The sequence below is a fragment of the Trabulsiella guamensis ATCC 49490 genome (assembly GCF_000734965.1).
Lineage (GTDB): Bacteria > Pseudomonadota > Gammaproteobacteria > Enterobacterales > Enterobacteriaceae > Trabulsiella > Trabulsiella guamensis.
On record NZ_JMTB01000107.1, the window covers coordinates 1 to 57,403 of the forward strand.

General features: G+C 54.7%; 51 protein-coding genes, 6 tRNA genes and 1 pseudogene (1 of these 58 cut by a window edge). 45 read left to right on the top strand and 13 right to left on the bottom strand.

Features of this window, described 5'->3' with window-relative positions:
* The first annotated feature begins 48 nt into the window (after window positions 1-48).
* Both GTGU_RS18035 and GTGU_RS18040 read left to right on the top strand, forming a co-directional pair.
* Window positions 49-125, top strand: a tRNA-Asp gene (locus tag GTGU_RS18035).
* Between the two features lie 8 nt (window positions 126-133).
* Window positions 134-209, top strand: a tRNA-Trp gene (locus GTGU_RS18040).
* An 83-nt stretch (window positions 210-292) separates the two neighbouring features.
* Here GTGU_RS18040 and hdfR read toward each other — a convergent pair.
* On the bottom strand, window positions 293-1,144 hold the full coding sequence (gene hdfR / locus GTGU_RS18045; RefSeq protein WP_425427489.1) for an HTH-type transcriptional regulator HdfR: 852 nt from the start codon (window positions 1,142-1,144) through the stop codon (window positions 293-295).
* Window positions 1,145-1,232: 88 nt separating this feature from the next.
* On the opposite strand from hdfR, the gene GTGU_RS18050 reads away from it, so the two are divergent.
* Complete coding sequence (locus GTGU_RS18050; RefSeq protein WP_038160338.1) at window positions 1,233-1,571, top strand: MaoP family protein; 339 nt, start codon at window positions 1,233-1,235, stop codon at window positions 1,569-1,571.
* A 26-nt stretch (window positions 1,572-1,597) separates the two neighbouring features.
* Here the strand turns inward: GTGU_RS18050 and GTGU_RS18055 are convergent, their stop codons facing one another.
* Window positions 1,598-3,121, bottom strand: a complete 1,524-nt coding sequence (locus GTGU_RS18055) for a YifB family Mg chelatase-like AAA ATPase (RefSeq protein ID WP_038160341.1) — start codon at window positions 3,119-3,121, stop codon at window positions 1,598-1,600.
* 340 nt (window positions 3,122-3,461) lie between these two features.
* On the opposite strand from GTGU_RS18055, the gene ilvL reads away from it, so the two are divergent.
* From ilvL to GTGU_RS18085, 7 genes are all read left to right on the top strand, one after another.
* Window positions 3,462-3,560 (top strand): ilv operon leader peptide, encoded by a 99-nt coding sequence (ilvL, locus tag GTGU_RS24955; protein ID WP_015966468.1) that lies wholly within the window; start codon window positions 3,462-3,464, stop codon window positions 3,558-3,560.
* Window positions 3,561-3,699: 139 nt separating this feature from the next.
* Window positions 3,700-5,346: an acetolactate synthase 2 catalytic subunit gene (gene ilvG, locus GTGU_RS18060; RefSeq protein ID WP_038160344.1), complete on the top strand. Its 1,647-nt coding sequence runs from the start codon at window positions 3,700-3,702 to the stop codon at window positions 5,344-5,346.
* On the top strand, window positions 5,343-5,606 hold the full coding sequence (gene ilvM / locus GTGU_RS18065) for an acetolactate synthase 2 small subunit (RefSeq protein ID WP_038160346.1): 264 nt from the start codon (window positions 5,343-5,345) through the stop codon (window positions 5,604-5,606). Before ilvG ends, ilvM begins: the two co-directional genes overlap by 4 nt.
* Window positions 5,607-5,623: 17 nt before the next feature.
* Window positions 5,624-6,553 (top strand): branched-chain amino acid transaminase, encoded by a 930-nt coding sequence (locus GTGU_RS18070; RefSeq protein WP_038160350.1) that lies wholly within the window; start codon window positions 5,624-5,626, stop codon window positions 6,551-6,553.
* 158 nt (window positions 6,554-6,711) lie between these two features.
* A complete protein-coding gene (ilvD, locus tag GTGU_RS18075) occupies window positions 6,712-8,562 on the top strand; it encodes a dihydroxy-acid dehydratase (protein ID WP_038160353.1) in 1,851 nt (616 codons plus the stop codon).
* Between the two features lie 2 nt (window positions 8,563-8,564).
* Window positions 8,565-10,103 (top strand): threonine ammonia-lyase, biosynthetic, encoded by a 1,539-nt coding sequence (ilvA, locus tag GTGU_RS18080; protein WP_156964210.1) that lies wholly within the window; start codon window positions 8,565-8,567, stop codon window positions 10,101-10,103.
* A gap of 19 nt (window positions 10,104-10,122) precedes the next feature.
* A complete protein-coding gene (locus tag GTGU_RS18085) occupies window positions 10,123-10,824 on the top strand; it encodes a DUF2461 domain-containing protein (protein WP_038160359.1) in 702 nt (233 codons plus the stop codon).
* Window positions 10,825-10,827: 3 nt separating this feature from the next.
* Here GTGU_RS18085 and ilvY read toward each other — a convergent pair whose 3' ends face one another.
* Window positions 10,828-11,820: an HTH-type transcriptional activator IlvY gene (ilvY, locus tag GTGU_RS18090; protein ID WP_211252876.1), complete on the bottom strand. Its 993-nt coding sequence runs from the start codon at window positions 11,818-11,820 to the stop codon at window positions 10,828-10,830.
* 73 nt (window positions 11,821-11,893) lie between these two features.
* Here ilvY and ilvC point away from each other — a divergent pair, with 73 nt between their 5' ends.
* Window positions 11,894-13,369 (top strand): ketol-acid reductoisomerase, encoded by a 1,476-nt coding sequence (gene ilvC, locus GTGU_RS18095; RefSeq protein WP_038160366.1) that lies wholly within the window; start codon window positions 11,894-11,896, stop codon window positions 13,367-13,369.
* A 78-nt stretch (window positions 13,370-13,447) separates the two neighbouring features.
* Here the strand turns inward: ilvC and ppiC are convergent, their stop codons facing one another.
* Entirely contained in the window at window positions 13,448-13,729 is a 282-nt protein-coding gene (ppiC, locus tag GTGU_RS18100) for a peptidylprolyl isomerase PpiC (protein WP_004886861.1), read from the bottom strand.
* Window positions 13,730-13,923: 194 nt separating this feature from the next.
* Here ppiC and GTGU_RS18105 point away from each other — a divergent pair, with 194 nt between their 5' ends.
* The 4 genes from GTGU_RS18105 to rep all read left to right on the top strand — a co-directional run bounded on the left by GTGU_RS18105 (window position 13,924) and on the right by rep (window position 18,260).
* Window positions 13,924-14,625, top strand: a complete 702-nt coding sequence (locus GTGU_RS18105; protein WP_038160373.1) for a Crp/Fnr family transcriptional regulator — start codon at window positions 13,924-13,926, stop codon at window positions 14,623-14,625.
* Between the two features lie 35 nt (window positions 14,626-14,660).
* Complete coding sequence (locus GTGU_RS18110) at window positions 14,661-15,410, top strand: nucleoside phosphorylase (RefSeq protein WP_038160375.1); 750 nt, start codon at window positions 14,661-14,663, stop codon at window positions 15,408-15,410.
* A complete protein-coding gene (gene pnuC / locus GTGU_RS18115; RefSeq protein ID WP_038160378.1) occupies window positions 15,410-16,138 on the top strand; it encodes a nicotinamide riboside transporter PnuC in 729 nt (242 codons plus the stop codon). The genes GTGU_RS18110 and pnuC overlap by 1 nt, the downstream gene beginning before the upstream one ends.
* 100 nt (window positions 16,139-16,238) lie before the next feature.
* Window positions 16,239-18,260 (top strand): DNA helicase Rep, encoded by a 2,022-nt coding sequence (gene rep / locus GTGU_RS18120; protein ID WP_038160381.1) that lies wholly within the window; start codon window positions 16,239-16,241, stop codon window positions 18,258-18,260.
* 1 nt (window position 18,261) lies between these two features.
* On the opposite strand, the gene gppA is transcribed toward rep, so the two are convergent.
* Together gppA and rhlB are read right to left on the bottom strand one after the other, a co-directional pair.
* Window positions 18,262-19,752, bottom strand: a complete 1,491-nt coding sequence (gppA, locus tag GTGU_RS18125) for a guanosine-5'-triphosphate,3'-diphosphate diphosphatase (RefSeq protein WP_038160477.1) — start codon at window positions 19,750-19,752, stop codon at window positions 18,262-18,264.
* 4 nt (window positions 19,753-19,756) lie between these two features.
* Window positions 19,757-21,022 carry an ATP-dependent RNA helicase RhlB gene (gene rhlB / locus GTGU_RS18130; protein ID WP_038160384.1) on the bottom strand — a complete coding sequence of 422 codons (1,266 nt, stop codon included), beginning with the start codon at window positions 21,020-21,022 and terminating at the stop codon, window positions 19,757-19,759.
* A gap of 152 nt (window positions 21,023-21,174) precedes the next feature.
* On the opposite strand from rhlB, the gene trxA reads away from it, so the two are divergent.
* The 19 genes and pseudogenes from trxA (at window position 21,175) to GTGU_RS18225 (ending at window position 38,263) form a co-directional block, all read left to right on the top strand.
* Entirely contained in the window at window positions 21,175-21,504 is a 330-nt protein-coding gene (trxA, locus tag GTGU_RS18135) for a thioredoxin TrxA (protein ID WP_038160387.1), read from the top strand.
* A gap of 332 nt (window positions 21,505-21,836) precedes the next feature.
* A complete protein-coding gene (rho, locus tag GTGU_RS18140) occupies window positions 21,837-23,096 on the top strand; it encodes a transcription termination factor Rho (protein WP_038160391.1) in 1,260 nt (419 codons plus the stop codon).
* A 237-nt stretch (window positions 23,097-23,333) separates the two neighbouring features.
* Window positions 23,334-24,437: a UDP-N-acetylglucosamine--undecaprenyl-phosphate N-acetylglucosaminephosphotransferase gene (gene wecA, locus GTGU_RS18145; RefSeq protein ID WP_038160480.1), complete on the top strand. Its 1,104-nt coding sequence runs from the start codon at window positions 23,334-23,336 to the stop codon at window positions 24,435-24,437.
* A 13-nt stretch (window positions 24,438-24,450) separates the two neighbouring features.
* Window positions 24,451-25,497, top strand: a complete 1,047-nt coding sequence (wzzE, locus tag GTGU_RS18150) for an ECA polysaccharide chain length modulation protein (RefSeq protein ID WP_038160394.1) — start codon at window positions 24,451-24,453, stop codon at window positions 25,495-25,497.
* A gap of 58 nt (window positions 25,498-25,555) precedes the next feature.
* Complete coding sequence (wecB, locus tag GTGU_RS18155; RefSeq protein WP_038160397.1) at window positions 25,556-26,686, top strand: non-hydrolyzing UDP-N-acetylglucosamine 2-epimerase; 1,131 nt, start codon at window positions 25,556-25,558, stop codon at window positions 26,684-26,686.
* Window positions 26,683-27,945, top strand: a complete 1,263-nt coding sequence (gene wecC / locus GTGU_RS18160; RefSeq protein WP_038160400.1) for a UDP-N-acetyl-D-mannosamine dehydrogenase — start codon at window positions 26,683-26,685, stop codon at window positions 27,943-27,945. Before wecB ends, wecC begins: the two co-directional genes overlap by 4 nt.
* Window positions 27,942-29,009, top strand: coding sequence for a dTDP-glucose 4,6-dehydratase (gene rffG, locus GTGU_RS18165; RefSeq protein WP_038160483.1), 1,068 nt, complete (start codon window positions 27,942-27,944; stop codon window positions 29,007-29,009). The genes wecC and rffG overlap by 4 nt, the downstream gene beginning before the upstream one ends.
* A gap of 18 nt (window positions 29,010-29,027) precedes the next feature.
* Window positions 29,028-29,909, top strand: a complete 882-nt coding sequence (gene rfbA / locus GTGU_RS18170) for a glucose-1-phosphate thymidylyltransferase RfbA (protein ID WP_038160403.1) — start codon at window positions 29,028-29,030, stop codon at window positions 29,907-29,909.
* Window positions 29,887-30,561 carry a dTDP-4-amino-4,6-dideoxy-D-galactose acyltransferase gene (rffC, locus tag GTGU_RS18175; protein WP_038160405.1) on the top strand — a complete coding sequence of 225 codons (675 nt, stop codon included), beginning with the start codon at window positions 29,887-29,889 and terminating at the stop codon, window positions 30,559-30,561. The genes rfbA and rffC overlap by 23 nt, the downstream gene beginning before the upstream one ends.
* 4 nt (window positions 30,562-30,565) lie before the next feature.
* The gene (rffA, locus tag GTGU_RS18180; RefSeq protein WP_038160407.1) at window positions 30,566-31,696 is read left to right on the top strand and encodes a dTDP-4-amino-4,6-dideoxygalactose transaminase; all 1,131 of its coding nucleotides are present in this window, start codon (window positions 30,566-30,568) and stop codon (window positions 31,694-31,696) included.
* A 1-nt stretch (window position 31,697) separates the two neighbouring features.
* Window positions 31,698-32,948, top strand: coding sequence for a lipid III flippase WzxE (gene wzxE, locus GTGU_RS18185; protein WP_038160413.1), 1,251 nt, complete (start codon window positions 31,698-31,700; stop codon window positions 32,946-32,948).
* The gene (locus GTGU_RS18190; protein WP_038160416.1) at window positions 32,945-34,024 is read left to right on the top strand and encodes a TDP-N-acetylfucosamine:lipid II N-acetylfucosaminyltransferase; all 1,080 of its coding nucleotides are present in this window, start codon (window positions 32,945-32,947) and stop codon (window positions 34,022-34,024) included. The genes wzxE and GTGU_RS18190 overlap by 4 nt, the downstream gene beginning before the upstream one ends.
* Window positions 34,021-35,367, top strand: a complete 1,347-nt coding sequence (gene wzyE / locus GTGU_RS18195; RefSeq protein WP_038160419.1) for an ECA oligosaccharide polymerase — start codon at window positions 34,021-34,023, stop codon at window positions 35,365-35,367. The genes GTGU_RS18190 and wzyE overlap by 4 nt, the downstream gene beginning before the upstream one ends.
* 11 nt (window positions 35,368-35,378) lie before the next feature.
* Window positions 35,379-36,120, top strand: a pseudogene (gene wecG / locus GTGU_RS18200) (lipopolysaccharide N-acetylmannosaminouronosyltransferase).
* Between the two features lie 211 nt (window positions 36,121-36,331).
* The gene (gene thrP / locus GTGU_RS18205; RefSeq protein WP_038160421.1) at window positions 36,332-37,717 is read left to right on the top strand and encodes a bifunctional threonine/serine APC transporter ThrP; all 1,386 of its coding nucleotides are present in this window, start codon (window positions 36,332-36,334) and stop codon (window positions 37,715-37,717) included.
* A 102-nt stretch (window positions 37,718-37,819) separates the two neighbouring features.
* A tRNA-Arg gene (locus GTGU_RS18210) sits at window positions 37,820-37,896 on the top strand.
* A 66-nt stretch (window positions 37,897-37,962) separates the two neighbouring features.
* Window positions 37,963-38,038, top strand: a tRNA-His gene (locus tag GTGU_RS18215).
* 19 nt (window positions 38,039-38,057) lie between these two features.
* Window positions 38,058-38,144, top strand: a tRNA-Leu gene (locus GTGU_RS18220).
* A gap of 42 nt (window positions 38,145-38,186) precedes the next feature.
* Window positions 38,187-38,263, top strand: a tRNA-Pro gene (locus GTGU_RS18225).
* Window positions 38,264-38,755: 492 nt separating this feature from the next.
* Here GTGU_RS18225 and hemY read toward each other — a convergent pair.
* The 4 genes from hemY to hemC are packed head-to-tail and all read right to left on the bottom strand — an operon-like array spanning window position 38,756 to window position 42,851.
* On the bottom strand, window positions 38,756-39,952 hold the full coding sequence (hemY, locus tag GTGU_RS18230) for a protoheme IX biogenesis protein HemY (protein ID WP_038160424.1): 1,197 nt from the start codon (window positions 39,950-39,952) through the stop codon (window positions 38,756-38,758).
* A gap of 2 nt (window positions 39,953-39,954) precedes the next feature.
* The gene (gene hemX, locus GTGU_RS18235) at window positions 39,955-41,151 is read right to left on the bottom strand and encodes a uroporphyrinogen-III C-methyltransferase (protein WP_038160427.1); all 1,197 of its coding nucleotides are present in this window, start codon (window positions 41,149-41,151) and stop codon (window positions 39,955-39,957) included.
* Window positions 41,152-41,172: 21 nt separating this feature from the next.
* Entirely contained in the window at window positions 41,173-41,913 is a 741-nt protein-coding gene (gene hemD, locus GTGU_RS18240) for a uroporphyrinogen-III synthase (RefSeq protein WP_038160430.1), read from the bottom strand.
* A complete protein-coding gene (gene hemC, locus GTGU_RS18245) occupies window positions 41,910-42,851 on the bottom strand; it encodes a hydroxymethylbilane synthase (protein WP_038160433.1) in 942 nt (313 codons plus the stop codon). The genes hemD and hemC overlap by 4 nt, the downstream gene beginning before the upstream one ends.
* 374 nt (window positions 42,852-43,225) lie before the next feature.
* Between hemC and cyaA the strand changes: the two genes are divergently transcribed.
* Window positions 43,226-45,772 (top strand): class I adenylate cyclase, encoded by a 2,547-nt coding sequence (gene cyaA / locus GTGU_RS18250; protein WP_038160436.1) that lies wholly within the window; start codon window positions 43,226-43,228, stop codon window positions 45,770-45,772.
* A gap of 18 nt (window positions 45,773-45,790) precedes the next feature.
* On the opposite strand, the gene cyaY is transcribed toward cyaA, so the two are convergent.
* Entirely contained in the window at window positions 45,791-46,111 is a 321-nt protein-coding gene (gene cyaY, locus GTGU_RS18255; RefSeq protein WP_038160439.1) for an iron donor protein CyaY, read from the bottom strand.
* A gap of 137 nt (window positions 46,112-46,248) precedes the next feature.
* Between cyaY and lptM the strand changes: the two genes are divergently transcribed.
* From lptM to corA, 8 genes are all read left to right on the top strand, one after another.
* Window positions 46,249-46,452 carry an LPS translocon maturation chaperone LptM gene (gene lptM, locus GTGU_RS18260; protein ID WP_038160441.1) on the top strand — a complete coding sequence of 68 codons (204 nt, stop codon included), beginning with the start codon at window positions 46,249-46,251 and terminating at the stop codon, window positions 46,450-46,452.
* A 35-nt stretch (window positions 46,453-46,487) separates the two neighbouring features.
* The gene (gene dapF, locus GTGU_RS18265) at window positions 46,488-47,312 is read left to right on the top strand and encodes a diaminopimelate epimerase (RefSeq protein ID WP_038160444.1); all 825 of its coding nucleotides are present in this window, start codon (window positions 46,488-46,490) and stop codon (window positions 47,310-47,312) included.
* Window positions 47,309-48,016, top strand: a complete 708-nt coding sequence (locus GTGU_RS18270) for a DUF484 domain-containing protein (protein WP_038160447.1) — start codon at window positions 47,309-47,311, stop codon at window positions 48,014-48,016. The genes dapF and GTGU_RS18270 overlap by 4 nt, the downstream gene beginning before the upstream one ends.
* A complete protein-coding gene (gene xerC / locus GTGU_RS18275) occupies window positions 48,013-48,915 on the top strand; it encodes a tyrosine recombinase XerC (protein ID WP_038160450.1) in 903 nt (300 codons plus the stop codon). Before GTGU_RS18270 ends, xerC begins: the two co-directional genes overlap by 4 nt.
* Window positions 48,915-49,631 carry a 5-amino-6-(5-phospho-D-ribitylamino)uracil phosphatase YigB gene (gene yigB / locus GTGU_RS18280; protein WP_038160453.1) on the top strand — a complete coding sequence of 239 codons (717 nt, stop codon included), beginning with the start codon at window positions 48,915-48,917 and terminating at the stop codon, window positions 49,629-49,631. The genes xerC and yigB overlap by 1 nt, the downstream gene beginning before the upstream one ends.
* Window positions 49,632-49,714: 83 nt before the next feature.
* A complete protein-coding gene (gene uvrD, locus GTGU_RS18285; RefSeq protein ID WP_038160456.1) occupies window positions 49,715-51,877 on the top strand; it encodes a DNA helicase II in 2,163 nt (720 codons plus the stop codon).
* A gap of 148 nt (window positions 51,878-52,025) precedes the next feature.
* Window positions 52,026-52,082, top strand: a complete 57-nt coding sequence (ysgD, locus tag GTGU_RS27095) for a YsgD/CorL family protein (RefSeq protein WP_350494802.1) — start codon at window positions 52,026-52,028, stop codon at window positions 52,080-52,082.
* 149 nt (window positions 52,083-52,231) lie between these two features.
* Complete coding sequence (corA, locus tag GTGU_RS18290; RefSeq protein ID WP_038160458.1) at window positions 52,232-53,182, top strand: magnesium/cobalt transporter CorA; 951 nt, start codon at window positions 52,232-52,234, stop codon at window positions 53,180-53,182.
* A 39-nt stretch (window positions 53,183-53,221) separates the two neighbouring features.
* Here corA and rarD read toward each other — a convergent pair whose 3' ends face one another.
* Both rarD and yigI read right to left on the bottom strand, forming a co-directional pair.
* Window positions 53,222-54,115, bottom strand: coding sequence for an EamA family transporter RarD (gene rarD, locus GTGU_RS18295; protein ID WP_038160460.1), 894 nt, complete (start codon window positions 54,113-54,115; stop codon window positions 53,222-53,224).
* A gap of 51 nt (window positions 54,116-54,166) precedes the next feature.
* Window positions 54,167-54,634, bottom strand: a complete 468-nt coding sequence (yigI, locus tag GTGU_RS18300) for an acyl-CoA thioesterase YigI (RefSeq protein WP_038160463.1) — start codon at window positions 54,632-54,634, stop codon at window positions 54,167-54,169.
* A 167-nt stretch (window positions 54,635-54,801) separates the two neighbouring features.
* On the opposite strand from yigI, the gene pldA reads away from it, so the two are divergent.
* Together pldA and recQ are read left to right on the top strand one after the other, a co-directional pair.
* Window positions 54,802-55,671 (top strand): phospholipase A, encoded by an 870-nt coding sequence (gene pldA / locus GTGU_RS18305; protein WP_038160466.1) that lies wholly within the window; start codon window positions 54,802-54,804, stop codon window positions 55,669-55,671.
* A gap of 67 nt (window positions 55,672-55,738) precedes the next feature.
* On the top strand, window positions 55,739-57,403 hold the 5' portion of the coding sequence (gene recQ / locus GTGU_RS18310) for an ATP-dependent DNA helicase RecQ (RefSeq protein ID WP_038160469.1). Its footprint extends 165 nt past the window's final position; only the first 1,665 of its 1,830 coding nucleotides appear in the window; the start codon lies at window positions 55,739-55,741; its stop codon lies beyond the right edge, outside the window.

Genomic DNA, 57,403 nt, shown 5'->3' on the forward strand with positions numbered 1-57,403 from the left:
AATTTAGCAGTACCCCGTGTAAAAGCGGGTGTTGTAGACAGTTTCGGTGGAGCGGTAGTTCAGTCGGTTAGAATACCTGCCTGTCACGCAGGGGGTCGCGGGTTCGAGTCCCGTCCGTTCCGCCACCCTAATTAGGGGCGTAGTTCAATTGGTAGAGCACCGGTCTCCAAAACCGGGTGTTGGGAGTTCGAGTCTCTCCGCCCCTGCCATAAAAATAATCCTTTGCTTCGGCAAAGGATTTTTTTTGTCTGTTATTTACTGATCGCTTTCTGAGGGCATCCTGCCCTCGTCGTTAATCCAGCACGCTGGTTTTCAGGATGTCGCGGATTTGCGTCTGTTTATCACTGTTCTGTAACCAGATGGCATACAACGGACGGGAAAGTGTTGCGCTGTCCGTCACCGTGTGTAATCCCCCTTTCTCTTTCGCCCAACTCATGGGAAGCCAGGTGCAACCATTAAGCGGAGAAAGTTGCTGTCGCGCCAGTTCCGCAGAACTGGTCGTCAGGCTGGGAATGTCATCACTGGCCAGCAGACCGACTTCATGCTGCTGAAAATCTGGCCCCCATTCCAGGCGTAAATAGTTGAGATCCGTTTTCACTTGCGCAGGTTCTGCTGCATAAAGCGCAAGCGTAAAATATCCCAATAACTGGCTACTAAATTCATCCATTTTCGGCGATTCTGTCGTGATCAGGAGATCAAGCTGTCGTTCATGCAATTGCTTAACTAACGACTGGCGCTGGGCTATTCGTGCTTCGAACTGCAGGTTATGAGGGGCCTTATAGAGTCTTCCAAGCCAGCTATTCAGCATACATTCCCAAAGTGACGCGCTGGCACCAATAGAGAATTCGTTGTGTCGCGACGTATGCGCAACTTCTTTGCGTGCCGCCTGCCAGGTATTCATCAATGTTTCTGCATAAGGCAGTAGCTTTTCACCGGCGGCAGTCAGTCGTATGTTATTGCGATGCCGGGTAAAAAGGTTTACGCCAAGCTGATTTTCCAGTTGGCGGATGCGAAAACTGACGGCTGATTGTGTCAAATAGAGCGCTTCAGCAGCGCGTCCAAAGTGGCGAGTTCTGCTGACTTCGAGGAAAGTTTTAAGCAATTCCGTATCCACAACCTTCTCCGCAAAATTATTTGTCGTTATGATTTAAATCTTTTGTTTTACACTCTGTCAAGCGTAACTAATACTCCGCGCCATAAATAGCTCGGCCAAAGAATTAGGAGCGTGTAGGATGGCGGAAAGCTTTACGACGACAAATCGTTTTTTCGACAATAAAAATTATCCGCGTGGTTTCTCCCGTCATGGTGATTTCACCATCAAAGAGGCACAACTGCTTGAACGTTATGGTTATGCCCTTAACGAACTGGAGCTGGGTAAGCGCGAACCTGTAACCGAAGACGAGAAACAATTTGTTGCGGTATGCCGCGGTGAACGTGAACCAACCACAGAAGCAGAGCGTGTATGGTTTAAGTATATGGCGCGTATTAAGCGTCCGAAGCGTTTCCATACTCTGTCTGGTGGTAAACCGCAGATGGAAGGCTCTGACGATTACACCGAAAGCGATGATTAAATAAATAAAGGGCTCCGGCCCTTTTTTTATGCCAGCAGTTTCTGCAGATGAATCAGTAAACGATCGATCGCCCGATAACTTAATGCCTCCTGCAGATGCTGCCGCGTAATACGCTCAGCCTGCTCCAGATCGGCAATCGTGCGAGCCACCTTCAGCAGGCGCTGCCATGCGCGTATCGATAACCCCAGTTGCGTCAGCGTCTGTTCTAACCAAAGGGCATCGTCGTCATTCAGCAGGCAGTGCTCCCGTATTTCTCCCCCTTCAAGGCGTGCGTTGAGCTTTTGCTGTCGCGCAAACTGACGCTCCTGCGCCTGTATTACCCGTTCCCGAATCGTCGCTGTGCTTTCACCGGGGGCCGTTACCTTGCTCAGCAACCCCGGCGGTGGAAGGGGGATCTCCAGTGAGAGATCGAAGCGGTCGAGAAAGGGGCCGGACAGGCGGCTCAGGTAGCGCATCGTCTGTTCCGGCGTCGTGCGATTATGATTTCCCTGATAGTGGCCTGTCGGGCTGGGATTCATGGCGGCAATAAGCTGGAAACGTGCCGGATAAGTGATTTTTGCTCGCGTGCGCGAAATGTGGATCTGACCCGATTCAATCGGTTCCCGCAGCGCATCCAGTACGCGCCGTTCAAATTCAGGGAGCTCATCAAGAAACAGAATGCCGTTGTGCGCCAGCGAAATCTCGCCAGGCATGGGAATGGAGCCACCGCCTACCATGGCGTTCAATGATGCGCTGTGATGAGGAGAGCGAAAGGGACGCTGGCGCCACTGCGCTTTAACACTCGTCGCATTTATCAGACTAATGATTGCCGCGCTTTCGAGCGCTTCTTCGTTGCTCAGTGGAGGCAGCAAACCATTCAGCCGACTGGCAAGCATTGTTTTGCCGGTTCCTGGCGGGCCGATGAACAGCAGATTGTGACCGCCCGCGGCGGTGATCTCGAGCGCACGTTTTCCCTGGCTTTGGCCAATCACATCACGAAGATCATCATGCGGCGATTCCGCTACCTCTGCGTGCGTTTGCGGTGCCAGATTCAGCATGTGTTTCCCCTCCAGGAAAGCACAGACTTCCTGCAGGTGATTTGCGATAAAACAACATGTGCCGCCAATCAGCCCCACCTCGGCGGCGTTATCTTCCGCCACGATAATGCTCCGCCCGGCTCGAATGGCTTCCATGGCTCCTGAAATAGCACCAGGGATCCCCCGTAGCGCGCCGGTAAGGGCCAGTTCACCCACAAACTCATACTGGCTCAGTTTTGCCCCGTTAAGCTGTTCAGAGGCCACCAGAAGCGCTATAGCGATAGGTAAATCGTATCGACCGCCTTCTTTGGGCAGATCAGCAGGAGCAAGGTTAATGGTGATTTTTTTCGCCGGGAACTCATAACCACTGTTTATGATTGCGCTGCGTACCCGATCTCTGGCCTCTTTGACGGTCGTTTCCGGCAGGCCAACCAACGTTAAGCCGGGTAAGCCGTTGCTGATATGTACCTCAACGGTAATTAGTGGCGCGGTAACGCCAAGTGCTGCGCGAGTGTAGACCACTGATAGTGACATAGAGCCTCCTGAGGGCAACACTATATCGGCTGCTAAAGGCGGCGTTAGCGATGACTTATGCGAGATACGAGGCGGATTCATGCATTTTTGCAGATTTTCACCGTATTGCAGAAAAGCTGGAACCCTCCTCGCAGGGACCGAAATAATCACTGGCGATCCCCAGTGCAGTGGGAAATAACTGAAATTTTTTCACTTGCGATTTTTCTTATAAAAAACAACGTGTTTAACGTAATTCGTTAGCGTGCTCACGAAGCGCGTCATAAAAAAATCTTGTGTTACCTCCACTGCCTGTGATAACTCTTTAGGTATTCCTTCGAACAAGAAGCCGAAAGTAGACAAAATGAAAGCCCTTCTACGAGTGATTAGCCTGGTCGTGATTAGCGTGGTGGTGATTATTATCCCACCGTGCGGGGCTGCACTTGGACGAGGAAAGGCTTAGAAATCAAGCCTTAACGAACTAAGACCCCCGCACCGAAAGGTCCGGGGGTTTTTTTATGACTTAAATACTGAAGCGAGGAACAGACAATGACCAACAGCACAATATTCTGTTTCTCACAATTTATGGCGGGGATGTAACTATGAATGGAGCTCAGTGGGTGGTGCATGCATTGCGCGCACAGGGAGTTGACACTGTATTCGGCTACCCGGGTGGCGCAATCATGCCGGTTTACGATGCCTTGTATGACGGTGGCGTGGAGCATCTCCTGTGTCGCCACGAGCAGGGGGCTGCAATGGCCGCCATCGGTTATGCCCGCGCGACCGGTAAAACGGGTGTCTGTATTGCCACCTCTGGCCCTGGTGCGACCAACCTGATCACCGGACTGGCAGATGCTCTGCTTGATTCCGTCCCTGTGGTCGCTATCACCGGGCAGGTCGCGTCACCGTTTATCGGTACCGACGCGTTTCAGGAAGTGGACGTTCTCGGTTTGTCGCTGGCCTGCACCAAGCACAGCTTTTTGGTGCAATCTGTCGAAGAGTTGCCGCGAGTAATGGCGGAAGCGTTCGAGGTGGCAAACTCAGGCCGTCCTGGTCCGGTACTGGTGGATATCCCAAAAGATATTCAACTGGCACAAGCGGCGCTGGAGCCGCATTTTTCCACTGTTGAAACTCCGGAAGCATTCCCTCACGTCGAAGTCGAGCAGGCGCGCCAGATGCTGGCGCTGGCGCAAAAACCGATACTGTACATTGGCGGTGGCGTGGGGATGGCGCAGGCGGTTCCGGCGCTGCGCGCGTTTATCACTGCCACGCAAATGCCAGCAGTGTGTACTTTGAAAGGGCTCGGTGCGGTGGAGGCGGATTATCCGTACTATCTCGGCATGCTCGGGATGCACGGTACCAAAGCGGCGAATCTGGCGGTCCAGGAGTGTGACCTGTTGATCGCCGTCGGTGCGCGTTTTGACGATCGTGTGACCGGCAAGCTGAATACTTTTGCGCCAAACGCCAGCGTGATCCACATGGATATCGACCCGGCAGAGATGAACAAGTTGCGCCAGGTCCATATCGCGCTGCAGGGTGATCTGAATGCCATGCTGCCTGCTCTGACGCAGCCGTTGTCCCTTGACGCCTGGCAGCAGCAAGTGGCTGAATTACGCGCAGAACACGCCTGGCGTTACGATCATCCGGGCGAGTCCATCTATGCGCCTTTGTTGCTGAAGCAACTGTCCGATCGCAAGCCAGCTGACTGTGTGGTCACCACCGACGTGGGTCAACATCAGATGTGGTCGGCACAACACATGACCTACTCCCGCCCGGAAAATTTCATCACCTCCAGCGGTCTGGGGACGATGGGCTTTGGCTTACCTGCCGCCGTTGGCGCACAGGTGGCGCGTCCGAATGATACGGTTATCTGTATCTCCGGTGACGGCTCGTTCATGATGAATGTTCAGGAGCTGGGCACCGTAAAACGAAAACAGTTGCCGTTAAAGATCGTTTTACTGGATAACCAGCGATTAGGCATGGTTCGCCAGTGGCAGCAGCTGTTTTTTCAGGAACGTTATAGCGAAACAACCCTTACCGATAATCCCGATTTCATCACGCTGGCCAGCGCCTTCGGCATTCCCGGCCAGCACATCACCCGTAAAGACCAGGTTGAAGCGGCACTCGACACCATGCTGTCAAGCGAGGGGCCATACCTGCTTCATGTCTCAATCGATGAACTTGAGAACGTCTGGCCATTGGTGCCGCCTGGTGCCAGTAACTCGCAAATGCTGGAGAAATTATCATGATGCAACATCAGCTCGCCGTTCAGGCTCGCTTCAACCCGGAAACATTAGAGCGTGTTTTACGCGTGGTACGCCATCGCGGTTTTCAGATTTGTTCTATGAATATGGAGACTGCAACTGATGCGCAGAATATTAATATCGAATTGACCGTTGCCAGTCCTCGTCCAGTCGAATTACTGTTTAGTCAGTTGAGCAAACTGGTCGACGTCGCCTGTGTCGAGATCCAGCAACGAACAACATCATCACAACAAATCCGCGCCTGAGCGCAAAAGGAAGAAAAATGACGACGAAAAAAGCTGATTACATCTGGTCCAATGGCGAGATGATTCGTTGGGAAGATGCCAAAGTGCACGTAATGTCCCACGCATTGCATTACGGTACTTCCGTTTTTGAAGGGATCCGCTGCTACGATTCTCACAAAGGACCGGTAGTGTTCCGTCATCGTGAACACATGCAGCGTCTGCGCGACTCAGCCAAAATCTATCGTTTCCCGGTAACTCAGAGCGTCGATGAACTGATGGAAGCCTGCCGCGCGGTGATCCGTAAAAACAACCTGACCAGTGCTTATATTCGTCCGTTAGTGTTTGTCGGTGACGTCGGTATGGGTGTGAACCCGCCTCCGGGATACACCACTGATGTCATCATTGCCGCTTTCCCGTGGGGCGCCTACCTCGGTGCGGAAGCGCTGGAGCAGGGCATTGATGCGATGGTCTCTTCCTGGAACCGCGCTGCGCCAAACACCATTCCGACCGCCGCGAAAGCGGGCGGTAACTACCTTTCCTCTCTGCTGGTTGGCAGCGAAGCGCGCCGGCACGGTTATCAGGAGGGTATCGCACTGGACGTTAATGGTTATATTTCCGAAGGCGCTGGCGAAAACCTGTTTGAAGTGAAAGACGGCGTGCTGTTCACCCCGCCGTTTACTTCTTCTGCGCTGCCAGGCATCACCCGCGACGCCATCATCAAACTGGCGAAAGAACTGGGTATCGAAGTGCGCGAGCAGGTGCTGTCCCGCGAATCGCTGTATCTGGCCGACGAAGTGTTCATGTCCGGTACCGCCGCAGAAATCACGCCGGTACGCAGCGTTGACGGTATTCAGGTTGGCGAAGGCCGCTGTGGTCCGGTCACTAAACGTATTCAGAAAGCGTTCTTTGGCCTCTTTACCGGCGAAACCGAAGATAAATGGGGCTGGCTGGATCCAGTAAATCAATAATTACTATTATATTTTCCCAAAATAATTCGCGTTGCAGGAAGGCGGCAACGCAGCAAATCCCCAGGAGCTTACTGGAGTAAGTGACTGGGGTGAGCGAGGCAGCCAACGCACCTGCAGCGTGAAGAATGAAGGGAAAAGACACCGGGAGTAAACAAAGCATGCCTAAGTACCGTTCCGTCACCACCACCCACGGCCGTAATATGGCGGGTGCCCGCGCGCTGTGGCGCGCCACCGGCATGACCGATGCCGATTTCGGCAAACCGATCATTGCCGTTGTGAACTCTTTTACCCAGTTCGTGCCCGGGCACGTTCATCTGCGCGATCTCGGTAAACTGGTCGCCGAACAAATCGAAGCCGCCGGCGGCGTAGCGAAAGAGTTCAATACGATCGCTGTGGATGACGGCATCGCGATGGGCCACGGGGGCATGCTTTATTCACTGCCATCGCGCGAACTGATTGCCGATTCTGTTGAATACATGGTCAACGCCCACTGTGCTGACGCGATGGTCTGTATCTCCAACTGCGACAAAATTACCCCGGGGATGCTGATGGCTTCCCTGCGTCTCAACATTCCGGTCATTTTCGTCTCCGGCGGCCCGATGGAAGCCGGTAAGACTAAGCTTTCCGATAAGATCATCAAACTGGATCTGGTTGATGCGATGATTCAGGGTGCGGATCCGAAAGTATCCGACGCGCAAAGCGATCAGGTGGAGCGCTCTGCGTGCCCGACCTGTGGCTCCTGCTCCGGTATGTTCACCGCCAACTCAATGAACTGTCTGACCGAAGCGCTGGGTCTGTCGCAGCCGGGCAACGGCTCACTGCTGGCGACGCACGCCGACCGCAAGCAACTGTTCCTCAACGCGGGTTCACGTATCGTTGAGCTGACCAAACGGTATTACGAACAGGATGATGCCAGCGCGCTGCCGCGTAACATCGCCAGCAAAGCGGCGTTTGAGAACGCCATGACGCTGGATATCGCGATGGGCGGTTCTACCAACACCGTCTTGCACCTGCTGGCGGCGGCCCAGGAAGCCGAAATTGATTTCACCATGAGTGATATTGATAAGCTGTCGCGCAAAGTGCCGCAGCTGTGCAAAGTGGCGCCGAGTACGCAGAAATATCACATGGAAGATGTTCACCGCGCTGGCGGTGTCATTGGCATTCTGGGTGAACTGGATCGCGCGGGGCTGTTGAACCGTGACGTGAAAAACGTCCTTGGCCTGACGCTGTCGGAGTCGCTGGCGCAATATGACGTCATGCTGACGGAAGACGCGGCGGTGAAAGCAATGTATCGCGCAGGTCCGGCGGGCATACGCACCACGAAGGCGTTTTCGCAGGATTGCCGTTGGGAAACGCTTGATGACGACCGTGCCGAAGGGTGTATCCGTTCGCTGGAACACGCTTACAGCAAAGATGGCGGGCTGGCAGTGCTGTACGGCAATATCGCCGAAAATGGCTGTATCGTAAAAACAGCGGGCGTTGACGACAGCATCCTGAAATTCACCGGCCCGGCAAAAGTGTACGAAAGCCAGGAAGAGGCGGTTGACGCTATCCTCGGCGGCAAAGTGGTGGAAGGCGATGTTGTCGTGATCCGCTACGAAGGGCCGAAAGGCGGGCCGGGCATGCAGGAGATGCTCTACCCGACGACCTTCCTGAAATCAATGGGTCTCGGCAAAGCCTGTGCGCTGATCACCGACGGACGTTTCTCCGGCGGCACCTCTGGCCTCTCTATTGGTCACGTTTCACCGGAAGCCGCCAGCGGCGGCAGCATTGCGCTGGTTGAAGATGGCGACCTGATCGCTATTGATATCCCGAACCGTGACATTCAGTTGCAGGTCAGCAATCAGGAGATGGCGGCGCGTCGTGAAGCGCAGGAAGCACGTGGCGATAAAGCCTGGACGCCGCGTGATCGTCAGCGTGAAGTGTCCTTCGCCCTGCGGGCTTATGCGAGCCTGGCCACCAGTGCGGATAAAGGCGCCGTGCGCGACAAATCCAAACTTGGAGGCTAATGATGGCCGAATCTCTATCTGCTGCCCCTGAGGGGGCAGAATATCTCAGGGCTGTGTTGCGCGCGCCAGTGTATGAAGCCGCGCAGGTAACGCCGCTACAGAAGATGGAAAAACTGTCCTCGCGCCTTGAAAACGTCGTTCTGGTGAAGCGCGAAGACCGCCAGCCGGTGCACAGCTTTAAGCTGCGCGGCGCGTACGCGATGATGGCGGGGCTGACCGAAGAGCAAAAAGCGCGGGGCGTCATCACGGCATCTGCGGGCAACCATGCGCAGGGTGTCGCGTTTTCGTCTGCACGCCTCGGCGTGAAGGCGTTAATTGTCATGCCAGTTGCCACCGCAGATATCAAAGTCGACGCGGTACGCGGCTTTGGTGGTGAAGTACTGTTGCACGGCGCGAATTTTGATGAAGCGAAAGCGAAAGCTATTGAGTTGTCACAGCAGCAGGGATTTACCTGGGTGCCACCGTTTGATCATCCGATGGTGATTGCGGGTCAGGGGACGCTGGCGCTGGAATTGTTACAACAGGATGCGCATATCGATCGCGTTTTTGTTCCGGTCGGTGGCGGTGGGCTGGCGGCAGGCGTGGCGGTGCTGATCAAACAGCTGATGCCACAGATCAAAGTGATCGCCGTTGAAGCGGAAGATTCCGCCTGCCTGAAAGCGGCGCTGGATGCAGGTCATCCGGTTGAGCTGCCACGCGTCGGGCTGTTTGCCGAAGGGGTAGCAGTGAAGCGCATCGGCGACGAAACATTCCGACTGTGTCAGACATACCTTGATGACATCATCACCGTTGACAGCGACGCCATCTGTGCCGCTATGAAAGATCTATTTGAAGATGTGCGTGCAGTGGCGGAGCCGTCGGGCGCACTGGCGCTGGCGGGCATGAAGAAGTACATCGCGCAGCACAACATCCGTGGCGAACGACTGGCGCATATTTTGTCCGGCGCGAATGTGAATTTCCACGGCCTGCGCTATGTGTCTGAACGCTGTGAACTGGGCGAGCAGCGCGAGGCGTTGCTGGCGGTGACCATTCCGGAAGAAAAGGGCAGCTTCCTGAAGTTTTGCCAGTTGCTCGGCGGGCGTTCGGTCACGGAGTTCAACTACCGTTTCGCCGATGCCAAAGACGCCTGCATTTTCGTTGGCGTACGCCTGAGTCGTGGTCTGGACGAGCGCAAAGAGATCCTCGACATGCTGCGCAACGGCGGTTACAGCGTGGTGGATCTCTCCGACGACGAGATGGCGAAACTGCATGTGCGCTATATGGTGGGTGGTCGCCCGTCGAAACCCCTGCAGGAGCGGTTGTTCAGTTTTGAATTTCCGGAATCACCCGGCGCGTTGCTGAAATTTCTCTATACCCTCGGAACCCACTGGAACATTTCGCTGTTTCACTACCGCAGCCACGGCACTGACTATGGCCGCGTACTGGCGGCGTTTGAACTGGGCGAGCACGAGCCGGATTTCGAAACGCGGCTTAATGAACTGGGCTACGAGTGTCATGACGAAACCCGGAACCCGGCGTTTCGTTTCTTCCTGGCGGGTTAATGATTATAGGGACAAGCAAATGGCAGGACGCTTTCAGGGATTTACACAGGAAGGGCTCGATTTTCTTCAACAGGTCAAAGCGAAAAATGATAAAGCGTGGTTTGAAGAGCACCGGTTTATTTACGATCGCAGTGTCCTGAACCCGTTTCGGGCGCTGGTGGATGATCTGGCGCCGGTGATGCTGGAGATTGATCCGTTAATTGAAACACGCTCAGCGGTTGGCAAGACAATTTCGCGTATCCATCGCGACACCCGTTTCTCGCAGGATAAATCCCTTTACCGTGACCGGATGTGGGTAACCTTCAAGCGTCCGGCGAAAAACTGGGCCGATGCCCCGGCGTACTTTTTTGGCATCGCGCCGGATTCCGTACATTATGGTCTCGGGTATTACAGCGCCAGCAAATCGACGATGGATCTCTTTCGGCATACGCTGAAACAGCGCCCGGCTCAGTTTCTGGAAGTTGCCGGATGTTGCCGGGAACCGTTTGAGCTGATCGGCGAGAGTTACAAACGCCCTCTGGTCAAAGACCTCGATCCTCCTATTGCCACCTGGTACAACCGCAAATCCTTCGCGGCCATTGTTGATAGCCCGGATATGGAGCCACTCTTCCATGCCGATCTGGTGACGCGACTGGCCGGCGGGTTCCGTCAACTGGAGCCGCTGTATCAATGGCTAATGACGATAGAAACGATGAAGCAGATCGACCCGGCTGATTTATAACGCTCACTTTCCTTCGTCGATTTTTCTTTCCAGCACAATTTTCCAGAAGGCATCAATCAGCGGCTCATGCAGCCGCTTTTTGGGCGCGCAGACACCCAGTTCAAACGGTGTTTTTTCGTCGCTGCGTTCCAGAATCATCACGCGATTGCGCACCGGTTCCGGGCTGTTTTCCAGCACCACCTCCGGCAGTAACGCCACACCGCAGCCGAGTGCCACCATCGACACCATGGCCTCATGACCGCCCACCGTGGCGTAAATCGACGGATTACTGATTTTATGGCGGCGAAACCACAGCTCAATACGACGGCGCACGGGGCCCTGATCGGCCATAATGAACGGTACTGTCGCCCAGTCCGGCTTATCCACGGAAACCTGGCTGCGAACCGGGCAAGGCAGCGCAGGAGCGATCAACACCACCGCCAGATTCTCCAGCATGGAAAATGCCACCGCGCCGGGCAGGGTTTCCGGTTTCCCGGCAATCGCCAGATCGGCTTCGCCGGTGACGACTTTTTCCATCGCATCGGCGGCGTCGCCCGTGGTGAGTTTGATTTCTACCGAGGGATGTTCAGCGCGGAAGCGGTCGAGGATCGGCGGCAAATGGCTGTACGCGGCGGTCACGGAGCAGAAAATATGCAGTTCGCCTGAGAGCGATGGCCCTTTTTGATCGATAGTGTGGCGCAGTTGCTGATACTGCAACAGCATCTGCTGGGCAAACGTCCGCAACTCCTCACCCGCTTCGGTCAGCGTGACCGTGCGGTTGTCGCGTACAAACAGCGGCTGACCGAGATCTTCTTCCAGCCGTTGGATCTGCCGGGACAGCGTGGATGGGCTGACGTGCATCGCCCGCGCGCTACGCCCAAAGTGGCGGCTATCCGCCAGATGCAGAAAGGTTTTAAGATCGCGTAAATCCACGGGCAATGCTCCACCGGTTGGTATTGCAGAAATTGCAATGTGACGTTGTGAATATATCAATTTCCGCAATACTTTTCCTGTCATATAGTGAGTTCATTCTCGCAAAAAGCGAACTGAACCGAACAATAAGCACGACACACATCACGGGGTTATAAACATGGCTAACTACTTCAATACACTGAATCTGCGTCAGCAGCTGGCGCAACTGGGCAAATGCCGCTTTATGGCGCGCGACGAATTTGCCGATGGCGCGAGCTACCTTCAGGGTAAAAAAGTGGTCATCGTCGGCTGTGGCGCTCAGGGCCTGAACCAGGGTCTGAACATGCGTGACTCCGGCCTGGATATCTCCTACGCCCTGCGTAAAGAAGCGATTGCTGAAAAGCGCGCATCATGGCGTAAAGCGACCGAAAACGGCTTCAAAGTAGGCACCTACGAAGAACTGATCCCGCAGGCTGATCTGGTGGTTAACCTGACGCCGGACAAACAACACTCTGATGTGGTGCGCTCAGTACAGCCGCTGATGAAAGACGGCGCCGCGCTCGGTTATTCTCACGGCTTCAACATCGTGGAAGTGGGCGAGCAAATCCGTAAAGATATCACCGTAGTGATGGTGGCGCCGAAATGCCCGGGTACCGAAGTGCGTGAAGAGTACAAACGCGGTTTCGGCGTGCCGACCCTGATCGCCGTTCACCCGGAAAATGATCCGAAAGGCGAAGGTATGGCGATTGCCAAAGCCTGGGCGGCTGCGACCGGCGGTCACCGTGCAGGCGTTCTGGAATCTTCCTTCGTGGCAGAAGTGAAATCTGACCTGATGGGCGAGCAGACTATCCTGTGCGGTATGTTGCAGGCCGGTTCTCTGCTCTGTTTTGACAAGCTGGTGGAAGAAGGTACTGATCCGGCATATGCGGAAAAACTGATTCAGTTTGGTTGGGAAACCGTAACTGAAGCGCTGAAGCAGGGCGGTATCACCCTGATGATGGATCGCCTGTCCAACCCGGCGAAACTGCGTGCTTACGCGCTGTCTGAACAACTGAAAGAAATTATGGCGCCGTTGTTCCAGAAACACATGGACGACATTATCTCCGGCGAATTTTCTTCCGGTATGATGGCTGACTGGGCGAACGACGACAAAAAACTGCTGACCTGGCGCGAAGAGACCGGTAAAACGGCTTTCGAAACCGCACCGCAGTTTGAGGGTAAAATCGGTGAGCAGGAGTACTTCGATAAAGGCGTACTGATGATTGCGATGGTGAAAGCGGGCGTTGAGCTGGCGTTCGAAACCATGGTGGATTCCGGTATCATCGAAGAGTCTGCTTACTACGAGTCCTTGCATGAGCTGCCGCTGATTGCCAACACCATCGCGCGTAAGCGTCTGTACGAAATGAACGTGGTTATCTCTGATACCGCAGAATACGGTAACTATCTGTTCTCTTATGCGTGCGTACCGCTGCTGAAAGAATTCATGACCACCCTGCAACCGGGCGATCTGGGTAAAGCAATTGCTGAAGGCGCGGTAGATAATGCTCAACTGCGCGATGTGAACGACGCGATTCGCAACCATGCGATCGAAAAAGTGGGTCAGAAGCTGCGCGGCTATATGACGGATATGAAACGCATTGCGGTTGCCGGATAAAAAAAATGTCGGGTGGCGCTTCGCTTACCCGACTTACAGATGCAGGCCCGGTAAGCGTCAGCGCCACCGGGCTTTTTATCACTTGCGGTACAGCACTTTAATGATGTGGTAACCGAACTGCGTATGCAGCGGGCCGGTTGGCTCGAGCACCGGGCAGGAGAACACAACTTTATCGAATGCCGGAACCATCTGGCCCTGGCGGAATTCGCCTAAATCGCCGCCACGTTTGCCTGACGGGCAGATCGAGTGTTTCTTCGCCAGTTTGCCGAAGTCGGCGCCGTTTTTAATCTGCTCCAGGAGATCCAGAGCCAGTTTCTCTTCTTTAACAAGAATGTGCAGTGCTGCTGCCGTTTTTGCCATTATTCCGTTCTCACTTCTCAAAGGTTGCCCGCCACTTTATCACTCCTTAGGGTCTCAGACATATACTCTTCGACAGCCCAGGACAGATGTCCCGTCCGGTTTAATGAAGCGGGAGATGAGCAACAGTTTTGTCCACGGAATACCACATAGCCCGGGACGCCCGTCCTGTCCTTCCGGCAAGAGAGCGAGATAACATGAACACAATGAAAAACACAGAATTTTCAGGTGACTGGCTTTCAGGGCTGACCCAGGTGGTCCGCGATCCTGTGCTGTATGAATTACTCAAATACTGCCCGCTTGAGATCATGCAACGCTGGCGCTTTGAGGACCTTCCGCGCGGGGCGTTGATTTGCCGTCAGGGTGACATTTGCCAGCAATTTTCGCTGATTGTCACCGGCGAGGTGGATGTCTTTTTTGAAGCCGAAGATGGCCGGCGTTATCGGCAGGCGCATTACTGCAAAGGCGACATGCTGGGCGAGCTGGAGGTCTTCGAGTCACGCAATTACATCTGTTCCGTTGCCGCGGTCAGCCCAACGCAATTACTCACGCTGTCGCAGGAACATTTTTTTCGCTGGCTGGCATTAGATAACCATTTTAATCAGCGGATGCTACGGTTTTTTAGTCAGCAGTATTACCAGCTGTCAAAAAAAGCCAGCAGCGACAATTTGTATTCGCTGCATCAGCGCGTTTGCCAGACGCTGTGGCAGCGGTATCAACACCAGGGAACACCCACGATTTTGCTTGATAAGCAAAATCTCAGTCAGGAATTTGCGGCAACCACACGCAGTATTAACCGCATTTTGCACGATCTGAAAACGTTACAGATTATCGACACCGACGGTGAGCGAATTATGCTGTTAGCCCCCGATAAGCTCAAAGAGGAGGCTGGCATCTGAATCTGCAGTCAGATGAAAGATAAGGAGACGGGGGAATGTCGCTTCAACCACATATTCGACTCAGCGAGAGCAGCACAGGTGCGCAATATGCCCTGTTACCGGGCGATCCGCAGCGGGTGGATCGTATCGCTCAGTTTCTTGATAACCCTGAACTGCTGGGGCAGAACAGGGAGTTTCGTTCGCTGCGTGGCTGGTATCGGGGCGTTGAAATCCTGGTCGTATCGACGGGGATCGGCGGGCCATCCACTGCTATCGCCATAGAAGAACTGCGCCAGACAGGCATAAAAACGCTGATTCGCATTGGCAGCTGCGGCGCACTACAGGATTTTCTGGTGCCTGGTGATGTGGTTATCGCGCAGGGCGCAGTCGCAGACGAAGGTACCAGCAAAACCTATGCACCAGCCAGTTATCCCGCGTGTGCTGACCCGCAATTAACCACCCTGTTAATTCAGCAAGCAAAGCAGCTGCAAATCTCCGCCTTTTGTGGGCTGGTACGCAGCCATGACAGTTTCTATACCGATCACGAGGCGGCTCTGGATGCCGAATGGTCCGCGCGCGGCATCCTCGGCGCTGACATGGAAAGCGCAGCGCTGATGGTGGTCGGGTCGTTGCGCGGCTTACGGACAGCGTCACTGCTGAACGTGGTCGTTACGCATAACGGTAGCCTCGATAGCAGTATCAATGATTTTGTTCAGCAGGATGCGTTGTGCCTGCAGGGGGAAGCGCATCAGATTTCCCTGGCGCTGCACGCCATCTATTCCGATAGCCAGCAAGGAGAGCAATGATGGACTTTTTCAGTATTAACAATGTGATGGTCAACATTCCTCTCGGCGAAGGCGGCTATGCCCTGTCGTGGATTGAAGCCATCGGCACCGTATTCGGTTTACTGTGCATCTGGTATGCCAGCCGCGAAAAGATCATTAACTATCTGTTCGGTCTGATTAACGTCACGCTGTTCGCCGCGATTTTTTTCCAGATCCAGCTTTATGCCAGCCTGTTGCTGCAAGTGTTTTTCTTCGCGGCCAACATTTATGGCTGGTATGCCTGGAGCCGTCAGAACGAAGCCAATGAAGCGGAGCTGAAGGTGCGCTGGCTTTCCCGCCAGCAAACGCTCATGCTGAGCGGCGTGTGTGTTGCCGCTATCTTGCTGATGACGTTTTTTATCGATCCGGTCTTCACCCTGTTGACCCGCATTATGCTTGCAGTATTGCAGATGGTGGGCGTTTCAGTGGCGATGCCCGATTTGCAGCCGGATGCCTTCCCCTTCTGGGACGCCACCATGCTGGTGCTGTCGATTGCGGCGATGGTGCTGATGACCCGCAAATACGTCGAGAACTGGCTGCTTTGGGTGCTTATCGACGTGATTAGCGTGGTTATCTACGCAGTGCAGGGCGTTTACGCGATGTCGCTCGAATATGTCCTGCTGACCGCGATTGCGGTGATGGGATCTTACAGCTGGATTATCAGCGCGAAACGCAACGGCTATGCGCCGCTGGCTGCTCCTGCTGCCTGATTGATTCATTTTCAGGCTGCCTGAAAGGGCAGCCTGCTGCTCCATCGGTCCCGGTTTCTGCTACAATCCCTTCCCCGTTCGAAGATTGAGTAATATTCCCATGCGTTTAAACCCCGGACAGCAGCAAGCCGTCGAATTTGTTACTGGACCCTGCCTGGTGCTGGCGGGGGCCGGCTCAGGTAAAACCCGCGTGATCACCAATAAAATCGCGCATCTGATCCGTGGCTGCGGTTATCAGGCGCGGCATATCGCTGCGGTGACCTTTACCAATAAGGCGGCGCGCGAAATGAAAGAACGCGTGGCGCAAACGCTTGGCCGCAAAGAGGCTCGCGGGCTGATGATCTCGACGTTCCACACGCTGGGGCTGGAGATAATCAAACGCGAATTTGCCGCGCTGGGGATGAAATCGAACTTCTCGCTGTTTGACGATACCGATCAGGTGGCACTGCTGAAAGAGCTGACCGAAGGGTTGATTGATGACGACAAAACCCTGCTGCAACAGCTGATCTCGACGATCTCCAACTGGAAAAACGATCTGCTGACACCTGCACAGGCCGCCGCGCAGGCGAAAGGCGAACGGGACCGCATTTTCGCGCACTGTTACGGTTTATATGACGCGCACATGAAAGCCTGCAATGTACTGGATTTCGACGATCTGATCCTGCTGCCGACACTACTGTTGCAGCGCAATGAAGAGGTGCGCGAACGCTGGCAGAACCGGATCCGCTATCTGCTGGTGGATGAATATCAGGACACCAACACCAGTCAGTATGAACTGGTAAAATTGCTGGTGGGCGCCCGCGCCCGCTTCACCGTGGTGGGCGATGACGACCAGTCGATTTACTCCTGGCGCGGCGCGCGTCCGCAGAACCTGGTGCTGCTCAGCCAGGATTTCCCGGCGCTGCAGGTGATCAAACTTGAGCAAAACTACCGTTCATCGGGTCGCATTCTGAAAGCGGCAAACATCCTGATTGCTAATAATCCGCATGTCTTTGAAAAGCGTCTGTTTTCGGAGCTGGGTTATGGGCCGGAGCTGAAAGTGCTGAGCGCAAACCATGAGGAACACGAAGCGGAGCGTGTGACCGGGGAGCTCATCGCCCATCACTTTGTGAATAAAACGCAGTATAAGGATTACGCCATTCTCTACCGCGGCAACCATCAGTCGCGGGTATTTGAAAAAATGCTGATGCAGAACCGCATCCCGTACAAGATTTCCGGCGGTACCTCGTTTTTCTCCCGCCCGGAAATCAAAGATTTGCTCGCCTATCTGCGTGTGCTGACCAACCCGGATGACGACAGCGCATTTCTGCGTATTGTGAATACGCCAAAGCGCGAGATCGGCCCGGCGACGCTGCAAAAGCTGGGGGAATGGGCATCCACGCGCAACAAGAGCCTGTTCACCGCCAGCTTCGACGTGGGGTTGACGCAAACCCTGTCAGGACGCGGTTATGACGCGTTAACGCGCTTTACCCACTGGCTCGGCGAGATCCAGCGTTTGTCAGAGCGCGAGCCGGTTGCCGCTGTACGCGATCTGATCCACGGCATCGATTATGAATCCTGGCTGTTTGAAACCTCGCCCAGCCCGAAAGCGGCAGAGATGCGCATGAAAAACGTCAACCAGCTGTTCAGCTGGATGACGGAAATGCTGGAAGGTTCCGAACTGGACGAGCCCATGACGCTGACCCAGGTGGTGACCCGCTTTACGCTGCGCGACATGATGGAGCGCGGCGAGAGTGAAGAAGATATGGATCAGGTTCAACTGATGACGCTGCATGCCTCGAAAGGGTTGGAATTTCCGTATGTGTTTATGGTCGGAATGGAAGAGGGGTTTCTGCCGCACCAGAGCAGCATCGACGAAGACAATATCGATGAAGAGCGCCGGCTGGCCTACGTGGGCATTACCCGCGCACAGAAAGAGCTGATTTTCACGTTGTGCAAAGAGCGCCGTCAGTATGGCGAACTGGTGCGCCCGGAACCGAGCCGTTTTTTACTGGAACTGCCGCAGGATGATGTGATCTGGGAGCAGGAGCGTAAGGTCATTACCGCAGAGGAACGAATGCACAAAGGTCAGGCAAACGTGGCAAATATTCGGGCGATGCTGGCAAAAGCGAAAGAAAAGTAAGTTACTTTACGTCAAGCGGCCAGTGGACATAGCTCTGCCACTGGCACTCCTGCTCAACCATTTCCGCCCCAAGCGGATGCTCCGCCAGCCAGTGTTCTGGCAGAGTAAGCGTCAGTTGTTCGCCGTGGGCATGCAGTGTGATTTCCGGCAGCAGATCATCACGACGACGGTTGGCGAACAAAATGGCCAGACGCAGCAAACGACACAAATGCTCAGCCACGCGCGGAGGCACTGCGTTTTGCTGATGTAGCGATGGCAGATCCACCGGGTTGGTTTGATTGAGTACCAGTGTCGCCAGCAGTTTTTTCTGCGCAGGCGTAAATCCCGGCAAATCCAGATTCCTCACCAGATAAGCAGCGTGCTGTGGCGATTGTTTGAAATCGACGCTCAGCCCAATCTCATGCAACTGGCAGGCGCTCAGCATCAGCTCGCGGCTAATCGGCTCCAGCTCCCAGTGCGCTTCCACTGCGGTTGCAAACCGCGCGGCGAGTTTCGCCACGCGCTGAGCCTGTTCGGTATCCACCAAAAAACGGCGTTGAATAGTGCGCAGCGTACGGCTGCGGATGTCCTGATCCACCGCCAGATGCAGCATGCCATACACCAGCCCTTCACGCAGCGCGCCGCCAGCCAGTGTCATGCACTGAATGTCCAGCTCGGTAAAAATGGCGATGAGAATAGCCAGGCCACTGGGAAATACCAGCGCGCGCTCCAGCGTCAGCCCTTCGATTTCAAGCTCTTCCAGACGCCCGCACTGAATGGCGCGCTGCTTCAGTTGCTGCAGTTTCGGCAGCGTGATGCGCTCGTCCATTCCCTGCGCCATCATGATTTCCTGCAGCGCCTGCACCGTACCGGAGGCGCCCACGCAGACTTTCCAGCCGTGGTAACGCAGGTTATCCGCGACCGGACGCAGCACCTCACGCGCCGCGCGTTCGGCCTCATCGAAGTGTTCTTGCGCCAGATTACGGTCAGTAAAGTAGCGCTCAAGCCAGGTGACGCAACCCATCGACAGGCTAAACAGCGAAGTTGCCTGCGCGCCGGTTCCCGTCACCAGCTCTGTGCTGGCGCCGCCGATATCCACGACCAGACGACGATCATCGCCACCGGTGGTGTGCGCCACACCCTGATAAATCAGGCGCGCTTCTTCTTCACCACTGATGACCTGTACCGGACAACCGAGGATCACTTGCGCTTTAGCGATAAATTCACTGGCGTTGATGGCCAGACGAAGGGTGGCGGTCGCCACAACACGGATTTGGGTCGGGGGGATATCCTGCAGACGTTCAGAGAAGAGCCGCAAACACTGCCAGCCACGTTCCATGGCTTCTGCAGAAAGACGGTTTTCGCTGTTCAGACCCGCTGCCAGACGCACTTTGCGTTTGATGCGGGTAAGGGTCTGAATGCTTCCCTCCACCTCGCGCACGACCAGCATATGAAAACTATTCGAACCGAGATCAATAGCCGCATAAAGCGAGTGCGAGGTAGAGCTGAGCATATTTTTAACCTGAGCGACGACGGTTACGCGGTGTGCCAGAACGGCGCGGTCCATTACCCTGACGAGTCCGGGTCAGGCGCAACGGTTTCGGTAAGTCCGTCATTAGTGCGTCCGAATTGTATTTACTGACCGGAATTGAATGACCGATGTAGGTTTCAATCGCTGGTAAATTCAGTGCGTACTCTTCGCAGGCCAGGCTTATCGAATGACCACTGGCGCCGGCACGGCCAGTACGGCCAATACGGTGAACGTAGTCTTCACAATCGTCCGGTAAGTCATAGTTGAACACATGTGTTACGGCCGGGATATGCAGGCCACGCGCGGCAACATCGGTCGCGACCAGAATATCGAGATCACCACGGGTAAATTCATCCAGAATGCGCAGACGTTTTTTCTGCGCCACATCGCCGGTCAACAGACCCACGCGATGGCCGTCGGCTGCCAGATGACCCCAGATATCTTCGCAACGGTGCTTGGTGTTCGCGAAAATAATGGTGCGATCCGGCCACTCTTCTTCCAGCAGCGTTTGCAGCAAACGCATTTTTTCGTCGTTGGAAGGGTAGAACAGCTCTTCTTTAATACGATGGCCAGTTTTTTGTTCCGGTTCGACTTCGACGTACTCAGCGTTGTTCATCTGTTCAAACGCCAGTTCGCGAACGCGGTAAGAAAGGGTTGCGGAGAACAGCATGTTCAGACGCTGATTCGCCGGCGGCATGCGGCGGAACAGCCAGCGGATATCTTTAATGAAGCCCAGATCATACATGCGGTCGGCTTCATCCAGCACAACCACCTGAATCGCGCCGAGGTTAACGTGGTTTTGCTTGGTGTAATCAATGAGACGACCCGTGGTGCCAATCAGGATATCGACACCGCTTTCCAGCACTTTCAGCTGTTTGTCGTAGCCGTCGCCACCGTAAGCCAGCCCGAGCTTCAGGCCCGTTGCGTTCGCCAGCGGCTCGGCATCGGCATGAATTTGCACTGCCAGTTCGCGCGTCGGCGCCATGATCAACGCGCGCGGTTGGTTAACCTGGCGGTTTTCTGGCATGGGGTGAGAGAGAAGATAATGAAACGTTGACGTCAGAAACGCCATCGTTTTGCCGGTACCGGTTTGCGCCTGCCCGGCAACGTCACGACCCGCCAGCGTCAGCGGCAGTGCGAGCGCCTGAATGGGCGTACAGTTATGAAACCCTTTAGTTTCAAGGGCTTCAATCACCATTGGGTGCAGGGCGAAGTCGGAAAACTTCTGTTCTGTTAAATGTGTTTTGCTCATAGTGTGGTAGAATATCAGCTTACTATTGCATTAAGAAAGCGTATCCGGTGAAATAACGTCAACCTTTTAGTTGGCTAAAGCAACATCAACGTGTCGTTGATTGTTGATTAATGCTACACCAACGCACCAGGCTTATTCCTGCGGAGTTAAATATGAGCGATAAAATTATTCACCTGACTGACGACAGTTTTGACACGGACGTACTCAAGGCTGAGGGGCTGACCCTCGTCGATTTCTGGGCAGAGTGGTGTGGTCCGTGCAAAATGATCGCCCCGATTCTGGATGAGATCGCTACTGAGTATGCGGGCAAACTGACCGTGGCTAAACTGAACATTGACGAGAACCCGGGCACTGCACCGAAATACGGTATCCGCGGCATCCCGACGCTGCTGCTGTTTAAAGGCGGCGAAGTGATCGCGACCAAAGTGGGCGCGCTGTCCAAAGGTCAGCTCAAAGAGTTCCTGGACGCCAACCAGGCGTAACCCTTTTGGATTCAGGCGTTCGGTATTCCTAATTAATGTGGAACGCTGGACGCCTGCCTTCAGTCGTGCTAAGTTAGTTTTGACTTCGTTTTAAACATACCTTTGTTTGAATCTTGTTTTACCCGACGCTTCCCGTATTCAATACGCGTGAAGCAGAAAAATTCCGGGCTTGTCACTCATTCCGTCATGTCGTTTCAGTTCTGCGTTTTTTTCCTGTAACCAGGCAGCGTACAGACGTGAGTTGATGGCCGTAAACAGGCATGGATGACCCTGCCATACCATTCACAACATTAAGTTCGAGATTTACCCCGAGTTTAAGAACCCACACCATTATGAATCTTACCGAATTAAAGAATACGCCGGTTTCTGAGCTGATTACTCTCGGCGAAAATATGGGGCTGGAAAACCTGGCTCGTATGCGCAAGCAGGACATTATTTTTGCCATCCTGAAGCAGCACGCGAAGAGTGGCGAAGATATTTTTGGCGACGGTGTGCTGGAGATATTGCAGGATGGATTTGGATTCCTCCGCTCCGCAGACAGCTCCTACCTCGCCGGCCCTGATGACATCTACGTATCCCCCAGCCAAATCCGCCGTTTCAACCTCCGCACTGGTGACACCATCTCTGGTAAGATTCGTCCTCCCAAAGAGGGTGAGCGTTACTTTGCGCTGTTGAAAGTTAACGAAGTAAACTACGACAAACCAGAAAACGCGCGTAATAAGATTCTGTTCGAAAACTTAACTCCGCTGCACGCGAATTCCCGCCTGCGTATGGAGCGTGGTAACGGCTCAACTGAAGATTTAACGGCACGCGTTCTGGATCTGGCATCGCCAATCGGTCGCGGGCAGCGTGGCTTGATCGTCGCACCGCCGAAAGCCGGTAAAACCATGCTGCTGCAGAACATCGCGCAGAGCATTGCTTACAACCATCCAGACTGTGTGCTGATGGTGCTGCTGATTGATGAACGTCCGGAAGAAGTGACCGAGATGCAGCGTCTGGTGAAAGGCGAAGTCGTGGCTTCCACCTTTGATGAACCGGCTTCCCGCCACGTTCAGGTTGCGGAAATGGTCATCGAGAAGGCGAAGCGTCTGGTTGAACACAAGAAAGACGTCATCATCCTGCTCGACTCCATCACTCGTCTGGCGCGCGCTTACAACACCGTCGTACCGGCTTCCGGTAAAGTGCTGACTGGTGGTGTGGATGCCAACGCCCTGCATCGTCCGAAGCGTTTCTTCGGTGCCGCGCGTAACGTGGAAGAGGGCGGAAGCCTGACCATCATCGCTACGGCGCTGATCGATACCGGCTCCAAAATGGACGAAGTTATCTACGAAGAGTTTAAAGGCACCGGTAACATGGAGCTGCACCTCTCCCGTAAGATCGCTGAAAAACGCGTCTTCCCGGCTATCGACTACAACCGTTCCGGTACACGTAAAGAAGAGCTGCTGACCACGTCAGAAGAACTGCAGAAAATGTGGATCCTGCGTAAGATCATTCACCCGATGGGCGAAATCGACGCGATGGAATTCCTCATTAATAAGCTGGCGATGACCAAAACCAACGACGATTTCTTCGACATGATGAAACGTTCGTAATTCGCCTTAAACGAAAAACGCCACGCCCCGCGTGGCGTTTTTGTTTTTTAAGGACATACTTCAGTGGAAACTAACCCAAATATGCGGATGATAACCATTTATCCAAATCAGTGATGTAAGCGCAATTTTTTTGTATGAAAAACAGTCTGATTCGGTGAATCTCATCCGACTTCCTCTTCTGATGAGGGGCCATCATAGGTATACTTTCGCCATTACTATTTGCTGAGAGCATTTATTGTGAATTTGCTGACTGCAGGTGCTGATCTGATCAGTATTTTTTTATTCACAACCCTGTTCCTTTTTTTTGCACGCAAGGTAGCTAAAAAGGTCGGTTTAGTGGATAAACCAAACTTCCGAAAGCGTCACCAGGGTCTTATTCCACTGGTGGGGGGAATTTCGGTTTATGCTGGTCTGTGTTTTACGTTTGGGATCGTTAACTACTACATTCCTCATGCCGCGCTTTATCTGATGTGCGCGGGTGCGCTGGTGTTGGTCGGTGCGCTGGACGATCGCTTTGATATCAGCGTTAAAATTCGCGCCACAGTACAGGCTGCTGTCGGCGTCGTGATGATGGTCTTTGGCAAACTCTACCTGAGCAGTCTGGGCTACATTTTCGGTTCCTGGGAACTGGTGCTCGGACCATTCGGTTTTTTCCTCACGCTGTTTGCCGTCTGGGCCGCGATCAATGCCTTCAATATGGTTGATGGTATTGATGGTCTGCTGGGCGGATTATCCTGTGTGTCGTTTGCCGCCATGGGGATGATCCTCTGGTTTGACGGGCAACAGAGTCTGGCTATGTGGTGTTTTGCGATGATCGCCGCCATCCTGCCTTACATTATGTTAAACCTCGGTATCCTTGGGCGCCGTTACAAAGTCTTTATGGGTGATGCGGGCAGTACGCTGATTGGTTTCACGGTCATCTGGATCCTGATGGAAACCACGCAGGGCAAAACCCATCCGATTAGCCCCGTCACCGCGCTGTGGATTATCGCTATCCCACTGATGGATATGGTCGCTATTATGTACCGCCGCCTGCGTAAAGGGATGAGCCCGTTCTCGCCTGACCGCCAGCATATTCATCACCTGATCATGCGTGCCGGTTTTACTTCCCGTCAGGCTTTTGTACTTATTACGCTTTCAGCGGCACTACTGGCATCAATTGGTGTAATTGCAGAATATACTCATATCGTTCCTGAGTGGGTCATGTTGGTATTATTCTTGCTAGCCTTTTTCCTGTACGGTTATTGCATCAAGCGTGCCTGGAAAGTGGCGCGTTTCATTAAACGTCTGAAGCGCAGGATGCGCAGGAACAGTGATAACAATCCTAATTTAACCAAGTAAAGCTGGGGAAGTGATGACTCAACCATTACCAGGAGCACAGTCAGTCGGCGCGGAGAATGAACTGGATGTTCGCGGTCTGTTTCGTACGCTATGGATGGGGAAGTTCTGGATTGTGGGGATTGCGTTACTCTTTGCGGTGATTGCGCTGGGTTACACTTTCTTTGCCCGCCAGGAGTGGAGCGCGACGGCAATCACCGACCGCCCTACCGTCAATATGTTAGGCGGGTATTATTCCCAGCAGCAGTTTTTACGCAATCTCGACGTCAAAGCCGATATGGCGTCGGTCGATCAGCCATCGGTAATGGATGACGCCTACAAAGAGTTCATCATGCAACTCGCTTCATGGGATACCCGTCGTGAGTTCTGGTATCAGACTGACTACTACAAGCAGCGAATGGTAGGCAATTCCCGCGCCGACGCTGCATTGCTTGACGATCTTATCGATGACATCCAGTTTATGCCCGGCGATGCGCTGCGCAGTATTAGCGACAGCGTCAAGCTGACTGCGGAAACGGCGGCGGATGCCAATAACCTGCTGCGTCAGTATGTTGCTTTTGCCAGCCAGCGCGCGGCGGGTCATCTGAACGAAGAACTGAAAGGGGCCTGGTCTGCCAGAACCATCCAGATGAAGGCGCAGGTCAAACGCCAGGAAGAGGTGGCGCAGTCTATCTTCGATCGTAAAACGCACAGCGTTGAAGAAGCGCTGAAAGTGGCGCAACAGAATAATATTTCCCGCAGTGAAACCGATGTACCTGCCGAGCAATTACCGGACTCTGAGCTATTTTTACTGGGGCGCCCGATGCTCCAGGCACGTCTGGAGAATCTGCGCGCCGTAGGTCCGGATTTTGACCTGGATTACGATCAGAACCGTGCGATGCTGACGACACTGAATGTCGGGCCGACGCTGGATCCTCGTTTTCAGACCTATCGATATTTGCGAACACCGGAAGAACCCGTGAAGCGCGATAGCCCACGTCGTGCTTTCCTGATGGTGATGTGGGGAATCGTAGGTGCACTTATCGGTGCAGGCGTAGCATTGACGCGACGTCGTATTCAGTGAATACACCTTGTGTGATGAGGATCAGTCGATCCTCATCATCTTATCGAAGAGAATCGACGTGAAAGTACTTACTGTGTTTGGCACCCGACCGGAGGCGATAAAAATGGCGCCTCTGGTACATGCGTTGGCCAGGGATCCTCACTTCGAGGCGAAAGTGTGCGTAACCGCACAGCACCGTGAAATGCTTGATCAGGTGTTGTCCCTCTTTTCCATCGTACCGGATTACGATCTCAATATTATGAGCCCTGGACAGGGGCTGACCGATATTACCTGCCGTATTTTGCAAGGTTTACGACCTGTGCTGGAATCGTTTAAACCTGATGTAGTACTGGTACATGGCGATACCACCACCACAGTGGCGGCAAGCCTGGCCGCGTTTTATCAGCGCATCCCCGTCGGGCATGTTGAAGCCGGTTTACGAACCGGCGATCTGTATTCCCCGTGGCCGGAAGAGGCCAACCGCACTCTGACCGGCCATCTGGCAGTCTGGCATTTTGCGCCGACTGAAAATTCCCGCCAGAATTTGCTGCGTGAGAATCTGCAGGATAAGCAGATTTTCGTCACCGGCAATACGGTGATTGACGCTCTGTTCTGGGTACGCGACCGCGTACTGACAGATGCGTCGCTGCACGCCGGGCTGTCTGAGCAATATCCCTTCCTCGACGCCAGCAAAAAAATGATTCTGGTCACCGGCCACCGCAGAGAAAGCTTTGGTCGTGGTTTTGAACAGATTTGCCATGCGCTGGCGGAGATCGCCGCGCAGCATCCGGATGTTCAAATTGTCTATCCGGTTCATCTCAACCCGAACGTGAGCGAGCCGGTAAATCGTATCCTCGGTCATGTCGATAACGTCATTCTCATCGAGCCGCAGGATTACCTGCCTTTCGTTTGGTTGATGAATCGCGCATGGCTGATCCTGACCGATTCCGGCGGTATTCAGGAAGAAGCGCCATCGCTCGGGAAACCAGTTCTGGTGATGCGTGAGATGACGGAGCGCCCCGAGGCGGTGGAGGCCGGAACGGTACGCCTTGTCGGCACCGATCGTCAGCGCATTGTCGAAGAGGTCACGCGCTTGCTGCGTGACGAAGAAGAATACGAAACAATGAGTCGCGCCCATAACCCTTACGGGGACGGGCAAGCCTGCAGCCGTATTTTGACCGCACTTAAAAATAATCAGGTAACGCTATGAGTTTTTCTACCATTTCTGTGATTGGCCTTGGCTACATTGGTCTACCGACGGCGGCGGCGTTCGCCTCCCGGCAAAAAAAGGTGGTGGGGGTTGATATCAATCAGCATGCGGTAGACACCATCAACCGCGGTGAAATTCATATTGTCGAGCCTGAACTGGGCGAGGTGGTGAAAGCGGCCGTCGCTCAGCATTTTTTACGTGCGACCACTACGCCGGAAGCCGCCGATGCATATCTGATTGCCGTGCCGACGCCGTTTAAAGGCGATCACGAGCCGGACATGGTGTATGTGGAAGCGGCCGCTAAATCCATCGCACCGGTGCTGAAGAAAGGCGCGCTGGTGATCCTCGAATCCACCTCGCCGGTGGGCGCAACAGAACAGATGGCGCAATGGCTGGCGGACGCTCGCCCGGATTTAACCTTCCCGCAGCAGGCGGGAGAACAGGCGGATATCAACATCGCCTACTGTCCTGAGCGTGTGCTGCCGGGTCAGGTGATGGTCGAACTGATTAAAAACGATCGTGTGATTGGCGGCATGACGCCGGTCTGCTCGGCGCGCGCCAGTGAGCTGTACAACATCTTCCTCGAAGGAGAGTGTGTGGTCACTAACGCCCGCACGGCCGAAATGTGCAAGCTGACCGAGAACAGCTTCCGTGACGTTAACATCGCCTTCGCCAATGAACTTTCGCTGATTTGCGCCGACCAGGGGATTAATGTCTGGGAACTGATTCGCCTTGCGAACCGCCATCCGCGCGTCAATATCCTGCAGCCAGGACCGGGCGTGGGCGGTCATTGTATCGCGGTCGATCCCTGGTTTATCGTCGCACAAAATCCTGAGCAGTCGCGGCTTATCCGTACGGCGCGTGAAGTGAACGATCACAAACCTCACTGGGTGATTAACCAGGTGAAAGCCGCCGTGGCAGATTGCCTGACCACCAGCGGCAAACGCGCGAATGAGCTGAAGATTGCCTGCTTCGGTCTGGCCTTTAAGCCGAATATCGACGATCTTCGCGAAAGCCCGGCGATGGAAATTACCCAACTGATTGCACAGTGGCACAGTGGTGAAACGCTGGCGGTGGAGCCGAACATTCATCAGTTGCCGAAAAAGCTGGAAGGGCTTTGCCGTCTCGCCACGCTGGATGACGCGTTGAACGACGCCGATGTGCTGGTGATGCTGGTGGATCACACCGCGTTTAAAGCGCGGAGCGCGGAAAGCGTTCAACAACGCTACATTGTGGATACTAAAGGAGTATGGCGTTGAAAAAGATCCTGGTTACCGGTGGTGCCGGGTTTATTGGCTCGGCCGTTGTACGCCATATCATCAATGAAACGTCAGACAGCGTGGTGGTGGTGGATAAACTCACCTACGCCGGGAATCTGGCCTCGCTGGCACCGGTGGCGGCAGATCCGCGTTTTGCCTTTGAACAGGTGGATATCTGCGAGCGGGGTGAGCTGGATCGCGTGTTTGCAACACATCATCCGGATCTGGTGATGCACCTGGCCGCCGAAAGCCATGTTGATCGCTCCATTGATGGCCCGGCGGCGTTTATTGAAACTAACATTGTTGGCACCTATACACTGCTGGAAGCGGCTCGCCTGTACTGGAGCGCGTTACCCGAAGCGAAAAAATCCGCTTTTCGTTTCCATCACATCTCAACTGATGAGGTGTATGGCGATCTGCACGGCAGCGATGATTTCTTTACCGAAACCACACCGTACGCGCCGAGTAGCCCTTATTCCGCCTCGAAAGCAGGCAGTGACCATCTGGTCCGCGCCTGGCTGCGCACCTACGGACTGCCCACACTGGTGACTAACTGTTCGAATAACTATGGTCCCTACCATTTCCCGGAAAAACTGATCCCGCTGACCATCCTCAACGCGCTGGCGGGAAAACCGCTGCCGGTTTATGGCAACGGTCAACAGGTGCGCGACTGGCTGTTTGTCGAAGATCATGCCAGAGCGCTTTATCTTGTTGTCACAACAGGTAAAATCGGCGAGACCTACAACATTGGCGGTCATAACGAACGCAAAAACTTACAGGTGGTTGAGACGGTATGCGATTTGCTGGAAGAACTTGCGCCCCAGAAACCGCAGGGTGTCGACAACTACCGCTCACTGATTACGTTTGTCACAGACCGCCCCGGGCATGATCTGCGCTACGCCATTGATGCAGCGAAAATCGCCCGCGAGATGGGCTGGACGCCGCGTGAAACCTTCGAAAGCGGCATGCGGAAAACCGTTCAGTGGTATCTGGCAAACGAGCACTGGTGGCGTCAGGTTCAGGATGGCAGCTATCAGGGCGAGCGACTCGGACTCAAAGGCTGACGCCTGGAGAGGATATCGATGAAAGGCATAATTCTGGCGGGTGGTTCCGGTTCACGGTTACATCCGATTACCCGCGGCGTGTCAAAGCAGTTGTTACCGATCTACGACAAGCCGATGATTTACTACCCGTTATCCGTACTGATGCTGGCCGGGATCCGCGAAATTCTGATCATCACCACGCCGGAAGATAAGCACTATTTTCAGCGGTTGCTTGGCGACGGCGCCGAATTCGGCATTGAACTGCACTATGCCGAACAACCCAGTCCGGACGGGCTGGCGCAGGCGTTCATCATCGGTGAAACCTTCCTCAACGGCGAACCTTCCTGCCTGGTGCTGGGAGATAACATCTTCTTCGGCATGGGCTTCAGCCCAAAACTGCGCAAAGTGGCGGCGCGTACGGAAGGGGCCACGGTCTTTGGTTATCAGGTGATGGATCCTGAGCGTTTTGGCGTGGTGGAGTTTGACGATAACTTCAACGCCATTTCGCTGGAAGAAAAACCGAAGCAGCCGAAATCCAGGTGGGCCGTCACCGGTCTCTATTTCTATGACAGCAACGTCGTCGAATATGCCAAACGGGTGAAGCCGTCAGAACGTGGCGAGCTGGAAATCACGTCCATTAACCAGATGTATCTGGACGCCGGCAAGCTGAACGTTGAGCTACTTGGCCGTGGATTTGCATGGCTTGATACCGGCACGCATGACAGCCTGATCGAAGCCAGTACCTTTGTGCAGACGGTAGAAAAACGTCAGGGCTTTAAGGTTGCCTGTCTGGAAGAGATTGCCTGGCGCAACGGTTGGCTTGACGACGAGGCGTTAAAACGCTCTGCCACGCAACTGGCAAAGACCGGTTACGGTCAGTATCTGCTGGAGATCATCCGTGCACGTCCGCGCCAGTATTGAACCCCTGTCGTGGGAAAATGAATTTTTCGGCGTGAAAAGCGCCATTTTGCGTTTCACGGAAGACGCCCCGGTGCTGAAGCCAGAAAGACTGGTGGGCTGGTGGCGGGTGCAGGCGAAAATCCCCGCGCAGCGCACCGATTTGCTGGATGCATTACAGCGGCTCGATTTCCGGCTGGTGGAAGGCGAGGTGGATTTGGTTCTACCGGTCGTCGACGTAACCGATCCTCAGGCGTACATTGCCAGCGACGCAGATATCCCGGTGCTGCGTGAGCAGGCGGCTCAGGCCTTTTCCCAGAGCCGTTTTCGCGCGCCATGGTATGCGCCGGACGCCAGCGGACGCTTCTATGCCCGATGGATTGAAAATGCCGTGAAGGGCGTTTTTGATCATCAATGCCTGGTGTTCCGCGCCGCAGATGGGAATATTCGCGCCTTTGTGTCGCTGCGGCAGTTAAACGACACAGACGCGCGTATCGGCTTGCTGGCGGGTCGTGGCGCCGGGGCTGAGCTGATGCAGGCGGCCATCTACTGGGCGCAGCAACGCGGGCTGACAACATTGCGGGTGGCGACCCAGATGGGTAACACCGCCGCGCTTAAACGTTACATACAAAGCGGTGCCAGTATTGAGAGCACCGCTTACTGGCTATACAGGTGAGAAGATGATTCCATTTAACGCGCCGCCGGTGGTGGGAACCGAAATCGATTACATACAATCAGCCATGGGCAGCGGCAAGCTGTGCGGCGATGGCGGTTACACGCGCCGTTGCCAGCAGTGGATGGAGCAGCATTTTGGCAGCGCGAAAGTACTGCTGACGCCGTCCTGTACCGCATCGCTGGAAATGGCGGCGTTGCTGCTCGATCTCCAGCCGGGCGATGAAGTCATTATGCCGAGCTATACGTTTGTCTCCACCGCCAACGCCTTTGTGCTGCGTGGCGCCAGAATCATTTTTGTGGATATTCGTCCTGATACGCTGAACATCGATGAGACGAAAATCGAAGCCGCCATCACCGAAAAAACTCGCGTCATTGTGCCGGTTCACTATGCGGGCGTAGCCTGCGAGATGGACACCATCATGGCTATCGCCAGAAAGCATAACCTGTTTGTCGTGGAAGATGCGGCGCAGGGTGTGATGTCGACTTACAAAGGCCGCGCGCTGGGCACGATCGGCCACATTGGCTGTTTCAGTTTCCATGAAACCAAAAACTACACGGCTGGCGGCGAAGGCGGGGCGACGCTGATTAACGAACGTGCGCTGATCGAACGTGCGGAGATCATTCGCGAAAAAGGCACGAACCGCAGTCAATTTTTCCGTGGTCAGGTCGATAAATATACCTGGCGGGATATCGGCTCGAGCTATCTGATGGCAGATCTTCAGGCCGCCTATCTGTGGGCGCAACTGGAAGCCGCCGAACGCATCAACCAGCAGCGTCTGACGCTGTGGCAAACCTATTATGATGCCCTGCTGCCGCTGGCGAAAACCGGGCGTATTGAGCTGCCCACCATTCCGGCGGACTGCAAACAGAACGCGCATATGTTCTATATAAAGCTGCGCGACATTGACGACCGCAGCGCGCTGATTAGCTGGCTGAAAGAAGCAGAAATTCTGGCGGTGTTCCATTACATTCCGCTTCACGCGAGCCCGGCGGGCAAAGCGTTTGGTGAATTCCACGGTGAAGATCGTTTTACCACCCGCGAAAGCGAACGCCTGCTGCGCCTGCCGCTGTTCTATAACCTGTCGTCAGTTAACCAGCGCACGGTAATTAACTCTTTACTGAGCTTCTTCGGCTGATATGTCGCTGGCAAAAACATCGGTATGGACGGCAGCGTCCACGCTGGTAAAAATCGGTGCAGGCCTGCTGGTCATTAAACTGCTGGCGGTCTCATTTGGGCCATCCGGGGTCGGGCAGGCGGGTAACTTTCGTCAGCTGGTGACGGTACTCGGGGTGCTGGCGGGGGCCGGGATCTTCAACGGCATCACCAAATTTGTCGCCCAGTATCATGACTCGCCGGATCAACTGCAGAAAGTGGTCGGCACCTCGTCAGCGATGGTGCTGGGGTTTTCTTCGCTGCTGGCGGTGATTTTTGTGCTGGCCGCCGCGCCGATTAGCCAGGGGCTGTTTGGTCATACGCACTACCAGGGGCTGGTGCGTCTGGTGGCGCTGGTGCAGATGGGGATCGCATGGGCGAATCTGCTGCTGGCGTTGATGAAGGGCTTTCGTGATGCCGCGGGCAATGCGCTGTCGCTCATAACCGGCAGCGTTATCGGCGTGCTGGCGTACTACGCCTGTTATCACTTCGGCGGTTATCAGGGCGCGCTGCTCGGACTGGCGCTGGTTCCGGCGTTAGTCGTGATTCCGGCGGCAGTGATGCTCTCCCGCCGTGGCGCGATCCCGCTGCGCTATCTCAAACCGCAGTGGGATAAATGGCTGGCAAGTCAGCTAGGCAAATTTACGCTGATGGCGCTCATCACTTCCGTGACGTTGCCAGTTGCCTACATAATGATGCGAAACCTGCTGGCAGCGCATTACAGCTGGGATGAAGTAGGGATCTGGCAAGGGGTCAGCAGCATTTCTGATGCCTACCTGCAATTTATCACTGCCTCATTCAGCGTTTATTTATTACCCACGCTCTCACGGCTGACGGCCAAAACGGAGATCACCCGCGAGATCGTGAAATCGCTGAAATTTGTTCTGCCTGCGGTGGCAGCCGCCAGTTTTACCGTCTGGTTGCTGCGCGATTTCGCCATCTGGTTGTTGTTTTCAGCGAAATTTACCGCCATGCGCGATCTCTTTGCCTGGCAACTGGTGGGGGATGTACTAAAAGTCGGCGCTTACGTTTATGGCTATCTGGTAATCGCCAAAGCGTCACTGCGATTTTATATTCTGACCGAAATCAGCCAGTTTGCCTTGCTGACGGCGTTTTCGCATTGGTTGATCCCGGCGCATGGTGCACTGGGGGCGGCACAAGCCTATATGGCAACGTATATCGTTTATTTTGCGCTCTGTAGTGGCGTGTTTTTACTTTGGTACAGGCGGGCATGACAGCACTGATACACGTACTGGGATCGGATATCCCTCACCATAACCGAACCGTTCTGGCTTTCTTTAACGACGAGCTGGCGGCGGGGAGCGCGCATGCGCGCGAATTTATGGTGGCAGGATCCGGGGACGATTTTCGCGACGCATTTCCGGCGCTGTCATTAACGTTCTTCCCTGACAAAAAAGCGCTGGCGCAGGCGGTGGTGGCCCGGGCAAAGCAGGATCGTACTCAGCGCTTCTTCTTTCACGGGCAGTTCAATACCGGCCTGTGGCTGGCGTTGCTGAATGGCGGTATTAAGCCGCAGCAGTTCAACTGGCATATCTGGGGCGCTGATCTGTATGAGGTCTCGCGTGGCTGGAAATTCCGTCTGTTTTACCCGTTGCGCCGCATGGCGCAGGGGCGTGTCGGGCGTGTGTTTGCGACGCGAGGCGATCTGAATTATTTAGCGCAGTTGCATCCGCGTGTGCCGGGTGAGTTGCTTTATTTCCCGACGCGCATGGACCCATCACTCAATAACATGGTGAATGACACACCACGGGAAGGAAAACTGACGATTCTGGTTGGTAACTCCGGGGATCCCAGTAATGAACACATCGCTGCGCTGAAAGCTGTGCATCAGCAGTTTGGCGATACGGTCAACGTGATTGTGCCGATGGGTTACCCGGCCAACAATGCGCGTTATATCGAGGAAGTGCGCAGTGCCGGGCTGGCTCTTTTCAGTGGCGATAATTTGCACATCCTCAGCGATAAAATGGCGTTCGATGATTATCTGGCTTTGCTTCGCCGCTGCGATGCGGGCTATTTCATTTTTGCCCGTCAGCAGGGGATTGGCACGCTGTGTCTGTTAATTCAGGCGGGCGTGCCCTGTGTGCTGAACCGCGAAAATCCTTTCTGGCAGGATATGGCCGAGCAACATATTCCGGTGTTGTTCACCACCGATCCGCTCAATGCACAGGTGCTGCGGGAGGCACAACGGCAACTGCTTGCCGTTGATAAAAGCCAGATCGCGTTTTTCCGGCCGAAATACCTTGAGCCATGGCATCAGGCGCTGCGTGTCGCCGCAGGAGAGCGCGCATGAGTCTGATGCAATTTACCGGGTTGTTCGTGGTCTGGCTGCTGTCGTCGCTGTTTATCGCCACGCTGACGTACTTCGAATTTCGTCGTGTGCGTTTTAACTTCAACGTCTTTTTCTCGTTGCTGTTTCTCCTGACCTTTTTCTTCGGCTTCCCGCTGACCTGCACGCTGGTGTTCCGTTTCGACGTCGGTGTCGCGCCGCCGGACATCCTGCTGCAGACGCTGCTGGCTGCGGTCTGTTTCTATGCCGTTTACTACGTCACCTATAAAACGCGCCTGCGTACCGTTACGTCATCGGCGCCGCGTCGCCCGCTGTTTACCATTAACCGGGTAGAAGCACATCTTACCTGGATGATACTGATGGGGATTGCGCTGCTGAGTGTCGGCACCTTCTTCATGCATAACGGTTTTTTGCTGTTTAAGCTCCACTCTTACAGCCAGATCTTTTCCAGCGAAGTCTCCGGTGTAGCGTTGAAGCGCTTCTTCTACTTCTTTATTCCGGCAATGCTGGTGGTCTATTTTCTGCGTCCGGGCTGGAAAGCGTGGTGCTTTTTCCTCATCAGTACGGTCGCGTTCGGCTTGCTGACGTACGCTATTGTCGGCGGTACACGCGCCAATATTATTATCGCCTTCGCTATTTTCCTGTTCATTGGCATTATTCGCGGCTGGATCTCGTTGTGGATGCTGGCGGCGGCGGGCGTGCTGGGCATTGTCGGCATGTTCTGGTTGGCGCTGAAACGCTATGGTCTGAATGTCAGCGGTGATGAAGCGTTTTACACGTTCCTGTATCTGACCCGCGACACCTTCTCACCCTGGGAAAACCTCGCGCTGCTACTGCAAAATTACGACAAGATCGATTTTCAGGGGCTCGCGCCGATTGCACGTGATTTCTACGTCTTTATCCCGGGTTGGTTGTGGCCGGATCGTCCGGGCATGGTGCTCAATACCGCAAACTATTTTACCTGGGAAGTGCTGAACAACCATTCCGGGCTGGCGATTTCCCCGACACTGATTGGCTCGCTTGTGGTGATGGGCGGCGTCTGGTTTATCCCGCTGGGCGCGGTGGTCGTCGGGCTTATTATCAAGTGGTTTGACTGGCTGTATGCGCTGGGGAACCAGGAAACGAACCGCTATAAGGCAGCGATCCTGCACAGTTTCTGCTTTGGCGCGATTTTCAACATGATTGTCCTGGCGCGAGAGGGTCTGGACTCCTTCACCTCGCGCGTCGTCTTTTTCCTTGTGGTTTTCGGTCTCTGTCTGCTGATTGCTAAACTGTTGTACTGGCTCCTGGAAAACGCAGGGTTGATCCACAAGCGGATACGCCCCCTGTCGCAACCTCAGGTCTGATAAGGAACCTCATGACTGATCCAACCTCCGCGCCGCTGTACACACTGCGTGGCTTACAACTTATCGGCTGGCGTAACATGCAACATGCGCTGGATTACCTCTACGCGGGTGGAACGCTGAAATCCGGCACGCTGGTCGCCATTAATGCGGAAAAAATGCTGGCCGCCGAAGGGAATACCGAAGTCAGAACACTGATTGAGGCTGCGGAATTTAAATACGCCGACGGCATCAGCGTCGTGCGCTCGGTACGCAAAAAAATACCCGCAGGCAGACGTCTCCCGCGTGGCGGGCGCTGATCTGTGGGAAGCGCTGATGGCGCGAGCCGGGGCGGAAGGGACGCCAGTATTTTTAGTCGGCGGTAAGCCGGACGTGCTGGCGCAGACCGACGACAAACTCCGCCAGCAGTGGAATGTTAATATTGTCGGCAGCCAGGATGGTTATTTCCCACCAGAACAGCGTCAGGCGCTGTTTGAACGTATCCGCGACAGTGGGGCGGCAATTATCACTGTGGCGATGGGGTCGCCGAAGCAGGAAATTTTCATGCGTGACTGCCGCCAGGTCTATCCGGGCGCGTTATACATGGGCGTCGGCGGCACCTATGACGTTTTCACCGGGCACGTCAAACGTGCGCCGAAAGTCTGGCAGAATTTGGGGCTGGAATGGCTTTACCGTCTGCTCTCACAACCGAGCCGCATTAAGCGGCAACTGAAACTCCTCCGCTATCTCCGCTGGCATTACACCGGCCAGCTCTGATCCTCGCTCTTAACTGGAAGCATTGAACGATTATTGTGCAATGCTTCCAGTTTTTTAAGACTTTGTTTGCCATTTTTCAGAAATTGTTAAACCATTCGCTGCCTGAATGGCAGTCTGCTGCATTTTTTGACTGCTCTTCACCATCCGATAAAGCACGTTACTCATAAAAATAACCGGCAATGACCGGAACAATGCAAACACAAGAGGATCTATGGCTGAGAAAAAACCGGAGCTCCAGCGTGGTCTGGAAGCCCGTCATATTGAATTAATCGCCCTCGGGGGCACCATTGGCGTTGGTCTGTTCATGGGAGCCGCGAGCACCCTGAAATGGGCCGGCCCTTCCGTTCTGCTGGCTTATATCGTGGCCGGTCTGTTTGTCTTCTTCATCATGCGATCGATGGGCGAAATGCTGTTCCTTGAGCCGGTAGCGGGCTCATTCGCCGTTTACGCGCACCGCTATATGAGTCCGTTCTTCGGCTATTTAACCGCCTGGTCCTACTGGTTTATGTGGATGGCGGTAGGTATATCCGAAATCACTGCCATCGGCGTCTATGTGCAGTTCTGGTTCCCTGAGCTTCCCCAATGGATACCCGCCATTATTGCGGTGGCGCTGGTAGCGCTGGCGAACCTCGCAGCGGTCAGATTGTATGGTGAGCTGGAGTTCTGGTTCGCGATGATCAAAGTTACCACCATCATTGTGATGATTGTGGTCGGACTGGGTGTGATTTTTTTCGGCTTCGGGAATGGGGGACATTCGGTAGGTTTCGGCAACCTGACGGAACACGGCGGTTTCTTCGCCGGGGGCTGGAAAGGATTTCTGACCGCACTCTGTATTGTGGTGGCGTCGTATCAGGGCGTTGAGCTCATCGGCATTACCGCCGGTGAGGCGAAAAACCCGCAGGTGACATTGCGTAGTGCAGTCAGCAAGGTGCTGTGGCGTATCCTGATTTTCTATGTTGGCGCCATTTTCGTTATCGTCACCATTTTCCCGTGGAATGAGATTGGTACCAACGGCAGCCCGTTCGTTCTCACTTTCGCGAAGATTGGTATTACTGCGGCGGCCGGGATCATCAACTTTGTGGTGCTGACGGCCGCACTGTCCGGCTGTAACAGCGGCATGTACAGCTGCGGACGTATGCTTTACGCGTTAGCGAAAAACCGTCAGTTGCCCGCAGGCGTGGCAAAACTGTCCCGCAGCGGTGTGCCGGTAGCGGGCGTGACCATCTCCATCATCATTTTGTTGCTCGGCTCCTGCCTGAACTACATCATCCCCAATCCGCAGCGGGTATTTGTCTATGTTTATAGCGCCAGTGTATTGCCAGGAATGGTGCCGTGGTTCGTCATTCTGATTAGCCAGTTGCGCTTTCGTCATGCGCACAAGGAAGCCATCGCCAGCCATCCTTTCCGTTCAATATTGTTTCCCTGGGCGAACTATCTGACGATGGCGTTCCTGGTTTGCGTGTTAATCGGCATGGGATTCAATGACGACACGCGTATGTCGCTGTTTGTCGGCATTATCTTTCTGGCCGCAGTGACGCTGATTTACAACGTGTTTGGCCTGAATCGTCATGGTTCGGCAGACAAGGTGAGGGAATAAGCGGCAAAATGCGCAAAGCATAACCAAACGCGCATTTTCTTAAAAAAAGCACTAGACAGGCGCGCCTTAAGTCCGTACTATCCACCCCCGCAACGGCGCTAAGCGCCCGTAGCTCAGCTGGATAGAGCGCTGCCCTCCGGAGGCAGAGGTCTCAGGTTCGAATCCTGTCGGGCGCGCCATTTTACCCGGCGCTGGAGCTGCGGTGGTCTGTGAAGTTAAGCAGGGCCGCGTGAAAGAATACAGTGGTGGCTATAGCTCAGTTGGTAGAGCCCTGGATTGTGATTCCAGTTGTCGTGGGTTCGAATCCCATTAGCCACCCCATTATTTGAAGTTGTGATATGCGAAGGTGGCGGAATTGGTAGACGCGCTAGCTTCAGGTGTTAGTGTCCTTACGGACGTGGGGGTTCAAGTCCCCCCCCTCGCACCACGACTTAACAGATTGAACTAAAAATTCAAAAAAGCAGTATTTCGGCGAGTAGCGCAGCTTGGTAGCGCAACTGGTTTGGGACCAGTGGGTCGGAGGTTCGAATCCTCTCTCGCCGACCAATTTTGAACCCCGCTTCGGCGGGGTTTTTTGTTTTCTGCGCCATACCAATGTGTTATCCCGCCGTCTCCACATCGCGACAACCCGTTTGAGCCCTGTTGCCAACAGGTGACATATAATTTACTGATTTTACTTGGTCTTTTTCCATATCGTTCGTTTATGTCTCCGTTCGGCGACATCTCATCAATTCTTAAAGGTTGCGAAGCCACGCAGAATGGGGATGCAACTCTGGCACGCGTTGTGCAATAATATGCGTGTAGATGCTCATTCCATCTCTTATGCTCGCCTTAGGGCCTCATAAACTCAGGAATGATGCAGAGCCATTTACGGTGCTTATCGTCCACAGACAGATGTCGCTTCGGCCTCATCAAACACCATGGACATAACGTTGAGTGAAGCACCTATTTATGTTGTCAAACAGACCTGTTTTAACGCCTGCACTGGAAACAGCGCAGGCGTTTTTTTATATGCTCGCCATACCACGAGCGGAAGGATTATTGCGGCGGGTTGTTCTGCAGGGTCAGCATCAGACCGTCGCGGCGCATGGTGGCCGCTTCTTCAGGCTGATGGAGACGGTCAAGCACGTCGGCGAGCCAGGCGTAGTCAAAGGCATCCGGGCGCTGTTTTAGCGCGGCGCGGAAGGCGAAGCTCGCTTCCTGCCATTCGCCGTGTTTCATCAGCGACTGGCCGAGCGTGCTCCACAGCAGCGGGCGATCGCCCACAGTTTTGATTTGCTGCCGCAGCACTTTTTCCAGCTGTTCCGGGTTGTTGGTTTTCAGCCGCGGGATCAACAGCACCAGCCGGTCGTCATACTGACGTTTTAAGCCGTCGATGATGATCTGCTGTGCGGTGTCATGATCGTCACATTCAATGAGATGGTCCGCCATTGCCACCTGCAGGGCGACCTGGTGACGGGTCTTCCGGCTCTGATTCTTCCACCATTCACGCAGACCGTCGCTGCCCTGATCAGCGCGCGCCTGATCCATCAGCCCAATCCACGCCTGCTGTTCCAGCGCGGCACGATGTTCATCATCTCCTACGTTGGCTTTCGCCATAGACGGAATAATATCGAGCAGCGAGCTCCAGGCACCGGTACGAATAAATGCTTGCTCCGCGAGACGCAAGACTTCCGGGTGACGTGGCGTCACTTCCAGCAATCTGTCGGCACCATGGCGCGCTGCGTGGTTTTCGTTGCGCGCCAGCTGCAAACGCACACGAGCAATTTCTACCGGGATGATGTCGTTGCCGGCAAGTTCTGAGGCGCGTTCCAGGTGCTGATTCGCGCGTATCTCATCGCCGCGCTGCTGGGCCGCTTCCGCTGCCAGCAGATAGTTCACCACCGGCTGCTCAGCGTGATCGGCATTTTTCGCCATCAGCTTTTCAACCTGCTGGTAATCGCCTTCCGCCAGTTTCAGCAGCGCCTGTTCCGTCTGCTTACGGGCACGACGACGTTTACGGCCGACAAACCAGCCGCGCGTATGCGCGCCGGTGCGCAGAAGACGGCGCAACAGCCACTCAACGGCGAACAGCACGACCATCAGCAGAACGAGAATGATCACCAGACCAGTAACGCTGGTTTCAATGTTGTAGTTATCCGTCTGGATAAGCACGTAACCCTGATGACCGGCGACAATCGGGCCGAGCACAATCCCGGCGATCAACAACGCAAAGAGCAATAACACTTTCAGCATGATTATTCTCCTTGCGGCGTCGCGGCCGGGGCCTCAGCTTGCGGTGCAGCCTCAGCAGCGGCTGGCGCAGTAGGCTGTGCCAGCAGGTTACGTACCCGTGTTTGCATCAGTTTTTCCAGAATCGCCTGGCTTTGCAGCGTGTCAGGGATATCCATGGAAATACTCTGCTGGCTGAGCTTGTCGATCTCGTCAAGGAAGCTTTTGGTCGTTGCATCGTCGGTATCGTAGTAAGCGCGCACCCAGGTGGAGACGTTGTCCAGCGCCTGTTTGTAGGTTTCGTCCTGATGGCGTGGTACAGCCTGCGCTGCGACTAACAGGCGGGAGCGAATGTTTTCCCGCAGATAGACTTCCTGATTCGGTGCCAGCAGCGGAACCGCAGTTTCATCACGGCGACGGATGGTAATAAAGTTATCCATAAAACTCTGCCAGCTCTTTTGCAGGTTCACCCGCCATTCGCTGAGCGAGCTGGAGAGTTCGCCGTTGTCATCGTCATCCATCGGCGAGTCGTCGTCGTTGTTATCGGCCAGACGCAGGTTATCGACCTGATTCGCCAGCTGATTAACTTTCAGAATAATGCCGTCGTAATCCACCTGCGTGACGCCAGACAAACTGGCGATATCGTCAGTAATGGCGCGACGAGCGGTGATCAGGCTGGGATCGTTCATGTCAGCGAGACTGGCATCCGCACTTTTCAGCAACGCCGCCGCAGTGGTGACGTCCTGATCGCTCCACAGTTTGCGACCGGCAAGTTTGACCAGATAATCAGCCTGCGCCAGCAGCCAGGTTTTAGCGTCGCTGCCAGATATAGTGGCAACTTTTTGCTGCACTTCGTCGAGCTGTTTTGTCAGCGCTTCCTGCTGTCGTTTCGCTTCAACCAGCTGGTCTGTCTGCTGTTTGATGATGCCTTCGAATTCGGCTTTTTGCGTTTCTTGCGATTTCTGTAACGCAATCAATTGATTCGCAAGGGTGTCATTCGCCGTCGTTTGCGTCACCGCCTGCTGTTTTCCCCAACCGTATAAGCCAACACCCGCCGCCAGCGCGATAGCAATGGCGACAGCGCTCAGCACCAGGCTGGTCTTGTTGCCACTTCCTTTGGGTGCCGTATTCTGCGGCTCTGGGGTTTTTTCTGGCTGTGGTGTGGTTTCCACGGCCTCCCTGGTCTCTTCAACCACGGCGGAGGAATGTTGTTGTTCCGTCATTATGGCTTCCAGTTTTGAGAGTTATTGTAACGCGCGCAGCAGCGCATCGTTGTCGGCGCTATCGGCAATCTGAATCTCTTGCCAGCCTAATTCCCTGGCAAGATGCGCCAGTCGCTCGCTGACAACCAGCAACCGACAGCGGAGTAGCCAGTGTTCACGATACCACGGTGGGGTTAGCGACCAGAGCTGTTGTAACATTTCGCCGCTGGTAATAACCAGCGTGGTCACCCCGCGTGATTGCCAGCGCATGGCTTCTTCCGCGCCATCGTAGTGTTTTGCCGTACGCTGATAGCATTCGCAAAATGTCACGTCAGCGCCGCGCGATTGCAGCGTTTCACCGAGCAATTCGCGCCCGCCGTTGCCACGCAATATCAGCGCTTTCTTTCCCGCAATATTTTGTAATTCAGGTAATTGTAGCAAGACTTCGCTGATTTCCTGATCTTGTGGATAGCGAATCGTTTTGCTGCTGACCTGATGTAACGCCAGTGCCGTGGTGCGGCCAATGGCGAAATAGTGAGGCGCCTGCGGCCAGTGCGCCTGCTGCTGGCGTAGTTGCGCGTCGGCAAACGTCACCGCGTGGCGGGACAGCGCAAACAGCAGATCGTTTTCGCTGAGGCTATTCAGCAGGCCGCTAAGCTGCGGCAGTTCCCGCCCGGGGGTAAATTCGATCAGCGGGAAACTCCAGGCCACTCGCCCCAGTGTGCGCAGGCGGCTCACTAATTCTTCTCCTTGCGGAGACGGGCGGGTGACCAGAATACTCATGCAGGCGATTCTCCATCATAGACCGCCGCCAGGATAGCGCGCGCGCCGTTTTGCAGTAGCTCTTCTGCCAGTGAAATACCCAGTTGTTCCGCCTCTTCGGGTTTGCCGCGACGCTCGCCGCGTACCATCTGCGAACCGTCCGGGGCGCCAACCAGAGCGCGTAACCAGATTTCACCGTCAATGAGCTCAGCATAGCTGCCAATTGGCACCTGGCAACCGCCTTCAAGGCGCGTGTTCATGGCGCGCTCCGCTTTAACGCGTATCGCGGTCTCTGTATGGTTCAGCGGCGCCAGCAACGCGCGAGTCCAGTTATCATCCAGGCGACATTCAATGCCCACCGCGCCCTGACCGACGGCGGGTAAAGAAGTTTCCGGCGATAACGCCATACGGATGCGCGATTCCAGCCCCAGGCGGATTAGCCCGGCGGTGGCAAGAATAATGGCGTCATAGTCGCCATTGTCCAGTTTGCTCAGACGCGTTCCGACATTGCCACGCAGAGAGCGGATCACCAGATCAGGACGGTGAGCGGCAAGCTGACACTGGCGGCGCAAACTGGAGGTGCCCACCACGCTGCCGGCGGGGAGATCATCCAGCGAGTTATAATGGTTAGAGACGAAGGCGTCGCGCGGATCTTCACGCTCGCAAATGGTGACCAGCCCAAGTCCTTCGGGGAACTCAACAGGTACGTCTTTCATCGAGTGAACGGCGATGTCTGCACGATTCTCAAGCAGCGCCAGCTCCAGCTCTTTGACAAACAGCCCTTTACCGCCGACTTTGGCCAGTGGGGTATCAAGGATCACATCGCCACGGGTCACCATTGGCACCAGTTCGACATTCAGTCCGGGGTGACAGGCCATGAGGCTATTTTTGACATAATGTGCCTGCCACAACGCGAGGGGACTCTGCCGTGTGGCAATTCTCAAAACTTTGTCTAACATGCTTGTTACCGTCATAATCGTCCATCAACCATCCTAACACTCTTGCCTTAAGGATGTCAGTTTTCACGGTTTTTTGCGGGAAGTGGGAAGCGGAAGCGTTACGTGATTATGCGATCGACTGCGTAACCCGCCCGGACCGCTTTCAGACATTTTCGTGAATTAATTGATGCTACACTTGTATGTAGCGCATCTTTCTTTACGGTCAATCGGCAAGGTGTTAAATTGATCACGTTTTAAACCATTTGTTCGTCAATGCGACCAAAACGAAAACGACGACAAACGGTAACGGTATTTGTTGAATTACTGCAACCCGTATCGTATCTCTGGCGGCTCAACGCCCTGGGTACCCGGGTTTGAACATCAGGCGAAATGTCTTGTACCTCTACATTGAGACGCTTAAACAGAGACTGGATGCCATCAATCAATTGCGTGTGGATCGCGCGCTTGCTGCCATGGGGCCTGCGTTCCAACAGGTCTACAGTCTACTGCCGACATTGCTGCATTATCATCACCCGCTGATGCCGGGTTACCTTGACGGTAACGTTCCCGCTGGCATCTGCCTTTTCACGCCTGATGAAACCCAACGCCACTATCTTGATGAACTCGAACTGCACCGCGGTATGCCGAAGCAGGAAACCCCGCAGGGCGAACTGCCGATCACGGGTGTGTATACCATGGGCAGTACGTCGTCGGTAGGGCAAAGTTGTTCCTCTGATCTCGATATCTGGGTCTGTCACCAGTCGTGGCTCGATAACGACGAGCGCCAGTTGCTGCAACGTAAATGCAGCCTGCTGGAAAGCTGGGCCGCGTCGCTCGGCGTTGAGGTCAGTTTCTTCCTGATTGACGAAAACCGCTTCCGCCATAATGAAAGCGGTAGCCTCGGCGGCGAGGACTGCGGTTCAACGCAGCACATCCTGTTGCTCGACGAATTTTACCGTACTGCCGTGCGTCTTGCCGGGAAACGTATCCTGTGGAATATGGTGCCCTGTGACGAAGAAGAGCATTACGACGATTACGTAATGACGTTGTACGCACAGGGCGTACTGACCCCGAACGAATGGCTGGATCTTGGCGGTCTGAGTTCGCTGTCGGCAGAAGAGTACTTTGGCGCCAGCCTGTGGCAGCTTTATAAAAGCATCGACTCGCCCTACAAAGCGGTGTTAAAAACTCTGCTGCTGGAAGCCTATTCCTGGGAATACCCCAATCCGCGCCTGCTGGCGAAAGACATTAAACAGCGTCTGCACGATGGCGAAATTATCTCGTTTGGCCTTGACCCGTACTGCATGATGCTGGAACGCGTCACCGAATATCTCGTTAATATTGAAGACGAAACGCGTCTTGATCTGGTGCGCCGCTGTTTCTATCTCAAAGTGTGCGAAAAACTGAGCCGCGAGCGTGCCTGCGTCGGCTGGCGTCGTGAAGTGCTCACCCAGTTAGTGAAAGAGTGGGGCTGGGACGATGCGCGCCTGACCATGCTCGACAACCGCGCGAACTGGAAAATCGATGAAGTGCGCAATGCGCATAACGAACTGCTCGACGCAATGATGCAGAGCTATCGTAACCTCATCCGTTTCGCCCGCCGTAACAACCTGAGCGTCTCCGCCAGTCCGCAGGATATCGGCGTGCTGACGCGTAAACTGTACGCCGCGTTTGAAGCTTTACCAGGCAAAGTGACGCTGGTGAATCCGCAGATTTCACCTGATCTTTCTGAGCCGAATCTGACGTTTATCTATGTGCCGCCGGGCCGTGCTAACCGTACGGGTTGGTATCTCTACAACCGCGCGCCGAACATGGAATCCATCGTCAGCCATCAACCGCTGGAATATAACCGTTATCTTAATAAGCTGGTGGCCTGGGCCTGGTTTAACGGCCTGCTGACGTCCCGCACTCATCTGTTTATTAAGGGCAACGGTATTGTTGATCTGGCGAAACTGCAGGAAATGGTGGCGGATGTGTCTCATCACTTCCCGCTGCGTCTGCCGGCGCCGACGCCGAAAGCGCTGTACAGCCCCTGTGAAATCCGCCATCTGGCGATTATCGTTAACCTCGAATATGACCCGACGGCAGCCTTCCGTAACCAGGTGGTGCATTTCGATTTCCGCAAGCTGGACGTCTTCAGCTTTGGCGAAGCGCAAAATTGCCTGATTGGCAGTATTGATCTGCTGTACCGCAACTCGTGGAATGAAGTGCGTACGTTACATTTTAATGGCGAGCAGGCGATGATCGAAGCGTTAAAAACGATTCTCGGCAAGATGCACCAGGATGCCGCGCCGCCGGACAGCGTTGAAGTCTTTTGCTACAGCCAGCATCTTCGTGGTCTGATCCGCACCCGCGTCCAGCAATTAGTTTCTGAATGTATCGAGTTGCGCCTTTCCAGTACGCGTCAGGAAACCGGGCGCTTCAAAGCGCTACGTGTCTCCGGGCAGACTTGGGGTCTGTTCTTCGAGCGTCTGAATGTGTCGGTCCAGAAGCTGGAAAACGCCATCGAGTTTTATGGCGCCATTTCGCATAACAAGCTGCACGGCCTGTCTGTTCAGGTGGAAACCAATCAGGTTCAGCTACCGCCGGTGGTCGACGGTTTCGCCAGCGAAGGGATCATTCAGTTCTTCTTTGAAGATACCAGTGATGATAACGGCTTTAATATTTACATTCTGGATGAGACAAACCGGGCAGAGGTATACCACCACTGTGAAGGGAGTAAAGAAGAACTGGTTCGCGACGTCAGCCGCTTCTATTCATCGTCTCACGACCGCTTTACCTACGGCTCCAGCTTTATCAACTTCAACCTGCCGCAGTTCTACCAGATTGTGAAAATAGACGGGCGCGCACAGGTCATTCCGTTCCGCACCCAGGCGATTGGCACGGCCGCCGCGATCGATCAGGACAACACGGCGCCGTTACTGCAGCAATATTTTTCGTAGTCGCGCGGTAGATCGCGTTTAGCGGAAACTGACCGGTTCTCCCGCCTGCTGCGTGGCAGCCTGCTCTAAAAGATCCCAGAACGTTTCGCCGCTACGGTCGCACACCCACTCATCACCTTTCAGGTCAAAGTGATAACCGCCCTGTTTCGTCGCCAGCCATACCTGGTGCAACGGCTCCTGGCGGTTAATAATGATTTTGCTGCCGTTGTCGAAAGAGAGCGTCAGCACGCCGCCGTTAATCTCACAGTCGATATCGCTGTCACCGTCCCGGTCATCGAGACGTTCTTCGATGGTCAGCCACAGGGCGTCAGCCAGGCGATGAAATTCACTGTCGTTCATTTTTGTTTCCTATTTTTTAGTGATGGCGGCAGTATAACGCGAAACATAATGCGTTGCAGTTAGGCGCTAAACGCTTGCTTTTACGTCTTCTCCTGCGATGATAGAAAACAGAAAGCATGAACAACAGGCATTTTAGAATGAAAAACGTTTACCGAACGCTCGCCATACTACTGACGATGTTCAGCCTGACCGGCTGTGGACTGAAAGGGCCGCTTTATTTCCCTCCGGCAGATAAAACCGCACCGCCGCCGACAAAACCGGTTGATAGCACGATTCAGAGTTCTACGCCGGATCGTAACGATCGTGGCGACAATGGCGGCCCGACTCAGGTGAATTACTGACGGTTCCGTTCTCAATCCCGTGAATGGAGTAGATGATGCAGTTCTCTAAAATGCACGGTCTGGGTAACGACTTCATGGTCGTCGATGCGGTAACGCAGAATGTGTTTTTTTCTCCGGAGTTGATCCGGCGTTTATCGGATCGGCATCTCGGCGTCGGTTTCGATCAATTGTTGATCGTCGAACCGCCGTACGATCCTGAGCTGGATTTTCACTACCGTATTTTTAATGCCGATGGCAGCGAAGTGTCACAGTGTGGCAATGGTGCACGCTGCTTCGCGCGCTTTGTGCGCCTGAAAGGGCTGACGAATAAACGTGATATTCGCGTCAGTACGGCGAATGGCCGTATGGTATTAAGCGTAACAGATGACGATCTGGTTCGGGTGAACATGGGTGAACCCAACTTTGAGCCGTCGCAGGTGCCGTTTCGCGCGAACAAAGCGGAAAAGACCTATATTATGCGTGCGGTCGAACAGACAATATTATGTGGCGTGGTGTCGATGGGTAATCCACACTGCGTCATTCAGGTCGATGACGTCGACACTGCGGCGGTAGAAACGCTGGGGCCAGTGATGGAGAGTCATGAGCGTTTTCCCGAGCGCGCCAACATCGGCTTTATGCAGGTGATCAACCGCGACCATATTCGTCTGCGTGTTTATGAGCGCGGCGCAGGGGAAACGCAGGCCTGCGGCAGTGGCGCGTGCGCGGCGGTCGCTGTCGGCATTCTGCAAGGGCTGCTGGCAGAAGAAGTACGCGTGGAATTACCAGGCGGACGACTCGATATCGCCTGGAAAGGTCCGGGTCAACCGTTGTTTATGACTGGTCCGGCGGCACATGTCTACGACGGATTTATTCACTTATGAAACAAGTCGGGGAAGAACAGCAGGATGTGGTCACGGCGCTGGACGATCGCGCCGTGGTGGAGTACCTGCTGCAACATCCTGAATTTTTTACCCGCAATGCGCAGTTCGTCGAGCAGATGCGGGTGCCTCATCCGGTTCGCGGCACCGTATCGCTGGTGGAATGGCATATGGCGCGGGCGCGTAACCATATCAGCACGCTGGAAGAAAACATCTCGCTGCTAATGGAGCAGGCCACGACAAACGAAAGCCTGTTCTATCGCCTGTTGCATCTGCAAACCCGTCTGGCGTCGGCTGAAAGCCTGGACGACATGCTGACTCGTTTTCACCGCTGGGCACGGGATCTCGGTCTTGCCGGGGCGACGGTTCGCCTGTTCCCCGACCGCTGGCGTATTGGCGCGCCGACCAGCGCCACACACCTGGCGTTGTCCCGTCAGGCGTTTGAACCGCTGCGTATTCAGCGTCTGGGCCATGAACGCCATTACCTCGGCTCGCTGAACGGGCCGGAATTGCTGGTCGTTCTGCCGGAGGCGAAAGCCATTGGCTCGGTCGCGATGTCGATGCTTGGCAGCGACAGCGATCTTGGCGTTATCCTCTTTAGCAGCCGCGATGCGCATCACTACCAACAGGGGCAAGGCACCCAGCTGTTGCAGGAAATAGCGCTGATGCTGCCCGGTCTGCTGGAGCGCTGGATTGAGCGCGTATGACCGATTCCTCAATGCACGACGCCGTCGAACGCTTCCTCCGCTACCTGGGCGTTGAGCGTCAGCTCAGCCCCATCACGTTACGCAATTACCGACAGCAACTTGATGCCATCATCCAGATAGCCAGTGACACCGGTATCACCAGTTGGCAGCAGTGTGATGTCTCCGTGGTGCGCAATTTTGCGGTTCGCAGTCGACGTAAAGGCCTTGGCCCGGCAAGCCTGGCGCTACGGCTCTCGGCACTGCGTAGTTTCTTTGACTGGATGGTGTGGCAGGGTGAACTGAACGCCAATCCGGCGAAAGCGGTCTCCGCGCCAAAAGCGCCGCGCCATTTACCGAAAAATATTGACGTTGATGACGTTAACCGGTTGCTGGACATCGATCATAACGACCCACTGGCGGTACGTGACCGCGCAATGCTTGAAATCATGTATGGTGCCGGGCTGCGTCTGTCCGAACTGGTGAATCTGGATATCAAAAGCCTCGATCTCACTACCGGCGAAGTGTGGGTCGTCGGTAAAGGCAGCAAGGAGCGTCGCTTACCTATCGGTCGCACTGCAGTGACGTGGATTGAACACTGGCTTGATCTTCGAGGCCTGTTCGGCGGCGATGATGACGCACTGTTTATCTCGAAGCTGGGCAAGCGGATTTCAGCGCGCAACGTGCAGAAGCGTTTTGCTGAATGGGGCATTAAGCAGGGGCTGAACAGCCATGTGCATCCGCATAAGCTCCGTCACTCATTTGCCACACATATGCTGGAATCGAGCGGCGATCTGCGTGGTGTGCAGGAGCTACTGGGCCATGCCAATCTGGCGACGACTCAAATCTATACCCATCTTGATTTTCAACACCTTGCCTCGGTGTATGATGCGGCGCACCCACGCGCCAAACGGGGGAAATAATGCGTTTTTACCGCCCATTAGGTCAGATTTCCGCGCTGACGTTTGACCTGGACGATACCCTTTACGATAACCGTCAGGTGATCCTGAAAACAGAGCAGGAATCGCTGGCGTTTCTGCGAAATTATCATCCTGCGCTCAGCGGTTTTGAGAGCAGCGACTTTTTGCAACTGCGCCATGCGCTGCGCAAAACTGAACCCGATATTTACCACGACGTGACTGAATGGCGCCGTCGTGCCGTAGAACAGGCCATGCTGCAGGCGGGGCTGAGTGCCGAAGAGGCGTCTGTTGGCGCGACAGCGGCGATGGTTAATTTCGCCAAATGGCGTAGTCGCATTGATGTTCCGCAGGAAACGCACGACACGCTGGCCGCGCTGGCGGAGCGGTGGCCGCTGGTGGCTATCACTAACGGCAACGCCCAACCGGAGCTGTTTGGGTTGAGCGACTACTTTCAGTTTGTATTGCGCGCCGGCCCGGACGGCCGCTCCAAACCCTTTGCCGATATGTACCATCTGGCCGCAGAACGTTTGAATGTGCCGCTCGGCCAGATCCTCCACGTTGGCGACGACCTGACAACAGACGTCGCGGGATCGATCCGCTGCGGCATGCAGGCGTGCTGGATCAACCTGTTTGAAGGCTCGCTGATGCAAATCAACGACAGCCGCCTGCTGCCGCACATCGAAATTTCCCGGTTGGCATCCCTCACGACGCTGATATAATCACCAGCAGTTCTGTATAAATTCCCAGGGTTTTGACGGAGGGCGTCACGCTTTCCGTCCCCGACACATATTCGGCGGTGCCAATGGACGTTTCTTACCTGCTCGACAGCCTCAATGATAAACAGCGTGAAGCCGTGGCGGCGCCGCGCACCAATATGCTGGTGCTGGCGGGGGCGGGCAGTGGTAAGACGCGTGTGCTGGTGCATCGTATCGCCTGGCTGCTGAGCGTAGAAAACAGCTCGCCGTATTCAATTATGGCGGTGACGTTCACCAACAAAGCGGCGGCGGAAATGCGCCATCGTATTTCTCAGCTGATGGGCACCTCCCAGGGCGGCATGTGGGTCGGCACTTTCCACGGCCTTGCGCATCGCCTGTTGCGCGCACATCATCTGGATGCCAACCTGCCGCAGGATTTCCAGATCCTCGACAGCGAAGATCAACTGCGTCTGCTGAAGCGCCTGATCAAAGCCATGAATCTCGACGAGAAGCAATGGCCGCCGCGTCAGGCGATGTGGTACATCAATGGTCAGAAAGATGAAGGGCTGCGCCCGCATCATATCCAGAGTTACGGTAATCCCATGGAGCAAACCTGGATAGACGTCTATAAGGCCTATCAGGAAGCCTGCGACCGTGCCGGGCTGGTGGATTTTGCCGAGCTGTTGCTGCGTGCGCATGAACTATGGCTCAACAAGCCGCATATTTTGCAGCATTACCGTGAACGCTTTACCAATATCCTGGTCGATGAATTCCAGGATACCAACAACATTCAGTACGCGTGGATCCGTCTGCTGGCAGGCGACACCGGCAAAGTGATGATCGTCGGCGATGATGATCAGTCAATCTACGGCTGGCGCGGCGCGCAGGTGGAAAACATCCAGCGCTTCCTGAATGATTTTCCCGGCGCGGAAACCATCCGCCTGGAGCAGAACTACCGTTCGACCAGCAATATCCTCAGCGCGGCGAATGCCCTCATCGAAAACAACGATGGTCGTCTTGGTAAAAAGTTGTGGACCGATGGTGTCGACGGCGAACCGATTTCCCTCTACTGCGCGTTCAACGAACTGGACGAAGCGCGCTTTGTAGTCAACCGGATCAAAACCTGGCAGGACAACGGCGGCGCGCTGGAACAGTGCGCCATTCTTTATCGCAGCAACGCTCAGTCGCGTGTGCTGGAAGAGGCGCTGCTACAGGCGAGTATGCCGTACCGCATTTACGGCGGTATGCGCTTCTTCGAACGCCAGGAGATCAAAGATGCGCTCTCCTATTTGCGCCTGATCGCCAACCGTAATGACGACGCGGCGTTTGAGCGCGTGGTGAATACTCCAACGCGCGGTATTGGCGATCGCACGCTGGACGTAGTGCGCCAGGCATCGCGCGATCGTCAACTGACGTTGTGGCAGGCCTGTCGCGAACTGTTACAGGAAAAAGCCCTCGCCGGGCGTGCCGCCAGCGCGCTACAGCGTTTTCTGGAATTGATTGACGCGCTGGCGCAGGAAACGGCTGATATGCCGCTGCATGTTCAGACCGATCGGGTCATCAAAGATTCCGGTCTGCGGATGATGTACGAACAGGAAAAAGGCGAGAAGGGCCAGACGCGTATCGAAAACTTAGAGGAACTGGTGACGGCAACACGCCAGTTCAGCTATCAGGATGAAGACGAAGATTTGCTGCCGCTACAGGCATTCCTGTCTCACGCCGCGCTTGAAGCGGGTGAAGGGCAGGCGGATACCTGGCAGGATGCCGTTCAACTGATGACGCTCCACTCGGCGAAAGGGCTGGAGTTCCCGCAGGTATTTATCGTCGGCATGGAAGAGGGGATGTTCCCGAGCCAGATGTCGCTGGATGAAGGTGGTCGTCTGGAAGAAGAGCGCCGTCTGGCCTATGTGGGCGTGACCCGTGCAATGCAAAAACTGACGCTGACCTACGCTGAAACGCGCCGTCTGTATGGTAAAGAGGTGTATCACCGTCCGTCACGGTTTATCGGCGAACTGCCAGAGGCCTGCGTTGAAGAAGTACGTTTACGCGCGACGGTGAGCCGCCCTGTCAGCCATCAGCGTCTGGGTACGCCGGTAGTGGAGAACGATACCGGCTACAAGCTCGGCCAGCGTGTACGCCATGCGAAGTTTGGCGAGGGGACTATCGTCAATCTGGAAGGTAGCGGCGAGCACAGCCGGTTACAGGTGGCGTTTCAGGGGCAGGGCATCAAATGGCTGGTTGCCGCTTATGCCCGCCTTGAAACTGTGTAACATTCAGAAAAATATCATTTTTTTGTAATAATCTGCTAGCCTTATATGCCAGAGGGGAATTAATACTCTCTGGCGTTTCGTTGTCTGTTGACGCTGCATTTTTGCTGGCGTAACATGCGCGCACGATTACGCTAAGAGGACATTCGCCTTGGACACACCCAGTAGATGCTGGCTCAACTTCCTGTCAATCAGGAACAACTCCTAAGGCTATCCTCTTATGCTGATAGCCTTAGCGGTTGTCGGCGACCTGTCTTTATCCCGTCGCGCTGAGTCAGACTTAATGGTCTGAAACTCCATTCGTTTCTGTGTGCCCACCGAACTGTCCGATAATATTTTGCATTGGGAGTCCCGGTCATGCTGAGCGCATTTCAACTGGAAAATAACCGCTTAACGCGTCTTGAGGCGGATGAGATCAAACACCTGGCCAGTTCTGTGTGGGTGGATCTCGTCGAGCCGGACGATGACGAGCGAAGCCGTGTGCAAACGGAATTGGGCCAGAACCTGGCGACACGACCTGAACTGGAAGACATCGAAGCATCCGCGCGTTTTTTTGAAGACGAAGACGGGCTGCACATTCACTCCTTTTTCTTTTTTGAAGATGCGGAAGACCACGCTGGTAACTCCACTGTCGCATTCACTATTCGTGAAGGGCGTCTTTTCACGCTGCGCGAACGCGAACTGCCGGCATTTCGTCTCTATCGTATGCGCGCCCGCAGCCAGGAAATGGTCGACGGCAACGCTTATGAGTTGCTGCTGGATTTGTTTGAAACCAAAATCGAACAACTGGCGGATGAAATAGAAAATATTTACAGCGATCTGGAAAAGTTAAGCCGTGTCATCATGGAAGGTCATCAGGGTGATGAATACGACGAGCCGCTCTCAACGCTGGCGGAACTGGAGGATATCGGCTGGAAGGTTCGCCTGTGTCTGATGGATACCCAGCGCGCTCTGAACTTTCTGGTGCGTAAAGCACGCATTCCGGCCGGTCAACTGGAGCAGGCGCGCGAGATCCTGCGAGATATCGAATCCCTGCTGCCGCACAACGAATCGCTGTTCCAGAAGGTTAACTTCCTGATGCAGGCGGCGATGGGTTTTATCAACATCGAGCAGAACCGCATCATCAAGATCTTCTCGGTGGTATCCGTCGTATTCCTGCCGCCAACGCTGGTGGCCTCAAGCTATGGGATGAACTTCGAGTTTATGCCGGAGCTGAAGTGGAGCTTTGGCTATCCTGGCGCGATTATCTTTATGATCCTCGCCGGGCTGGCGCCATACCTTTATTTCAAACGCAAGAATTGGCTGTAAAAAAATGGGCGGGTAGCGCTGTGCTTACCCGCCAGTCCTCTAATTCCGATGTCCTCGTCTCTGAGTATACATTGCATCTATCACGAAAATAGCCAGCGCGACCCAGATAAACGCAAACGTCACCATTTTGTCTGCTCCCGGCGTTTCGCCGTAGAACACCACAGCCAACAGGAACATCAGCGTCGGGCCGATATACTGGAAGAAGCCAAGCGTGGAGAGACGCAGACGCGTTGCAGCGCCGGTAAAGCACAGTAGTGGAACGGTGGTCACCACCCCTGCCGCCATCAGCAGCAGATTAAGCGACATCGTGTTTTGCCCCATATGGCTGGTGGCGCTGTCGGCAATGCCAAACAGATAGACAGCCGCTACCGGCAGCAGCCACAGTGTTTCAACCAGCATGCCAGTCTGCGCGTCCACCGCGATTTTCTTGCGCACCAGGCCGTAAAAGGCAAAACTGAACGCCAGCCCAAGGGCGATGATCGGCAGCGAACCAAACGTCCATAATTGAACCAGCACGCCGCACACCGCCAGCGCAACGGCTACCCATTGCATCCGACGAAAACGTTCGCCGAGGAAAATCATCCCCAGCAGGATATTCACCAGCGGATTGATAAAGTAGCCGAGGCTGGCTTCCAGCATATGGTGATTATTCACCGCCCAAATGAACAGCAGCCAGTTTCCCCCGACCAGTACGGCCGACAGCGCCAGCAGGAAGATCTTCTTTGGCGTATGCAGCAGTTTTTTGACCTGCGGCCACTGACGGCTGAGGCTTATCAGTGCCACCATAAAGAAAAATGACCAGATGACCCGATGCGTGAGGATTTCGTCAGCAGGAACGTAATAAATCAGTTTGAAGTAAGCTGGAGCGACACCCCAGATAAAATAAGCGGCGAGTGCAAGCAACACACCCAGCCGCGTCTGTTTAGCATCCATCGGTTAAATTCCTTGCAAAAAAGTGAAGGGATTTTACCCGAAAAATGTGACTCAACCCACCATATAAGTTGCCGTTGCACTGGCGATGTACACTTGTTCTTCGTTGTGCAACTCCACGCGCGCCACGGCGACTTTGTTCCCCGCCCGCAGCAGGCTGCTGGTCGCGGTAAAGCGGTTGCCGCGCCCAGGACGCAGATAATCGACCCGCAAATCAATAGTCCCCATTCGCGACAGACGCTGACGAAGCTCTTCTTCACTGATGGTATTGTGGCGCGTCAACGTGCTGCCCACGCAGACCAGTCCAGCCGCCACGTCCAACGCGGAGGCAATCACGCCGCCGTGCAGAATGCTTTGCGCCCAGTTGCCGACCATCATCGGCTGATTATTAAAGCTCAATTGCGCAAACTCTTTTTCGTAGCGTTCCAGCTCCAGACCCAGTGCACGGTTAAACGGCATGTGATACACAAAGATCTCGCCCACCATGTTGAGTACCGCTTCGGCGGTTAATTCAGCAGACATAACAGCTTATCCGTTAGTTAATGAAATGTTGATTTTATGATTAACAATTGTTGATTTCCACTTTTAAGAAAGGATATTCAGACAAGCGTTGTGTCATGTAAGTCTGTAGAATGAAGCGCAGAATAATAAGTCTGACTAATAAACTGAGGTTCAGGAGAACAGAATCGATGCGTATCTCTTTGGGTTGGCTGCTGGCAATGGTCGGGCTGTCATTTTCAGCCCTGGCGCAGGAAGCGACGATAAAAGAAGTGCATGATGCGCCTGCGGTTCGCGGTAGCATCATCGCGAACCTGCTGCAGGAGCATGATAATCCTTTTACGCTTTACCCTTATGAGAGCAACTATTTGCTCTATACCTGGACCAGTGATCTGAACAAAGAAGCGATTCGTAGCTACGACTGGTCAGAGAATGCGCGCAAAGATGAAGTGAAATTCCAGTTGAGTCTGGCCTTTCCGCTCTGGCGCGGCATTCTGGGGGATAATTCCGTGCTGGGGGCGTCATATACGCAACGCTCGTGGTGGCAGCTTTCCAACAGCAAAGAATCCGCACCGTTTCGTGAAACCAACTATGAACCGCAGCTGTTCCTTGGTTTTGCCACCGATTATTCTTTTGCCGGCTGGACGTTGCGCGATGTGGAGTTTGGCTACAATCACGACTCAAATGGCCGCTCCGACCCAACCTCCCGCAGCTGGAACCGCCTCTATACCCGCCTGATGGCGCAGAACGGTAACTGGCTGGTGGAAGTGAAACCCTGGTATGTGATTGGCAGCACTAACGATAACCCGGATATCGCTAAATACATGGGGTATTACCGCTTGAAAATCGGTTACCAGCTTGGTGATGCCGTGCTCAGTGCGCAGGGGCAGTACAACTGGAATACCGGCTATGGCGGCGCAGAAGTCGGCATCAGTTACCCCATCACGAAGCATGTCCGTGTTTATACACAGGTTTATAGCGGCTATGGCGAATCGTTGATCGATTATAACTTTAACCAGACGCGTGTTGGCGTTGGCGTTATGCTTAACGATCTGTTTTAAAACATTGCAGTTTCGCTCACAGGCGCTGAAAATAGCGCCTGTTTTTATTAAGAGGAATGGGGTCACTGTGGCACAGGCGGAAGTACTCAATCAGGAATCACTGGCGAAGCAGGTTTTGCAGGAAACCTTTGGCTACCAGCAGTTCCGCCCAGGCCAGGAAGCGATCATCAATACAGCGCTGGAAGGGCGTGACTGCCTGGTCGTGATGCCGACTGGCGGCGGAAAATCGCTCTGTTATCAGATTCCGGCGCTGGTGCTCGATGGCCTCACGGTTGTCGTCTCGCCACTGATTTCGCTGATGAAAGATCAGGTTGACCAACTGCTGGCAAACGGCGTAGCGGCGGCCTGTCTCAATTCCACGCAGAGCCGCGAGCAACAGCTTGAGGTGATGGCAGGCTGCCGTACCGGCAAAATTCGCCTGCTGTATATCGCGCCTGAACGTCTGATGCTCGACAACTTTCTCGACAATCTCAGTCACTGGAATCCGGTGATGTTGGCCGTGGACGAAGCGCACTGTATTTCGCAATGGGGCCATGATTTCCGTCCGGAATATGCGGCGCTGGGGCAGTTGCGTCAACGTTTCCCTGCCGTGCCGTTTATGGCGCTGACGGCGACCGCCGATGACACCACCCGCCTTGATATCGTTCGTTTGTTGGGCCTTAACGATCCGCTGATTCAGATCAGCAGCTTTGACCGTCCGAACATCCGCTACATGCTGATGGAAAAATTCAAACCGCTCGATCAATTGATGCGCTACGTGCAGGAACAGCGCGGTAAATCCGGCATTATTTACTGCAACAGCCGGGCGAAAGTTGAAGATACGGCAGCGCGTCTGCAAAGTCGTGGTATCAGCGCCGGGGCGTATCACGCGGGGCTGGAGAACGACGTCCGCGCCGACGTGCAGGAAAAATTCCAGCGCGACGATTTGCAAATCGTGGTGGCGACAGTGGCGTTCGGGATGGGTATCAATAAGCCTAACGTACGCTTTGTGATGCATTTCGATATCCCGCGTAATATCGAATCCTACTATCAGGAAACGGGCCGCGCCGGGCGTGACGGTCTGCCTGCTGAAGCCATGCTGTTTTATGATCCGGCTGATATGGCGTGGCTGCGCCGCTGCCTGGAAGAAAAACCCGCCGGGCAACTACAGGACATTGAGCGTCACAAACTCAATGCGATGGGGGCTTTTGCCGAAGCGCAAACCTGCCGTCGTCTGGTGCTGCTCAATTATTTCGGTGAAGGGCGGCAGGAGCCCTGCGGCAACTGCGATATCTGCCTTGATCCGCCGAAGCAATACGATGGCGTGAGCGATGCTCAGATTGCGCTTTCCGCCATTGGCCGCGTCAACCAGCGTTTTGGGATGGGCTACGTGGTGGAAGTGATTCGCGGCGCCAATAACCAGCGTATCCGCGAGTTTGGGCACGATAAGCTCAAGGTCTACGGCATGGGACGGGAAAAGAGCCACGAACACTGGGTCAGCGTGATCCGTCAGCTGATCCATTTAGGGTTTATCACACAGAATATCGCTCAGCATTCCGCACTGCAGTTAACCGATGCCGCGCGTCCGTTGCTGCGTGGCGAAGCACCGCTGCAGCTCGCCGTGCCGCGTATCGTTGCCCTGAAACCACGCGTGATGCAGAAAGCGGCGGTGGGCAATTATGACCGCAAACTGTTCGCCAAACTGCGTAAGTTGCGTAAAGCCATCGCCGATGAAGAGAATATTCCGCCTTAC

What these genes read in the sequence shown, in the direction of transcription:
- ilvY (WP_211252876.1), bottom strand. Translation starts at nt 11,820, where the DNA reads ATGACAGGAAAAGTATTGCGGAAATTGATATATTCACAACGTCACATT.
- GTGU_RS18105 (WP_038160373.1), top strand. Translation starts at nt 13,924, where the DNA reads ATGAACACAATGAAAAACACAGAATTTTCAGGTGACTGGCTTTCAGGG.
- gppA (WP_038160477.1), bottom strand. Translation starts at nt 19,752, where the DNA reads ATGCTCAGCTCTACCTCGCACTCGCTTTATGCGGCTATTGATCTCGGT.
- rffA (WP_038160407.1), top strand. Translation starts at nt 30,566, where the DNA reads ATGATTCCATTTAACGCGCCGCCGGTGGTGGGAACCGAAATCGATTAC.
- wzyE (WP_038160419.1), top strand. Translation starts at nt 34,021, where the DNA reads ATGAGTCTGATGCAATTTACCGGGTTGTTCGTGGTCTGGCTGCTGTCG.
- rho (WP_038160391.1), top strand. Translation starts at nt 21,837, where the DNA reads ATGAATCTTACCGAATTAAAGAATACGCCGGTTTCTGAGCTGATTACT.
- rhlB (WP_038160384.1), bottom strand. Translation starts at nt 21,022, where the DNA reads ATGAGCAAAACACATTTAACAGAACAGAAGTTTTCCGACTTCGCCCTG.
- trxA (WP_038160387.1), top strand. Translation starts at nt 21,175, where the DNA reads ATGAGCGATAAAATTATTCACCTGACTGACGACAGTTTTGACACGGAC.
- GTGU_RS18270 (WP_038160447.1), top strand. Translation starts at nt 47,309, where the DNA reads ATGAAACAAGTCGGGGAAGAACAGCAGGATGTGGTCACGGCGCTGGAC.
- GTGU_RS18070 (WP_038160350.1), top strand. Translation starts at nt 5,624, where the DNA reads ATGACGACGAAAAAAGCTGATTACATCTGGTCCAATGGCGAGATGATT.
- GTGU_RS18050 (WP_038160338.1), top strand. Translation starts at nt 1,233, where the DNA reads ATGGCGGAAAGCTTTACGACGACAAATCGTTTTTTCGACAATAAAAAT.
- ilvC (WP_038160366.1), top strand. Translation starts at nt 11,894, where the DNA reads ATGGCTAACTACTTCAATACACTGAATCTGCGTCAGCAGCTGGCGCAA.
- rarD (WP_038160460.1), bottom strand. Translation starts at nt 54,115, where the DNA reads ATGGATGCTAAACAGACGCGGCTGGGTGTGTTGCTTGCACTCGCCGCT.
- ilvD (WP_038160353.1), top strand. Translation starts at nt 6,712, where the DNA reads ATGCCTAAGTACCGTTCCGTCACCACCACCCACGGCCGTAATATGGCG.
- ppiC (WP_004886861.1), bottom strand. Translation starts at nt 13,729, where the DNA reads ATGGCAAAAACGGCAGCAGCACTGCACATTCTTGTTAAAGAAGAGAAA.
- wzxE (WP_038160413.1), top strand. Translation starts at nt 31,698, where the DNA reads ATGTCGCTGGCAAAAACATCGGTATGGACGGCAGCGTCCACGCTGGTA.
- wecC (WP_038160400.1), top strand. Translation starts at nt 26,683, where the DNA reads ATGAGTTTTTCTACCATTTCTGTGATTGGCCTTGGCTACATTGGTCTA.
- yigB (WP_038160453.1), top strand. Translation starts at nt 48,915, where the DNA reads ATGCGTTTTTACCGCCCATTAGGTCAGATTTCCGCGCTGACGTTTGAC.
- GTGU_RS18085 (WP_038160359.1), top strand. Translation starts at nt 10,123, where the DNA reads ATGGCAGGACGCTTTCAGGGATTTACACAGGAAGGGCTCGATTTTCTT.
- pldA (WP_038160466.1), top strand. Translation starts at nt 54,802, where the DNA reads ATGCGTATCTCTTTGGGTTGGCTGCTGGCAATGGTCGGGCTGTCATTT.
- rep (WP_038160381.1), top strand. Translation starts at nt 16,239, where the DNA reads ATGCGTTTAAACCCCGGACAGCAGCAAGCCGTCGAATTTGTTACTGGA.
- GTGU_RS18190 (WP_038160416.1), top strand. Translation starts at nt 32,945, where the DNA reads ATGACAGCACTGATACACGTACTGGGATCGGATATCCCTCACCATAAC.
- corA (WP_038160458.1), top strand. Translation starts at nt 52,232, where the DNA reads ATGCTGAGCGCATTTCAACTGGAAAATAACCGCTTAACGCGTCTTGAG.
- rfbA (WP_038160403.1), top strand. Translation starts at nt 29,028, where the DNA reads ATGAAAGGCATAATTCTGGCGGGTGGTTCCGGTTCACGGTTACATCCG.
- yigI (WP_038160463.1), bottom strand. Translation starts at nt 54,634, where the DNA reads ATGTCTGCTGAATTAACCGCCGAAGCGGTACTCAACATGGTGGGCGAG.
- GTGU_RS18055 (WP_038160341.1), bottom strand. Translation starts at nt 3,121, where the DNA reads ATGTCACTATCAGTGGTCTACACTCGCGCAGCACTTGGCGTTACCGCG.
- ilvG (WP_038160344.1), top strand. Translation starts at nt 3,700, where the DNA reads ATGAATGGAGCTCAGTGGGTGGTGCATGCATTGCGCGCACAGGGAGTT.
- wzzE (WP_038160394.1), top strand. Translation starts at nt 24,451, where the DNA reads ATGACTCAACCATTACCAGGAGCACAGTCAGTCGGCGCGGAGAATGAA.
- hemY (WP_038160424.1), bottom strand. Translation starts at nt 39,952, where the DNA reads ATGCTGAAAGTGTTATTGCTCTTTGCGTTGTTGATCGCCGGGATTGTG.
- ilvA (WP_156964210.1), top strand. Translation starts at nt 8,565, where the DNA reads ATGGCCGAATCTCTATCTGCTGCCCCTGAGGGGGCAGAATATCTCAGG.
- uvrD (WP_038160456.1), top strand. Translation starts at nt 49,715, where the DNA reads ATGGACGTTTCTTACCTGCTCGACAGCCTCAATGATAAACAGCGTGAA.
- ilvM (WP_038160346.1), top strand. Translation starts at nt 5,343, where the DNA reads ATGATGCAACATCAGCTCGCCGTTCAGGCTCGCTTCAACCCGGAAACA.
- hemX (WP_038160427.1), bottom strand. Translation starts at nt 41,151, where the DNA reads ATGACGGAACAACAACATTCCTCCGCCGTGGTTGAAGAGACCAGGGAG.
- thrP (WP_038160421.1), top strand. Translation starts at nt 36,332, where the DNA reads ATGGCTGAGAAAAAACCGGAGCTCCAGCGTGGTCTGGAAGCCCGTCAT.
- hemC (WP_038160433.1), bottom strand. Translation starts at nt 42,851, where the DNA reads ATGTTAGACAAAGTTTTGAGAATTGCCACACGGCAGAGTCCCCTCGCG.
- xerC (WP_038160450.1), top strand. Translation starts at nt 48,013, where the DNA reads ATGACCGATTCCTCAATGCACGACGCCGTCGAACGCTTCCTCCGCTAC.
- dapF (WP_038160444.1), top strand. Translation starts at nt 46,488, where the DNA reads ATGCAGTTCTCTAAAATGCACGGTCTGGGTAACGACTTCATGGTCGTC.
- pnuC (WP_038160378.1), top strand. Translation starts at nt 15,410, where the DNA reads ATGGACTTTTTCAGTATTAACAATGTGATGGTCAACATTCCTCTCGGC.
- ilvL (WP_015966468.1), top strand. Translation starts at nt 3,462, where the DNA reads ATGAAAGCCCTTCTACGAGTGATTAGCCTGGTCGTGATTAGCGTGGTG.
- GTGU_RS18110 (WP_038160375.1), top strand. Translation starts at nt 14,661, where the DNA reads ATGTCGCTTCAACCACATATTCGACTCAGCGAGAGCAGCACAGGTGCG.
- cyaY (WP_038160439.1), bottom strand. Translation starts at nt 46,111, where the DNA reads ATGAACGACAGTGAATTTCATCGCCTGGCTGACGCCCTGTGGCTGACC.
- hemD (WP_038160430.1), bottom strand. Translation starts at nt 41,913, where the DNA reads ATGAGTATTCTGGTCACCCGCCCGTCTCCGCAAGGAGAAGAATTAGTG.
- lptM (WP_038160441.1), top strand. Translation starts at nt 46,249, where the DNA reads ATGAAAAACGTTTACCGAACGCTCGCCATACTACTGACGATGTTCAGC.